Raw genomic sequence first — 54,720 nt, forward strand, 5'->3', positions numbered from 1 at the left:
GCCGTCCGCGTCCTTCAGCCGCTCGCCGCCGTTGCAGATCGGGAACAGCCAGTCCGAGCGCATCTGCACATCGTCATTGGCCGCCTTCATGGCGTCGTAGTTGAAGGTGTAGCCCTTGGCCTTGGGGTCGCGGGTCGCCCAGATCATCGTCTCGTGCGCGTTCTGGAAGCGGCGGCCCTTGAAGTTCGGCATCGGGTTGGCCTTGCGCCAGACGATGTCGTTGAGGATCCAGAAATTGAGATCCTGCAGCGTCGCGCCGACGCGAAAGATATTGTGGTAGGAGCCGATGACCCAGATGGTGCCGGAGGGCTTCAGCACGCGGCGGCAGGCGAGCAGCCAGGCGCGGGTGAAGGCGTCGTAGGCCTCGAAGGAGGCGAACTGGTCCCATTCGTCGTCGCAGGCGTCGACAAGGCTCTGGTCGGGGCGGTGCAGCGCGCCGCCGAGCTGCAGATTGTACGGCGGGTCGGCGAAGATGACGTCGACGGACTGGTCCGGCAGCGCGTCGAGCGCGGCGACGCAGTCACCCTTGATGATGGTGTCGAGCCAGCCGCTCTTGCGGGGCGAGCGGGAGACGTCTGCAAGCGAAAGAACAGATGGCATTTGATACTCGCTGATACGCTTACTCGGAACGGAACGTGATGGTGCTTATGGTTACCGAAGATGGTTACCAAAGGCTGAAGGCTTTGGAGAAAAAGCAAAAACCGTCCCGTTGCCGCACGCCGAGAATAGATGCCGCCCCCCGCCCGTTCCCTTGGAAACGCGCCGTTCACGACCGGTCGAGGCGGCCCTGACGAGGAGGAAGACCGTGCGATTTCCCGCCGCCCTGATGCTTGTGGCCAGCCTTTTCGCCGCCACACAGACCGTCGCCGCCGACAAGACGATGATCGTGCTCGACGCCTCCGGCTCCATGTGGGGCCAGATCGACGGCAAGGCGAAGATCGACATCGCCCGCGAGACGCTGGGCACGGTGCTGCAATCGGTGCCCGCCGGCACCGAGCTCGGCCTGATGGTCTACGGCCACCGCGAGAAGGGTTCGTGCAGCGATATCGAGCTTGCGGTGCCGCCGGGCGCGGGCACGGAAAACGCCATCACCGCCTTCGTCAACGGGCTCAACCCGAAGGGCAAGACGCCGCTGACGCAATCGGTGGAACAGGCGGCCGACATCCTCAAATATACCGAGGACAAGGCGACGGTCGTGCTGGTCACCGACGGGCTGGAGACCTGCGAGGCCGACCCTTGCGCGCTTGCCTCGGCGCTGGAAAAGAAGGGCGTCGACTTCACCACCCATGTCGTCGGCTTCGGCCTGACGGCGGAGGAAGGCAAGCAGGTGGCCTGCCTTGCCGAAAACACCGGCGGCAAATATTTCCAGGCTTCCGACGCGGCCCAACTCGTCGCGGCGCTGACGGAGACGGTGGCGGAAGCGCCGATGTCGAAACCGGCGCAGGAGGTCGCGGAGGCCGAGCCGGAACCCGAACCCGTCGCCGCCTTCAACACGGAATTCGACAGCGTGCTCGCGGAAGGCGGCCCCTCGCTCGGCGACAACGACAATATCTTCTGGCAGGTCTACAAGGCGGACGCCAATGGCGCGCCGGCCGGCGACACCGTCGAAACCCAGTACAAGGGCGCCTTCTCCGGCACCTATCCGCCGGGCAGATATGTCGCCGTCGCGACGCTGCAAAGCGCGATCAAGCGTGAGGTTCCCTTCGAAGTGAAGGACGGCGCGGTGGCGAAACCCTTCGTCAACTTCGATGCCGGCCTTCTGACGATCACGCCAAAGCGCACGCCTCAGGATGCGGAAGGCGACGCCAACGCGGCCGTCGAGATCGCCTTCGGCGACTATTCGACGACCTATTATGGCACGGCGAAATTCTATGCCTCGGCCGGCGACGTAACGCTGAAAGGCAAGATAGGCCCCGCCATCGTCGAGGAGACCGTGACCATCAAGGCCGGCGAGACGGTGGAGCGCGATCTCGTCATCGGCTCGGGCACCGTGCTCAACAAGGCGATCTATGCCGATGGCGGGCCGGCGGTCGATTCGGGCGACGTGTTCTTCGAGGTGGTCGAGGCCAAGAAGAACATCGACGGGACGCGCAAGAGCATCGCCTATACCTACGGCACCGGCACCAAGCTCGACGTGCCGCCGGGCGACCATGTGATGACGGCAAAGCTCGGCTCGACGACGGCGGAAATGCCCTTCTCCGTCAAGGCGGGCGAGACGACGGAGATCACCGTCAACCTCAATGCAGGCGTGCTGGCGATCACCGCGCCGGGCGCGAACTTCATCGAGATCCTCAGCGCGGCGAAGGATATCCAGGGCAACCGGAAATCGCTGTCCTACGCCTACGCCGCCGAATGGCAGGACACGCTGCCGCCGGGCGACTATGTCGTCGCCGTCAAATACGAGAGCGACACCGCGCCCAAGGAAGCGACCGCCACCGTGAAGGCCGGCGAGCGCGCGGAAGTGACGGTGCAGTAGCAACGGCCCGCTCGCGCGGGCCGTCCCATCTCATGCGGCGTGGAAGGTGCGGCTGTCCTGCGGCGCCTCGTCGCGATCGTTGAGACCATAGTCCCTGATAACGCTGGCGATGCGCAGCCGGTAGGCGTCGAAGACGCCGTTGCGGCCGAGGGACTGGGCGGCGCGGTGTTCCTCCGTGGTTCGCCAGGCCTTCACCGCCGCCTCATCGCGCCAGAAGGAGAGCGACAACAGGCGGGTCGGATCCGTCAGGCTGCGGAACCGTTCGATGGACAGGAAGCCGTCGATGCCCGACAGCAGCGGGCCGAGATCGCGCGCCGTGTCGAGATAGAGGTCCATGCGGCCGGGGGCCGGCACTACCTCGAAGATCACCGCAATCATGGCGTCACCGCCGGCGCATGGGGCAGCGAGACGTTCTTCAGGAAGATGCGGTCCTCCCTCAGGATGAAGCGTTCCCGGCGCGAGAAGTCGTAGTTCTCCCGGCCGAGCGGATCGGCGGCGAGCCGGGCGCGGTAGGCCTCGTAGGCGGCAAGGCTCTCGATGTTGTAGACGCCGTAGGCCGTCGTCGCGGAGCCCTCGTGCGGGCCGAAATAGCCGATGAGATCGGCGCCGCAGCGTGGGATGACCTGCCCCCAGTTGCGGGCATAGGCCGCAAAGGCGTCCTTCCTGAAGGGGTCGATCTCGTAGCGGATGAAGCAGGTGATCATCGTTTTCTCCTTGTCTGTCGTCCTGTCTCTGCACCGCTTTTCCCACATTGCCGGACGCGAATGCTTCGACTATCATCGAAGTATGAAAGAAGGACCGGACATTTCCCAGATCGGCGCGCTGATCGGCGATCCCGCCCGCGCCAACATGCTGACCGCGCTGATGGGCGGGCAGGCGCTGACGGCGACCGAGCTTGCCGGCGCGGCGGGCGTGACGCTGCAGACGGCGAGCGCCCATCTCGCGAAGCTCGAGGCCGGCGGGCTGATCGCCCAGCGCAAGCAGGGCCGGCACCGCTATTTCGGGCTCGCCGACGACGAGGTGGGGCTACTGCTGGAGGGGATCATGGGCTTTGCGGCAAACCGCGGCCTGCTGCGCACCCGCCCCGGCCCGAAGGATCCGGCGCTGCGCAAGGCGCGCGTCTGCTACAACCACCTGGCCGGCGACTATGGCGTGCGTCTCCTCGACCGGCTGGTCGCCGACGGCGACGTGACGCTGGACGGCGAGGAGGCCGCGCTGACGCCCTCAGGCGAAACGCGCATTGCCGCCCTCGGCATCGACGTGCCGGCGCTCAAGGCCCAGCGCCGGCCGCTCTGCCGCACCTGCCTCGACTGGAGCGAGCGCCGCTCGCATCTTGCCGGCTCGATCGGCGAGGCCCTGCTCGCCCGCTTCATCGCCAACGGCTGGGCGAAACGCGAGAAGGACAGCCGCGCCATCCGCTTCACCGGAGAAGGCGAGCGGACGTTCATGGCGCTGTTTCCGTAAGAGGACGCCGGCCGTTTCCCGCCCGAAAACCGCCGCCGCATAGCTCTTCTCCCGAATCCGCAATTGTCCCGCAGGCCCCTTTCGTGTAGGGAACCGGCGGCTTTACGGGCGCGTATGCGTCCTCCCTCTCCCGCAGTTCCGGACCCACGGCCTTGCCGGTCGCGTCCGTGAACCGGCCCCTAGGAAAGACAGGCGTTCATGAACGGTTTCGATCTCATCATCTTCGACTGCGACGGCGTTCTGGTCGATTCGGAAATCATCGCGGCGGAAGTGGAATCGGCGCTGCTGACGGATGCCGGCTACCCGATCAGCGTGGAAGAAATGGGCGAGCGTTTTGCCGGCATGACCTGGCACAACATCCTCCTCGCGGTCGAGCGCGAGGCCGCCATTCCGCTCTCCGCCACCCTGCTCGACAAGTCGGAAAAGCTGCTCGACGCGCGCCTTGCCCAGGAGGTGAAGGTGATCGACGGCGTGAAGGCCATGCTCTCGCGCATCCGCAAGCCCTATTGCATCTGCTCGAATTCCGCCGCGCACCGTCTCGACATGATGCTGACCAAGGTCGGCCTGCGCGAGGTCTTCGGCCCCTATGTCTATTCCGCCAAGGACCTCGGCGCGGACCGCGTCAAGCCGAAGCCGGACATCTTCCTGCACGGCGCCAAGCAGTTCGGCGCCGACCCGGCCCGCACGCTGGTCATCGAGGATTCCGTGCATGGCATCGCCGGCGCCCGCGCCGCCGGCATGCGTGTCGTCGGCTTTACCGGCGCTTCGCACACCTACCCCTCGCACGCCGACCGCCTGACGGAAGCGGGCGCGGAGACCGTCATCTCGCGCATGAGCGAACTGCCCGGCACCATCGCCGCCCTGGCGGAGTGGCAGGAAGCCATCTGACCTTTTTCCCTTCCCGGAAAACACAAAGGCCGCGGAGATCTCTTCCGCGGCCTTTATGTTCTGGGCTGATCGGCCCGTTATTTTTTCTTCTTCTTCACCGGCCCGTCCTCGAAGCCGACATAGACCTTGATGAAGCCGCCCGAGCCGCCGGGAACCGTGATGTTGCTTCTCGTGTAGACGAACTGGGTGCCGGTGCCGTCGGCCGGGATCGTCACCGGGAACTGCTCCAGCTCCGAATAGAGCGGCGTGCTGCCGTCGAGCACCGAAACGCGGATCGGCACGTTGACCGTTCCGCCGGCGCCGGCCGGGCCGACCACGAGGCGGCCCTGAACCATGACGGTCATGACGAGCTGGCTTTCGTTCAGCACGCACTGGCGCGTCGTGTCGGCCAGCGTCACCTGATAGGCGAGGCTCTGCGGATCGTCCTTGGCGCCCTTGCCGTAGCGCTTCAGCACGGCCGTGCTTTCGCGCAGGAAGACCTGCGGGCACGAGCCCTGCACCACGGCGATCTGGGTCTGCTGCTGATGCGCCGTCTGGACGCCGGACGGATCGCTCGTCACGCCGAGATCGGCGGGCTTGTCGGTCTGGCTGCAGCCGGCGACGACGGCGAGAAGGGAGATGCCGAGAAAGCGGCGGATGGTCATTCCAAACACGTTACGTTCTACCCCTGCGATCAGGCCCCGCCTCCGGCGTGCAAGCCTTTCGGAACTCGTTTTACGGGCCTTTTCACGACCCTAGGCGATGGTCTATAGCAGCGGCGCGGCGAAAAATCGATTGTCGAATGAAACCGCCCGCAGAATTTCGGAGAGGCCCACCCGGCACCGGGCGGGCAGGACGCAACGGCATTGCCACGATCCGCCGCAAAAAGACCTGCGGCATGCGTGGCCTTTCGGGTAGGGTCGGAAGCACGATGGCAGGAAAGCGACCGAGCGACCGGCGAACGGTCCCCCACCCCGGATCCAGGCCCAATAAATCCGGGCCCAACAAATACAGGCCCAACAAATCCAAGGACGTGTGAACGTGGACTATGTTTCGACGCGGGGCGAAGCCCCTTCCCTCGGTTTCTCCGACGCGCTTCTGGCGGGCCTTGCCCGGGACGGCGGCCTCTATGTGCCGCGCGAATGGCCGACCTTCTCCAAGAAGGACATCCGCGCCCTGCGCGGTAAATCCTACCAGGAGATCGCCTTCACGGTGCTCCTGCCCTTCGTCGAGGGCGACATTCCCGCCGACAGGTTCCGGGCGATGATCGACGAGGCCTATGCCACCTTCCGCCATCCGGCCATCGCGCCGCTCGTGCAGACCGGGCCGAACGCCTTCGTCATGGAGCTCTTCCACGGCACGACGCTCGCCTTCAAGGACGTGGCGATGCAGCTTCTCGCCCGCCTGATGGACCATGCGCTGGCCGCGCGCGGCGAGCGCGCCACCATCGTCGGCGCCACATCGGGCGATACCGGGGGCGCGGCCATCGACGCCTTTGCCGGACGTGAACGCACCGACATCTTCATCCTCTTCCCGGAAGGCAAGGTCTCGCCGGTGCAGCAGCGCCAGATGACCACCTCGACGGAAAAGAACGTGCATGCCCTCGCCATCAAGGGCAATTTCGACGACTGCCAGAACCTCGTCAAAGCGATGTTCAACGACACGAAGTTCCGTGACGGGGTGAAGCTTTCGGGCGTCAACTCGATCAACTGGGCGCGCATCATGGCCCAGATCGTCTATTACTTCACGACCGCCGTCGCGCTGGGCGGGCCGGACCGGAAGATCTCCTTCACCGTGCCGACCGGCAATTTCGGCGACATCTTCGCCGGTTACGCCGCAAAGCGCATGGGCCTGCCGATCGACAAGCTGGTCATCGCCACCAACGAGAACGACATTCTCTCCCGCACGCTGAAGACCGGCCGCTACGAGATGAAGGACGTCAAGGCCACGACCTCGCCGTCGATGGACATCCAGATCTCCTCCAACTTCGAACGCCTGCTGTTCGAGGCCCATGGCCGCGATGCCGGCGCTGTGCGCCGCGCCATGGCGAGCCTCAAGCAGTCGAACGCCTTCGATATCGCCGACAGTGCGCTGAAGGCGATCCGCAAGGAGTTCCGCGCCGGCCGCGCCTCGGAAAAGGACGTTGCCAAGACCATCAGGCAGACCCTTGCCGACACCGGCTATCTGCTCGATCCGCATTCGGCCATCGGCGTCTTCGTCGCCGCCAAGCACGAGAAGCCGGGCGCGCCCATGGTGACGCTCGCGACCGCCCATCCGGCGAAATTCCCCGCCGCAGTAAAATCGGCATGCGGTATTGACCCGGCGCTTCCGACGTGGCTTGCTGACCTCATGCAAAGGGAGGAGCGGTTCGACATCCTCGAAGCCGAGCTCGATGCGGTGGAAGCCTTCATCGGGAAACATACGCGGGTTCGAGGCTAGAATCGCAGAAAGTGCGTCTGATGAAAGTTGAGTGCACCCGGCTCGCGTCCGGGTTGACCGTGGTGACCGAAAACATGCCGCATCTCGAGAGCGTCGCTCTCGGCGTGTGGATCAAGTCAGGGTCACGCAACGAAACCACGGACGAGCATGGCATCGCCCACCTTCTGGAACACATGGCCTTCAAGGGCACCGATCGTCGCTCGGCCCGCCAGATCGCCGAGGAAATCGAAAATGTCGGCGGCGAAGTCAACGCCGCCACCTCGACGGAAACCACCTCCTACTACGCCCGCGTCCTCAAGGATCACGTCCCGCTCGCGGTCGACATCCTCGCCGACATCCTGACGGAATCCGTCTTCGACGAGGAAGAGCTTCGCCGCGAAAAGCACGTCATCCTGCAGGAAATCGGCGCGGCGAACGACACGCCCGACGACGTGGTCTTCGACAAGTTCTCCGAGGTCGCCTATCGCGACCAGATCATCGGCCGCGCCATTCTCGGCACGCCGGAAACGGTGCTGTCCTTCTCGCCCGGCGAAATCCGCAGCTATCTCGACCGCAACTACACGACGGACCGCATGTTCGTCGTGGCGGCTGGCGCGGTGAACCATGACGAGTTCGTGCGCCAGGTCGAGGAGCGCTTCTCCAGCCTGCCGACCGCGCCCAAGGTGTCGCCCGTCTTCGAGCCCGCCCGCTATACCGGCGGCGACATCAGAGAGACGCGCGACCTGATGGATGCGCAGGTCCTGCTCGGCTTCGAGGGCAAGGCCTATCACGCCCGCGACTTCTACTGTTCGCAGATCCTCGCCAACATCCTCGGCGGCGGCATGTCGTCCCGCCTCTTCCAGGAAGTGCGCGAGCATCGCGGCCTCTGCTATTCGATCTATGCCTTCCACTGGGGCTTTTCGGACACCGGCATCTTCGGCATCCACGCCGCGACCGGCGGCGAGAACCTGCCGGAACTGATGCCCGTCATCTTCGACGAGCTGAAGAAGTCCTCCGAAACGATCCACCAGCAGGAAATCGAGCGCGCCCGCGCGCAGATCCGCGCCCAGCTCCTGATGGGCCAGGAAAGCCCGGCCGCCCGCGCCGGCCAGATCGCCCGCCAGATGATGCTCTACGGCCGTCCCATCCCCAACGAGGAACTGATGGACCGTCTCGCCGGCATCACCATCGAGCGCCTGACGGACCTCGCCGGGCGCCTGTTCTTCGACACGGTCCCGACCATCTCGGCCATCGGCCCGCTGGAACACCTCGTCTCGGCGGGAGATATCACGCGCTCGCTGTCACGCGGCGCCGTGCCGGAGCGCGCGGCGAGCTAAACAACAGCCCTCGGCAGGCGGCGGCACCAATGCCGCCCCATCGCGGATGCCCGTCTTTCCTGTTTGCCGTCACGCCTGCCGAAACCCGCAGCACTCCTGTCGCACAAGACGTACACGCGCGATCACCGGCGCCGAATGCCGGCTGTTCCCGTGATGCAACCGAACAGCCTGGTTCCTTGTGGGAGCGCGAGGCGTGCGAGAACCCATAAGAACAGTTCATCCACTATTAATAACGATATCAACCGGTTGCCGGTTTGAGCGATGGCTTTCGAATTTTTACCCGGCGTTATGAACTGCAATCCATCGTTGCGTCATCTGAACGGTGAAACAAGGATGACGACATGCAATACGAAATCAGCGGACCTTTCAAAGCTGCCGACCTTTTCACGTTGAAGGCGCATGTCCGCAAAGGCGTCGTCGTGCCTGACTATGCCAATGTTCGGGCGGTGCCCCGGGTTGGGAAAGACGAGCCTCGCTTTTCCGGCACCGGCATCTACGGCGTCCTGTGTGGAGGCAAGCTCATCTATGTCGGGATCTTTACCGGACTGGGCTCGACGCTCTTTGCCGGCTCGGTCGTCCACGAGCGCTGGAGAAAGCACCTGACATTTTTCACCATGCGTTCGCCGGAATGTGCGGCTTCGCCTCGGAACCTTCGCCGTATTCTTGCGGAACTGAAAGGCGCGCCTGTCGCGGCCATCGCGGAACTGGTGGGGAATGATCCCTTCACCATCGAAGACCTGCGGAACCGGAAAATCGGCTTTGCGACGGGCACGTCGACGCAGTTCAACAAGGTGCGTTTCGCGGCGGAAAACTGGAACATCTTCCAGCCGGGCAACGAGAAAGAAATGCTTGAGCAGATCAGTTTCGTCTATGCGCGTTTTCTTCCCGAGACCGCGGGCTTGATCGGCTCCGCCTCAAGGAAGGAGGCCTACGATTTCGTGAAGAGCGAATGGCTCGAGACACGGGAAAGGCGCCTTTTCGAAAAGTTCCAGCCGGCGTGTAACAGCCAGACGATCGTGCCCAACAAGGACGTCGATGTCGAAACCTTCCTTTCGGCGCTCGCGGTCGAAATGGGACTTCCGCTTCTTCCGAGAAGCAGCGCCATCGCCGCCTAGAGTCTCGGTGCACGCCCACAGCCGCGCCCCTGGCGGTGCCGTCCCGAAAGGAACGGCCCGACGGGATGCGAAGGACAGCCCCAAAAACAAAACCCGCCTTGCGGCGGGTTGCTTGGTCTGGACCGGGGAGGAACGGTCCGACAGGCAGAAGGGATGACCGGACTGGCGCGACCGTTTCGGGCGCGTCGATATCATCCCTGTCGCAAGGGGCCTGAGCCCCAAGCCCTATTCGATTAGCCGAAAACGACCATGCCCTTGACGGCAGCCTGGATGTTCGAGCGGGAGATGCCGAGGTCCTGCAAGGCGCGGTCGTCGAGAGCGCCGAGTTCACGGACAGCGCGACGGTCGGCAGCGTTCTTCTTAAGCTTGGCGAAGATGTTCATGGGTCAATTCCTTCGTGTTTCTCTTGCGTTGAGAGATAGATAGTCGATCCCTTCGCCGGGGAAAATGCATAAGCTCACAGCGCTGGCATGCGTGCCGTGCATAGGACCAATAGAGGACCAATTTGCGCCATTTGACGCCGACGAGCCTCTCGGCATAGTCTCGCTGCAAGGAGCCCGTCACGGGGGCGCATGCGGAGTGGACTGAATGGCACGGTCGGTTTTTCGGTTTCTGTCCCGACAGTCCGACACCGTGGAACTGGCCGACGCCGGGTATCTGCTTCGCCTTCCCCGCTTCCAGGATTATCGCCAGTGGTTCGCACTCCGCTCGGAAAGCCGGCGGTTCCTGGAGCCGTGGGAACCGACATGGCGGGGGGACGAGCTGACGGAAAGCGCCTTTCGGGCGCGGGTTCTGCGCAATGAACAGGAATTTGCGTCCGGGCAGGCGGTGCCGCTTTTCGTCTTCTCGCGCGAGGAGAAAACGCTGCTCGGGGGGCTGACCGTCGGCTATATCAGGCGCGGGGCGGCGCAATGCTGCATGATCGGCTACTGGATGGGCGAGCGGCATGCCGGCCGGGGGCACATGTTCGGTGCGCTGAAGTTGACTATACCCTATATCTTTTCGGGCCTTCAGTTGCACCGTATCGAGGCAGCCTGTATTCCAGACAATACAAGAAGCATCCGTCTCCTTGAAAAGGCCGGCTTTCGGCAGGAAGGCTACCTTCGGGAGTATCTGAAGATAAACGGGGAGTGGCGCGACCACGTGATGTTCTCGCTTCTGGCAGCCGACAGGCCGTCGTGAGCGACACGAGGAACGCGGCAGGACTGGGCAGACCTAAGGACAATGCACTTTCAATGACGTCTTCCTTTGTGCCGCAAACGCTGCGTGCCAGCCGGCTGCTCGCTTTCATGCTCCTGGCGGCGATGCTGTTCGTCGCCCTTCTTTCCGGGCGCGCCTTCGCGGTCGAGCCGGTCAAGATCTCCCGTGACGACACCGCGCTGGACCTGACCGCCACCACGGAAATCTATACGGGCCGGGGCGAGGCCTTCCAGGTGTCCACCGCCCCCGGCACGGACGGCATCGTGCGCCGCATCGAGGTACGCGCCACCTCCGACGAGCACCAGGGCGACTGGGCCGTCTTCGCGCTCGCCAATGTCTCGGAAGAGCAGATCGACCGCCTGATCGTCGCCCCGCATTTCCGTCTCGTGGAATCGAAACTCTTCTGGCCGGACCTCGGAGCCAAGCGCATCATCTCGATCACCCCGAGCGAAGGCTTTGCGCTCGACCGGCAGCAGAGCGAGGAGGCGGACGTCTTCCGCATCACGCTCAACCCCGGCACGGTCGTCACCTTCGTCGCGGAACTGGCGACGCCCGACCTGCCGCAGATCTATCTCTGGGCGCCGGACGCCTACAAGGACACGGTCAACGCCTTCACGCTCTATCGCGGCATCGTGCTCGGCATCGCCGGCCTGCTCGCGGTGTTCCTCACCATCCTCTTCGTGGTGAAGGGCACCTCCATGCTGCCGGCGACAGCGGCGCTCGCCTGGGCGGTGCTCGGCTATATCTGCGTCGATTTCGGCTTCCTGTCCAAGCTCATCTCGATCACGGCCGGCGACGAGCGCATATGGCGCGCGGGAACGGAGGTGTTCCTTGCCGCCGGCCTCGTCGTCTTCCTCTTCACCTATCTGAACCTCAATCGCTGGCACGCGCATCTTTCCTATGCGACGCTCGCCTGGATCCTCGGCCTCGGCCTGCTCTTCGGCGTCGCGATCTACGATCCGCCGATCGCCTCGGGCATCGCCCGCCTTTCCTTCGCGCTGACCGGCACGGTCGGCATCGTGCTCATCGCCTATCTCGGCTTCAACCGCTACGACCGCGCCATCCTGCTGGTGCCAGCCTGGGCGCTGATCCTCGTCTGGCTGTTCGGCGCCTGGCTGACGGTGACGGGCCAGCTCAACAACGACATCATCCAGCCGGCGCTCGGCGGCGGCCTCGTCCTCATCGTGCTGCTGATCGGCTTCACGGTGATGCAGCATGCCTTCGCGGGCGGCGCCTATAGCCAGGGCCTGTTCTCCGACCTCGAGCGCCAGTCGCTGGCGCTGACGGGTTCGGGCGACACGGTGTGGGACTGGGACGTGGCGCGCGACCGCGTCGTCACCATCCCTGATATCTCCATCCAGCTCGGCCTTGCCCCCGGCGTCATGCACGGCCCGGCCCGCAACTGGCTGCCGCGCCTCCACCCCGATGACCGCGACCGCTTCCGCGCGACGCTCGACGTGCTCCTGGAGCACCGCAAGGGCCGGCTCAACCATCAGTTCCGCGTGCGCGCCGAGGACGGCCACTATCACTGGCTCTCCATCCGCGCCCGCCCCGTGCTCGGCGCGAACGGCGAGATCATCCGCTGTGTCGGCACGATCATCGACATCACCGAACAGCGCAATTCCGTCGACCGGCTGCTGCAGGACGCCCTGCACGACAACCTGACGGGCCTGCCGAACCGCCAGGTCTTCCTCGACCGGCTGCAGGCGATCCTGTCGCTGACCGCCAGCTCCGACAATGTGCGCCCGACGGTGCTGACCATCGACATCGACCGCTACAAGCAGGTCAACGATGCGCTCGGCATCGCCGCCGGCGACAATATCCTCATCGCGCTGACCCGGCGCCTGCGCCGCCTGCTGAAACCGCAGGACACGCTGGCGCGCCTTTCGGGCGACCAGTTCGGCCTCATCCTGATGTCGGAGCGCGACCCGGCCAAGGTCGCCGATTTCGCCGACGCGGTCAGCAAGGCGATCATGGTGCCCATCAATTTCGGCGGCCGCGAGATCATCCTGACGGCCTCCATCGGCCTCGTATCGTGGGTCGACCAGCAGGAGGACGCGCCGGGCCTGCTCAACGACGCCGAGCTTGCCATGTACCGGGCCAAGAAGGCCGGCGGCAACCGCGTCGAGCCCTTCCGCCCCGCCTTCCGCACCTTCGGCGCGGATCGCCTGCAGATCGAGACGGACCTGCGCCGCGCCATCGAGCGCAAGGAACTGTCCCTCGTCTACCAGCCGATCGTCCGCCTGCAGGATGCCGAGATCGCCGGCTTCGAGGCGCTGATGCGCTGGGATCATCCCAAGCGCGGCAACATCTCGCCGGCCGAGTTCATTCCCATCGCCGAGGCTTCCGATCTCATCAACCAGCTCGGCCTCTTCGCCTTCGACAAGGCGTCGAGCGACCTGATGGACTGGCAGCTCCAGACGGGCGATCTTCCCGTCTTCGTCTCGGTGAACCTGTCCAGCGCCCAGCTTCTCAACAACGAGCTTTACAACGACGTGCGCGCGGCGCTCGCGCGCACCCGCTGCGAGCCGCAGAAGATCAAGCTGGAACTCACCGAATCCGTGGTGATGGAAAACCCCGAACAGGCACGCCTGATCCTCAACAAGCTGAAGGACGTGGGTCTCGGCCTTGCGCTCGATGACTTCGGCACGGGCCATTCCTCGCTCTCCTATCTCACCCGCTTCCCCTTCGACACGATCAAGATCGACAAGTCGCTGGTGCGCGACGGTTCGGACAAGCGCAGCGTGCTGCTGCGCTCGGTCGTCTCCATGGCGCGGGAGCTGGAAATGAAGGTGGTGGCTGAAGGCATCGAGTCGGAAGAGGACGCCATCGAACTCGGCAATATGGGCTGCGAATTCGGCCAGAGCTATCTCTTCGGCCCGCCCATCGGCTACGATTCCGTGCTGCGGCTGCTGAAGGAACGTTTCCCGCTGATGAAGCGGGCGTAAACGCATCGCGAGTAAGGCCGGCGGAGGGAGATGCCTATTGGCTCCCCCCTGCCGCTCGCACCAGCCGATTGATGAAATCCAGCTTCTCCACCACCGGCGGCGGCAGGACGAAGGGGTAGCTGTCGGGCTGGCCCATCGAACGCTGGATGGCGTTCATGGCGACGGAGAGCGGGATCCAGGCTTCGACGAGACGGCCGGCATTCGGCGCGCGATAGGGGTCGAAGGTGACCTCGGCTTCCAGTTCCTCGTGCCCCTTCGGATCGGTGTTGAGGCCGAAGGCGCGGGCGGTTTCCAGCGTATCGACGATGTGGAAGAAATGCGCCCAGCATTCGGCGAAGTCCTCCGCCGGATGGCAGCTCGCATAGGTGCTGATGAACCGCTCCTGCCAGTCGGGCGGCGGGCCCTGTTCGTAATTGCGCTGGAGCGCGGCGGCATAATCCTCGCGCTCGTCGCCGAAGAGGCGGCGGGCCTCCTCCAGCGTCGGCGTGTCGCGGATCAACCGGGTCCAGTAGAAATGGCCGATCTCATGGCGGAAATGGCCGAGCAGCGTGCGATAGGGTTCATCCATCGAGACACGCACGCTCTCGCGCACCACGTCGTCGGCCTCGGCGGCGCGCAGGCTGACGAGGCCGTCCTCATGGCCCGTCATGGCGGCGGCGACGATATTGCCGCCGGCGTCCACTTCATCGGCCAGAAAATCGAAGACGAGGCCACCGGAAGGGTCTTCCTCGCGGGTCGGATGCGGCAATTTCCAGCGCAGGATCGAATAGAAGAGGTGGCGCTGCGCCGCGCCGATGCGGCGCCAGCGCTCCAGCCCCTGCGGATCGGTGGTCGGCACGATGCGGTTGTGGCGGCAGGCTGCGCAGAAGGCGTGGGGGCTGTCGGCCGGCAGAAGCCAGTTGCAGACATCCTGCGCGGCGTTTTCGCAGAAGCGATAGACGCCCTCGCCCGGCGCGATCTTCCAGAAGCCCTCGCCTTCCGGCACCAGTGCATGCAGCGTGACGTCCTCGGCGAGAAAACCGAGCGTGGAGCCGCAGCGCACGCAGAGCCGGTTGTCGAAATGGATGGTCTGGCCGCAGGTCCTGCAGGTGAAGAGCTTCATGGCACCCCCGGATGGCAACGTGGCTTCCTGCAAATACCCGCATCGGCCACCGCCGATACGGGTATCGTTCCTTCAAGAAGGACAAATGACGCGGCGAGGCGTCGGTCCCGCCGTCAGAGGCGGTCGACCGCACCCTTGACGGCATCCTTGGCCTTGCCGACCGTCTTCTGGGTCTTGCCCTTGGCTTCCTGCATGGCGCCCTCGGCGCGCAGCTTGGGGCTGCCTGCTGCCTTGCCGGCCGCCTGCTTGGCCTTGCCCGCCAGTTCGTTGGCCGTGCCCTTAATCTTGTCGCTCGTGCTACCCACCATCGTACTCCTGTCGTTCGTGGCGTGCTCATTCACGCGGCGAGACAACGGACAAAGCGCCGACTGGTTCCATGACGTAGAGATGAAATCGCACGCCCGCGATCAGGCGTGGCCGGCCTCGGTGGAGAGCATGGCCGGCGTGATGCCCATGAGGCCGAGGGCGCGCTCGTACTTGCTGTCGAGGTTGGTGTCGAAGATCAACTCTTCCTGCGCCGGGCAGGTCAGCCAGCCATTGGCGCCGATCTCGCTTTCGATCTGCCCCGCGCCCCAGCCGGCATAGCCGAGCATCATCAGCCCGCGCTGCGGGCCGCGCCCGCGGGAAATGGCTCGCACGATATCCAGCGTCGCCGTCAGGCAGATATCGTCGCTGACGGGGATGGAGGATTCGGACAGGTAGTCGTCCGAATGGAGGACGAAACCACGGCCGCTTTCCACCGGCCCGCCGCAACGAATGGGGAAATCCAGCGTCGAGCCCGGCAGGCGGATCACCTCGTCCTCGCCGAGAAGGTCGAGATGCAGCAGAACGTCGGAAAAGCTCAGTTGCTGCGCCCGGTTGATGACGAAGCCCATCGCGCCGTCTTCCGAATGGGCGCAGATATAGACGACGGTGCGGGCGAAATTGGCGTCGGCCATCCCCGGCATGGCGATCAGGAACTGACCGTCAAGGAAACCGCGTTCTCGCTCGTTTTTCAGAACCGACAGAGCCATAATGCCCTCAGCCTATCAATTCGCCGCCAAATGAAAAGTGTTCTTTTCACCCCGATGCAGCGCAAGGTGTGTGCAAAGACCTATGGCGAGCGGGCCGCCGATCAAGCTTTTATGATTGCGCCGTGCGGTTTTGTTGCTGGAAACGGCGGGGCGGCGGCGCTAGATGTGGGGGCATGAAACGCCTGCAAACCGCTGCCATCGCGCTGCTTTTCCTCTCTTCCGCCGCCAGCGCCGCGACATCCTCATGGGTCGAGACCGAGGGCGGCGACGTGCGCCTCGTCGCCCTGCCCGCGGCGGCCGACGGTTCGGTGCGCGCCATGCTCGATATCCGCCTGCATGACGGCTGGAAGACCTATTGGCGCGATCCCGGCGGCAGCGGCATTCCGCCGTCCATCACCCTGACCGGCGCGAATCTCGTCTCGATCGGCTTTCCCGCGCCCCGGCGGCTCGGCGATGTGGAGAACCACTATATCGGCTATGACAGGCCGGTGCGCCTGCCGCTGACCCTCGGCAATGCGGCGGGTGGGGCGATCACCGCCAAGGTCTTCCTCGGCGTGTGCAAGAACCTGTGCATTCCCGTGCAGGCGGAGCTTTCCGTCGATACGAGCGGCGAGAGCTTTGCCAATCCGCTCGAGGAAGCGGCGATCGCCGCGGCCGAGGCGAGCCTGCCGCACGGCGCGGACGACGGCTTCAAGCCGCTGTCCGGCCATTTCGCGGCGGACGGCATGAGCGTCACGGTGCGCTTCGAGGCGCCGGGCGATACGCCCCTGCCCGATGTGTTCCTCTCCAGCGCCTCGTCCTTCGAATTCGGCGCGGCCGGCCCCGTGCGGCGCGAGGGCGCCGCCTTCGTTGCCGAGGTGCCGGTGCTGCACCGGCCCAAGGTCTTCGACCTTGCCAAGAACCCGATCAGCCTGACGGTGCGCGCCGGCGAGAAGACGATGGAAAGCCCGCTTGCCATCGACTAGCGCTCCCCTATAGTTCCGCCGCAAGCCATTCCGCTGCCATACAGGAGAGACGCCGTGACCATTGCCGTTGGAGACAAGCTGCCCGACCTCAAGCTGAAGGAACGCACGCCGGACGGTCCCGCCGATATCTCGACCGAGGACCTTTTCAAGGGCAAGCGTGTCGTGCTCTTCGCCGTTCCGGGCGCCTTCACGCCCACCTGCTCGCTGAACCACCTGCCGGGTTATCTGGAAAACCGCGACGCGATCCTCGCCAAGGGCGTCGATGACATCGCCGTCGTCGCCGTCAACGACCACCATGTCATGGGCGCCTGGGCGACCTCGACGGGCGGCGCGGGCAAGCTGCGCTTCCTCGCCGACTGGGACGCCGGCTTCACCAAGGCGCTCGGCATGGACATCGACCTGTCCGCCGGCACGCTGGGCGTGCGCTCCAAGCGCTATTCCATGCTCGTCGAGGACGGTGTGGTGAAGACGCTGAACATCGAGGAAAGCCCGGGCCAGGCGACCGTTTCGGGCGCGGCCGCGATGATCGAGCAGCTTTGAGACTGCGCTAAGCCAGCCCTTCGAGGCGGGGCGGATCTCGCCCCCCTCTGCCCTGCCGGGCATCTCCCCCTCAAGGGGGGAGATTGGATGGAGCGCCGCCTCGCATCCCTTTGGCATTCGAGATCAAGCACCGTCAGCGCCACGTGCCGATCCCCTCTCCTTGAGCGGAGATTGGACGACGCAGCGCCTCGCAGTCCTTTGACGTTCCAGATCAGGCGCTGTTATCGCCACTTGCCGATCTCCCCCCTTGAGGGGGAGATGCCCGGCAGGGCAGAGGGGGGTCACGAGCGCGCCGAATGGAGCTACCCACCCTACCCCTTCTTGAACGGCGCCATGCCCCTGCGGGCCAGTTCGTCCGCCCGTTCGTTTTCCGGATGTCCGGCATGGCCCTTGACCCAGTGCCATTCGACCTTGTGGCGCAGGCGCGCCTCGTCGAGCGCCTGCCAGAGGTCGCCGTTCTTCACCGGCTTCTTGTCGGCGGTCTTCCAGCCGTTCTTCTTCCAGCCGAAGATCCACTTGGAAATGCCGTCCATGACGTACTTCGAGTCGGTGTAGAGATCGACCTCGCAGGCCGTCTTCAGCGCACCGAGGGCCGAGACGGCGGCGGTCAGTTCCATGCGGTTGTTCGTCGTCACCGCCTCGCCGCCGCACAGGTCCTTCTCGACCTCGCCATAGCGCAGCACCGCGCCCCAGCCGCCGGGTCCCGGATTGCCCGAGCAGGCGCCATCCGTAAAGATATCGACATGCTTCATCGCGACAGCCCGTAATCCGCGGCGCTCTCGACCTGGCGGTGGAAGCGCAGCTTGCGCAGATATTCGAGCGGATCCTTCTTGACCACCAGCGCACCGGGCGGCGTCATCAGCCAGTCGTAGAGCCGCGTCAGGAAGAAGCGCAAGGCCGAGCCGCGCGAGAGCAACGGCAGGGCAGCGACCTCCTCGGCCGTCAGCGGGCGCACGCTCTCGTAGCCGGCCAGCAACGCCATGCCCTTGGTGAGGTTGAACGAGCCATCCTTCTCGAAGCACCAGGCATTGAGGCAGGTGGCGACGTCATAGGCGAGGAAATCGTTGCAGGCGAAATAGAAGTCGATCAGGCCCGAAAGCGCGTCGCCGATGAAGAAGACATTGTCGGGGAAGAGATCGGCATGGATGACGCCCGACGGCAGGGTCTTCGGCCAGTTGGCTTCGAGGAAGGCAAGCTCGCCGCCGATCTCGCCCTGCAGGCCAGCTTCCACCTCGTCGGCGCGGTCGGCCGACTTGTCCCAGAGCGGCCGCCAGCCATCGACGGTGAGCGCGTTCCTGCGGGTGATGGCGAAGCCCTCGCCGGCCAGGTGCATTTCGGCAAGCGCCTTGCCGACCTCGCGGCAGTGCTTCGCCGCGGGCTTCCTCAGCCACATGCCTTCGAGGAAGGAGATCATCGCGGCCGGGCGGCCGGAGAGTTCGCCAAGCAGCGCGCCGTCGTTGCGCGGCAACGGCAACGGGCAGGACAGGCCGCGCTCGGCAAGATGGTGCATCAGACCAAGGAAGAACGGCAGGTCGTTGCGGTCGACGCGCTTTTCGTAGAGCGTCAGGATGAAGGCGCCCTTCGTGGTGTGCAGCAGGAAGTTGGAGTTCTCCACGCCCTCGGCGATGCCCTTGTAGGAGAGCAGCGTGCCCGCGTCATAGGCGGCGAGGAAACGGGAAAGATCGTCTTCGGTGATATCGGTATAGACGGCCACGGCGGGGTCTCAGGCTTGCATGGATCGGATCGGCGGTCGGATAGTCTCATCCCCTCCGGCCGGCAGGCCGGAAAGGGGTGCGGCGCGGCAGACGCCTATTCCCCATTCACAAAGGCCATGTCGGCGGAGGTGAGTTCGATATTGCGCAGTTCGCGGTTGACGAGGAAGTGCTCGTTTTCCTCGACCGTATCGGCAAGCTCCACCACGGCGTTGTAGCGCGCGCGGAAGGCTTCGATGATCTCGTTGACGATGACCTCGGGCGCGGAGGCGCCGGCCGAAAGGCCGACGGTCCTGATGTCGCCGATGGTTTCCCAGTCGATCTCGGCGGCGCGCTGGACGAGCACGGACTTCGTCGCGCCGGCGCGCAGCGCCACTTCGACGAGACGCTTGGAATTGGACGAGTTCGGCGCGCCGACGATGAGGAAGAGATCGCAGCCGGGCGCGGCCTGCTTGACGGCCTCCTGCCGGTTGGTCGTGGCGTAGCAGATCGAATCGGCCGCGGGGGCCGTGAGATTGGGGAAGCGCTCGTGCAGGCGCTTGATCACGCCGGCCGTATCGTCGACAGACAATGTCGTCTGGGTGACGAAGCCGAGATTGTCCGGATCGGGCGGCATGTATCTGTCGGCATCCTCGACGGTCTCGACCAGGTCGACCGAGCCCTCCGGCAACTGGCCCATGGTGCCGATCACCTCCGGATGGCCGGCATGGCCGATCAGCACGACATGGCGGCCGAGGCGCTGGTGGCGCATCGCCTGCTTGTGCACCTTGGAGACCAGCGGGCAGGTCGCGTCGAGATAGAAGAGATTGCGCGCCTCGGCATCGGCCGGCACGGATTTGGGCACGCCATGGGCGGAGAAGACGACGGGCTGCTGGCGGTGCTCGTCCGGGATCTCGTCGAGTTCCTCGACGAAGATCGCGCCCTTGGCCTCGAGGCCTTCCACGACGTAGCGGTTGTGCACGATCTCGTGGCGCACATAGACCGGCGCGCCATAGGCCTTCAGCGCCAGCACGACGATCTGGATGGCGCGGTCGACGCCGGCGCAGAAACCGCGCGGGCCGCAGAGCCTGATGGTCAAATCCGGTCGGTTCTCAGTCATGCGCATCGGTTATCCGGCAATGAGGACGGCAGCAAGGGCGATGGCCGCGGGAAGCGCCTGGATGACGAAAATCTTCCGCGAGGCCGTTGCGCCCCCATATAGGCCGGCGACCACGACCGCGCCAAGGAAAAACAATTTGATCTGCCAGGCGAAGGCCGGGTCGGGATGGAGGAGCGACCAGAAGAGACCGGCGGCGAGGAAGCCGTTGTAGAGCCCCTGGTTGGCGGCGAGCACCTTCGTCGCCTCCGCCTGGGCCGGCGTCATGCCGAAGGCCCGAAGACCCTTCGGCGTCGTCCAGAGAACCATTTCCAGGACGAGGATATAGACATGTTCGAGCGCGATGAGCGCGACGAGAATGGTTGCGAGCGCCTGCATGCCTTGCCCTCCGTTGCGTCCTCTTTCCTACGGCATTTCAGGGCGTCGGGCGACCGCCTTTTCGCCGGAAGAGCGCATAGAGGGCGACGCCCACCAGCGCGGCGGCAAGGCCGTACCAAGTGACGGCATATTGCAGGTGATTGTTCGGCAGGTCGAACTGGGTGACCGCGCCGATCGGCAGGCCCTTGGGGTTCGGTGCTTCGCCCGCATCGACGAAGAAGGGCACGAGCCTGTCCGCCGCAATGCCGGTGCTGGAGGCCATCGTGTCGAGGTCCTTCCAGTAGAAGATGTTCTTGGCGAGATCGTTCTCCGGCACGATGGAGGACGGCTTTTCGGCAAGGCGGGCGCGGGCAAGGCCCGTCACGGTCTGCTCGCCGGTCAACTGGCCCTGCTTGCGCATTTCCGGTTCCTTCGCCTCGAAGGGCGTGAAGCCCCGGTTGACGAAGAGGAAGCGGCCGTCGGCAAGCTGGAGCGGCGTATAGACGTGGTAGCCGGTCTGGCCGCGCCAGGTGGCGAAGAAATGCCGCTCCCTGTTGTTGGCGAAGACGCCGGAAACGGTGACGGGGCGGTATTCGATATCCTCGCCCTTCGCCGCCATCGCCTCGATGTCGGCAAGGGAAACGGGCGGCGCGGCGCGGCGCTCGGCCATGTCGGCGAGCAGCTGTTCCTTCCAGTGAAGGCGCTGCACCTGCCAGGTGCCGAGGGACAGCAGGATGGCGAGCGCGATGAAGAAGGCGACGACGGCCACGACCGTCTTGCCCCTTCCCCCGCGCGGCCGGTGGCTTGCCGGCACCTCAGCCACGGTCGATCTCTCCCGGCCGGGCATTGTTGCGGTATTGCAGGGCGATCAGCAGGCTCTTGAGGACGCGCGTCAGCGCCAGGCCCAGCACGATGACCAGCGGGATCCAGAGCATGAAGTGCACCCAGAGCGGCGGGTTGATGTTCACTTCCGTCCACAGCGCCGCACCGACGACGATGAAGCCGACGATCAGGAGCACGAAGACGACGGGGCCGTCACCCGAATCGGCGAAGGAATAGTCGAGGCCGCAATTGGCGCAGGCCGGCTTCACCTTCAGCAGCCCGTCATACAGCTTGCCCTGGCCGCAGCGCGGGCAGCAGCCGCGCAGGCCGGCGCTGAAGGGGTCGACGGGGGGATAGAGGGCCTTGTCGTCGTCCATGGTCGTATTCCATTGCCTGTCGCCGCAGGCTTGGCTGCGGCCTGTTGTGTTCCGGGCGCTGCGCGCGGCCGCGGGCTGGTCCGATCCTATATCCCCCGCCCCGCCGGCGTCCAACCGAAAGGTCGCGACAAAGCGCCCCAAAGAAAAACGGCCGCATCGCTGCGGCCGTTCGGAAGTTTCGTTCGGCGGATCAGCCGTGAACCGGCGCGCCCCAGCCACCCCAGATGTAGATGGAGAAGAACAGGAACAGCCAGACGACGTCGACGAAGTGCCAGTACCAGGCGGCAGCCTCGAAGCCGAAGTGCTGCTTCGGGGTGAAGTCGCCGCGCATGGCGCGGATGAGGCAGACGATCAGGAAGATCGTGCCGACCAGAACGTGGAAGCCGTGGAAACCGGTCGCCATGAAGAAGGTCGCGCCGTAGATCGATTCCTTGAAGGCGAAGGGAGCGTGGGCGTATTCGTAACCCTGCACGAAGGAGAACAGGATGCCGAGAACAACCGTCAGCGCGAGGCCGTTGACGAGGCCCTTGCGATCGTTGTGCAGGAGCGCGTGGTGCGCCCAGGTCACGCAGGTGCCCGAGAGCAGCAGGATGACCGTGTTGTAGAGCGGCAGGTGCCACGGATCGAGCACTTCGATGCCCTTCGGCGGCCAGACGCCACCGGTGAACTCGGTGCGGGCAGCCTGGATGGCTTCGCCCGGGAAGAGGCTGGCGTCGAAGAAGGCCCAGAACCAGGCGACGAAGAACATCACTTCCGAAGCGATGAACATGATCATGCCGTAGCGCAGGTGCAGCGAGACGACGCGGGTGTGGTGGCCCTCATGGGCTTCCTTCACCGTGTCCGCCCACCAGGCGTACATCGTGTAGAGCGTGATCACGAGGCCGATGAAGAAGATCCACGGCGTGGCGAGATTGACGCCGAACAGATGGAACGCGCCGCCCGACAGGTAGCGCATGTAGCCGATGCCGCCCAACGCCAGCACGAAGGCGCCGATGGACGCGAGCAGCGGCCACGGGCTCGGGTCGATGATGTGGTAGTCGTGTTTCTTCTGATGCGCATCGGCCATGTGACTTATCCCCGAATGTATCGCGTTCCGTTCCCGGCATAGCCGGAAACGCATGTATTTCAAAGCTTGTTCGCGTCGTCCGTCTTGCTATCCGCAGCCGAAGCCACCGGCTTCGACGCCTCATGCGGATAGAAGGTGTAGGACAGCGTGATCGTGTGGATGCCCTTCGTCTCGACCGGATTGACGATCTCCGGATCGACGAAGAACACGACGGGCATTTCCAGTTCCTCGCCCGGCTTCAGCGTAGTTTCGGTGAAGCAGAAGCACTGGACCTTGTTGAAATAGGCGCCGGCGGCCTGCGGCGTGACGTTGAACGTCGCCTGGCCGGTCGTCGGCGTGGAGGCGTTGTTGCGCGCCTTGTAGAGAATCTGCACGGTCTCGCCGATCTTCAGCTCGACCTCGCGCTGCACCGGCTCGAAGGACCAGGGCAGGCCCGGGCCGACATTGGCGTCGAAGCGCACCTTGATCTTGCGGTCGAGGATGACGTCGGACGCCTGCTCGACGCGCTGCGTCGTGCCGCCGTAGCCGGTGACCTTGCAGAACATTTCGTAGAGCGGTACGGCGGCATAGGCCATGCCGACCATGCCGATGACGAAGGAGCAGCAGATGGCGACGATGACGCCGTTGCCGAGGCCGCTCTTTTCGATCTTCTTCTCCGCGCTCATGCGCCACCCGCCATTCCGCCGGAGAACTTCGCCAGCGTGACGATGTAGAACAGGACGACGAGGCCCAGAAGCACCACGCCGAGCGCGATGTTGCGGCTGCGGCGAGCCTTCTTCTGGCTTTCAGTGAGATTTACGGTTTCCATTACAGCACCCATCCGAACGACGCGATCAAATGGTCGAGCATCAGCCCGGAGAAGACAGCGAACAGGTACAGGATGGAAAAGGCGAAAAGCTTCTTGGCCGGCACCATCGCGCGGTCGCCCTCCGGCATGCGCAACACGCCGACAGAGTACCACACGAAGCCAAGGCCGAGCGCTGCGGCAAAGAGACCATAACCGAGGCTGGCGAAGCCGAGGAAAGTCGGCACGACGGCGATGACGGCGGTCAGCACCGCATAGATCAGGATCTGCACCTTCGTGGTGGCTTCGCCCGAGACGTTCGGCAGCATCGGTACGCCGACGGCGTCGTAGTCGCGCATCTTGAAGAGCGCGAGCGCCCAGAAATGCGCCGGGGTCCACAGGAAGGTGATGAGGAAGAGCACCACGCTCTCGATGGAAACGCCACCGGTAACGCAGGCCCAGCCGATCATCGGCGGGAAGGCGCCGGCCGCGCCGCCGATGACGATGTTCTGCGGCGTCGAGCGCTTGAGCCACATCGTGTAGATGACGGCGTAGAAGAAGATCGTGAAGGCAAGCAGGCCGGCGGATAGCCAGTTGACCGCAAGGCCGAGGATGGCGACCGAGAAGGCCGAGAGCGTCAGGCCGAAGGCGAGCGCTTCCTGCGGGCGGATGCGGCCGGAGGGAATGGGACGCTTGGCGGTGCGGGTCATGACCGCATCGATGTCGGCGTCGTACCACATGTTGAGGGCACCGGACGCGCCGGCGCCGACGGCGATACAGAGGATCGCGATGGCGCCGATGAGCGGGTTGATCGTGCCGGGCGCGACGACGAGGCCGGCAAAGGCCGTGAAGACGACGAGCGACATGACGCGCGGCTTCAGGAGTTCGAAGAAATCACGCGGCGACGCTTCGGAGAGATAGACCTCGCCGCCGCCCGGAACCGTTTCGTGATGCTCGATGACCGCCATGTTCTTTCCGCTCGTTGCTTCGCGAAGACGAGCCTCCGCGTTCCGTCTCCTCCGTCATCCTCGTCCCCGCAGTGGCCGGGGACGAGGATGACGGAGGCTGGTGTGCCGGCTTTCCGGCCACCGGCCTCCGCCGGTCTTCTGTCAGTGCTGAGGCCGCCGTTTCCGGCGGCCCCGATCCTTGCAAGATCTTACTTGATCTTCGGGAGCTGTTCCCACTGGTGGAACGGCGGCGGCGAAGACAGCTGCCATTCCAGGGTGTTCGCACCCTCGCCCCACGGATTGTCGCCGGCGACGCGCTTCTTGGCGAAGGCTTCGAAGACGCCGAAGAGGAAGATCAGAACCGCAACGGCCGAGATGTACGAGCCGTAGGAGGAAACCGCGTTCCAGCCGGCGAAGGCATCCGGGTAGTCGATGTAGCGGCGCGGCATGCCGGCGAGGCCCAGGAAGTGCTGCGGGAAGAAGATCAGGTTCACGCCGATGAACATGACCCAGAAGTGCAGCTTGCCGAGGAACTCGGAGTACATGTAGCCGGTCATCTTCGGGAACCAGTAGTACCAGGCAGCGAAGATGGCGAAGACGGCGCCGAGCGACAGAACGTAGTGGAAGTGAGCAACCACGTAGTAGGTGTCGTGCAGGGCGCGGTCGAGGCCGGCATTGGCGAGCTGGACGCCCGTGACGCCGCCGACGGTGAAGAGGAAGATGAAGCCGATCGCCCAGACCATCGGGGTCGTGAAGCGGATCGAACCGCCCCACATCGTCGCGATCCACGAGAAGATCTTCACGCCCGTCGGAACCGCGATGACCATCGTGGCGAAGACGAAGTAGCGCTGCGTGTCGAGCGACATGCCGACCGTGTACATGTGGTGCGCCCACACGATGAAGCCGACGGCGCCGATGGCGACCATGGCATAGGCCATGCCGAGGTAGCCGAAGATCGGCTTGCGCGAGAAGGTGGAAACGATGTGGCTGACGATGCCGAAGCCGGGCAGGATCAGGATGTACACTTCCGGGTGACCGAAGAACCAGAACAGGTGCTGGAAGAGGATCGGGTCACCGCCGTTTTCCGGCGCGAAGAAGGCCGTGCCGAAGTTGCGGTCGGTCAGAAGCATGGTGATGCCGCCTGCCAGAACCGGCAGCGAGAGCAGCAGCAGGAAGGCGGTGATCAGAACCGACCAGGCGAAGAGCGGCATCTTGTGCAGCGTCATGCCCGGAGCGCGCATGTTCAGGATCGTGGTGATGAAGTTGATCGCGCCGAGGATCGAGGATGCGCCGGCGATATGCAGGCCGAGGATCACGAAGTCCATGGCGGGGCCGGGCTGACCGGAGGTCGAGAACGGCGGATAGATCGTCCAGCCGCCACCCGCGCCGTAGGCGCCTGCCGGACCTTCGACGAACATCGAGAGGAGAACGAGCAGGAAGGCCGGGATGATCAGCCAGAAGGAGATGTTGTTCATGCGCGGGAACGCCATGTCCGGGGCGCCGATCATGATCGGAACCATCCAGTTGGCGAAGCCGCCGATCAGCGCCGGCATGACCATGAAGAAGATCATGATCAGGGCGTGCGCCGTCGTGAAGACGTTGAACATGTGCTTGCCGCCGTCGATGGCGGCATCGCCCTCGAAGCCGTAGACCATCTGGGCAAGGCCGTGGAAGATCTGGATGCCCGGCTCCTGCAGCTCCATGCGCATCACCACCGACAGCGTACCGCCGATGATGCCCGCACAGATCGCGAAGATCAGGTAGAGGGTGCCGATGTCCTTGTGGTTGGTCGACAGGAACCAACGCTGGAAGAAGGTGAGCGGCTTGTGTTCGTGGTGATCGTGGTGATCGCCGTGGGCAGCGGATGTTCCGGCCATGGATCTGACTCCCTAGGTATTACTGCGCGGCGTTCTGGGCGACGTCTACGGACTTGGCCGCACCGTCGACAGACGCCATCAGGGCCTTGTTTGCCTCGCCGACATTCGTCGCGGCGGCAGCAAGCCAGGTATCGAACTTCTCCTGCGAGACGACGCGGACGGCGATCGGCATGAACGCGTGGTCCTTGCCGCAGAGCTCGGAACACTGGCCGTAGAACAGGCCTTCACGGTCGGCCTTGAACCAGGTTTCGTTCAGGCGGCCCGGGACGGCGTCGATCTTGATGCCGAAGGACGGCATTGCGAAGGCGTGGATCACGTCGGCGGCGGTGACGAGGAGACGGACATGCTTGCCGACCGGAACGACGATCTCGTTGTCGACGGTGAGCAGGCGCGGATAGACCGCCTTGTCTTCCTTGCCGGCAGCGGCGCGATCGGCGTCGGCCAGAAGCAGGCTGTCGAAGGAAACCGGCTTGTCGGCCGTCTGGTATTCATAACCCCAGTACCACTGGTAACCGGTGGCCTTGATCGTCATTTCCGGCTCTTCCGTCGGCGCGAGCTGCTTGGTGAGAAGCTGGAAGGAGGGAACGGCGAGGAAGAGGAGAACGATGACCGGACCGAGCGTCCAGGCGACTTCGATCGCGGTGTTGTGGCTGGTCTTCGACGGAACCGGGTTCGCGCTTTCGCGGAACTTCACGACGACGACGATGAGAAGAGCAAGGACGAACAGCGTGATCGGGACGATGAACCACAGTGTGTAGTGCTCGAACCAGCTGATCTCTTCCATGATCGAGGTGGCGGCGGGCTGGAGGCCCTTCTGCCACGGCATCGGCTGGTCAGCGAAGGCGGTCGAAGCAAAGAGCAGACAGCCGATGGCGGCCAGAACTGCAAAAGCTTTGTTTTTCACAACGTATCTCCCCAAGGCGTTTGATTGGGATCAAACAGACGCGCAGAATCCCTGCTATACTGAGGCCTTAAAACCACAGATTTATGCTCGCCGCAACAGCCATGGACAAATGCTGATGCGGCATTTTTGCATAAACGCAAGGCTGGCCACACGTTCGCGCGCATACCGGGTTACCGATGGGGGATGGAGGCGTGGATCGGCCGGGCTTCCAACGCCCGCGACACAGCCGTTTGAAGCCTGTCGGGCGGCCGTGCGCACGCCTCCCCGACCAGCCGCATTGATAGGTGCCGAAACGGTCGCGGCCTGTGAAATCCTGTGCATAGGATCGCCCCTCGGCATGCCGTCGGAATGGAGATGCATTTCAGGCACCCGCCCTGCTGCACTCCTTAATAATGGCGGCCGGCTTGATATGGCCGGTTCCCCGTCGATCTTGCGCCCACTTTCCGGTAACTATCGCCAGGCGCCGTCCAATTTCGGCCCCATAGGGCTGGAATGTAGCCGTCCGGGCTTTTCATTCTTTCCGTCAGGCTTAAAGAATAGCCCGATGATTCGTCTTTTCGAGGTGGTTATGGGCCTTTGGTCTTCCTTTAAGCCGCTCCTGGCAGCGTCGGTCGCTGCCGCGGCAATGGTCGGGATGGGAACGGCGACGGCATCGGCACAGCAGCCGGGCACGGTGAAATCGAACCACGGCGCCTGGTCCATCGTCTGCGACCAGCCGGCCGGCGCGTCCGGGGAACAGTGCGCGCTGATGCAGAACGTGCTTGCCGAAGACCGGCCGGAACTCGGCCTTTCCGTCGTCGTGCTGAAGACCGCCGACCGCAAGGCCAAGATTCTGCGCGTGCTCGCCCCCCTCGGCGTGCTGCTGCCGAACGGTCTCGGCCTCAATGTCGACGGCAAGGATATCGGCCGCGCCTATTTCGTGCGCTGCTTCTCCGACGGCTGCTATGCCGAAGTCGTGCTCGAGGACGAGCTGCTGAAGACCTTCCGCTCCGGCGCGACGGCCACCTTCATCGTCTTCCAGTCCCCCGAAGAGGGCATCGGCATCCCCGTCGACCTCAAGGGCTTCGGCGAGGGCTACGACGCGCTGCCGTAAGCGGGCCCGGCCGTTCCCGCACCGGCCGGGTTTTGCCGCCGGAAAACAAGTCCAAACTTGCCGTTGCCGCCTGCCGTCTCTACATGGGAGGTCACTCGACAAGCAGCAGCGCGGAGCCTCCCATGAACACCGACCTCCTTTCCCTCTTCGATGCCGACGAGGCGTCCGTGCAGGCGGTGCTTCGGGAAACGCTCAAGGGCGCGGACGACGGCGAGCTCTTTCTGGAACACGCGCAGGCGGAATCGCTGTCCTTCGACAACGGGCGGCTCAAGGGCGGCAGCTTCAACACCGACCAGGGCTTTGGCCTGCGCGCCGTTGCCGGCGAGGCGGTCGGCTACGCCCATTCGGGCGAGATGACGCTGTCCGCGCTGAAGCGGGCGGCGGACGCGGCCGGCGCGGTGACACGCGGCTATTCCGGCGACTATGCGGACGCGCCCCAGGGCACCAACCGCCGGCTCTATACCGAGGAAAACCCGATCGGCGCGCCCACCTTCGAACAGAAGGTGGCGCTGCTGACCGAGATCGACGCCTATCTGCGCGGCAAGGATGCGAAGGTGCGGCAGGTCACGGCCTCGATCGCCGCGAGCTGGCAGGTCGTCAACATCCTGCGCGCCGACGGGCACCGCGTCACCGACGTGCGGCCGATGACGCGCATCAATGTCTCCGTGGTCGTCGGCCAGGGCGACCGCCAGGAAACCGGCAGCTACGGCATCGGCGGGCGCACGACCTTCGACGCCTTCCTCACCGAGGAAAGCTGGCGCTCCGGCGCGGACGAGGCCTTGCGCCAGGCGCTCGTCAATCTCGACGCCGTCGAGGCCCCGGCGGGCACGATGGATGTGGTGCTTTCCAACGGCTGGCCGGGCGTGATGCTGCACGAGGCGGTCGGACACGGCCTCGAAGGTGACTTCAACCGCAAGAAGACCTCGGCCTTCGCCGGCCTGATGGGCGAGCAGGTGGCGGCCAGGGGCGTGACCGTGGTCGACGACGGCACCATAGACAACCGCCGCGGCTCGATCACCGTCGACGACGAGGGCACGCCGTCGGCCTATAATGTGCTGATCGAGGACGGCAAGCTGGTCGGCTACATGCAGGACCGGCAGAACGCCCGCCTGATGGGCATGAAGGCGACCGGCAACGGCCGCCGTCAGGGTTATGCCTACCGCCCCATGCCGCGCATGACCAATACCTACATGCTCTCGGGCGACCGGGCGCCGGAGGAAATCATCGCCTCGGTGAAGAACGGCATCTATGCCGTCTCCTTCGGCGGCGGGCAGGTGGACATCACCTCCGGCAAATTCGTCTTCGGCTGCACGGAAGCCTATCTCATCGAGAACGGCAAGGTGACGGCGCCGGTCAAGGGCGCCATGCTGATCGGCAACGGGCCCGACGCCATGCGCCGCGTCTCGATGATCGGCAACGACACCAAGCTCGACACCGGCATCGGCAATTGCGGCAAGGCCGGCCAGTGGGTGCCGGTCGGCGTCGGCCAGCCGCATCTGCGCATGGACCAGATCACGGTCGGCGGCACCAAGACGTAAGCCGCAAAGCCCCTCGCTCGCCTGCCGCAGCGGACCGGGTTTTCAGCCCGAATCGTCCCCGGCACGCAGCCGCTCCAGCAGCCATTCCCGAAAGGCGCGCGCCTGCGGCGACAGGCGCTTGAAGCTTCGGGCGACCAGCCAGTAGGCGCCATCGTGGATGGAAAGGTCGAAGGGCTGGATCAGGCGGCCGGCGGCAAGGTCTGCGGCGGCATAGAGCCTGTCGACCAGCGCGACGCCGTGGCCGTGCAGCGCAGCCTGCAGCACCAGATTGCCCTCGGTATAGATCTGCGCGCGCCCCGGCGCCGTCTCGGGCAGGCCCGCGGCGGCGAACCAGCGCTGCCAGGCGCTGCGGTTGTCCTCGTGCAGCAGCGTATGGGCGAGAAGCCCGGCCGGCTCGGTGAGCGGCGGCCCCTCGGCCAGAAGGCAGGGCGCGATGACGGGTATCATCTCCACCTCCGCCAGCCGGTCCGCCTCGATGCGCGGCCAGGCCTTGGCATCCAGCCCGTAGCGGATGGCGATTTCCGCCTGATGGGTGCGGAACTCGATGACGCGCGGATCGGCGTCGACCACGACGTCGATATCCGGGTGGCTGGAATGGAAGTCGTCGAGATTGGGCACCAGCCAGCAGGCGGCAAAGCCGGGCACGGCGCTGATCTCCAGCAGCCCTCCCCCCTGCCGGCCGCGAATGTCCGCAAGACTGGCATCCATCGCGTCGAAGGATCGGGAGAGCACGGCGAGCAAGGCCTGCCCGGCCGTCGTCAGGCGGACGGCGCGGTGATGGCGCTCGAAGAGCGGCTTGCCGAGATCGGCCTCCAGCTCCTTCACCTGCCGGCTGACCGCGGCCTGCGACACGGCAAGCTCGTCGGCGGCCAGCGTGAAGCTGCCGAGCCGGCCCGCCGCCTCGAAGGTCCTCAGCGCCGTCAAGGGCAACCGTCCGCGCTTCATCGCATAACCTCAAGTCATCTGAAATCGACGATAAACTCGTTTGAGGAACAGTGGCAAGCGGGCGGACACTCCATGCAGGTTCAACACCCCATGGAGGACTGCACCATGTTCGACAGCATCAACACCATCGTCATGGAGGTCGTGCGCCTCGTGACCTTCCAGACGGGGCGGGCCGCCCCGCCGCGCCACAGGAAAGCCGTTGTTAACTCCTCGGATACCGACCGGGTGCGATAACGGCCGCACGACATCATGAGGAAAGACGAAGACGACATGCCGATCCGCAGCGTCATGCGACAGGGGCTGAAGCGCGCCGTGATCACGGGCGGGCTGGAGTTCGCGCATTTTGCCGGCCGGGCCGGGCTCATGGCGTCGGCCCGCGGCATGGGCGCGATCTTCACGCTGCACCACGTGCGCCCCAAGACGCCGCAGGCCTTCGATCCCAATGCGCATCTGGAGATCACGCCGGAATTCCTGGATGCGGCCATCGCGCATCTGAAGGAAGAGGGCTACCAGTTCGTGGCTCTTGCCGACATGGCCGCGCGCCTTGCCATTGCGCGCGCCGGCGAGCGCTTCGCCGCCTTCACCCTAGACGACGGCTACCGCAACAATGCGGTGCACGCCCAGCCCGTCTTCACCCGGCACAAGGTGCCGTTCACGGTTTTCGTCTCGCCCGGTCTTGCCTGCAAGACGCACGGCATCTGGTGGGAAACGCTGACGGAGCTTCTGCGCGTCGCGCCGCATCTGGAATTCGATTTCGGCTCCGGCCCGGTCACCCTGCCGCTCGCCACGCCCTTCCAGAAGCAGGCCGCCTACAGCCGCTTCACGCGGTTCATCCAGGCGGACATGGAAGAGACCGCCGCCATCGAGAAACTAGACGCGGCGGCGAAGGCTCACGGCATCGATCCGCTCATGATCACCGAGCGGCTGGTGATGCGCGAACCGGAACTGAAGAGCCTCGTGCTCAATCCGCTCGCCGCCATCGGCGGCCATACGGTGAGCCACCGCGCGCTCGCGCGCCTCAGCGATGCGGAGGCGCGCCGCGAGATGGACGAATCCGCCGAGCGCATCGCCGCCATTACCGGCCGCCGGCCGGATACCTTCGCCTATCCCTATGGCGACCGCGCTGCCGTCTCGCCGCGCGAGCACCGGCTGGCCCGGGACCTCGGCTTCCGCGTCGCCGTGACCACGGAACCGGGCACCCTCTCGGCGCGCTCCTTCGACGCGCCGACGGCCCTGCCCCGCATCTCGCTGAACGGGCTCTACCAGAAGCCGAAATATGTCGGCGCGCTTGCCTCGGGCATCCCGTTCAAGCTGATGGGGCGATAGGCTTTGGTGGCCGGTATCGGCATGCTATAGTGCTGTCTTGTGGAGACCACACGATGCTTGCGCTGCAACTACCCGCCGATATCGAAAAACGCCTCGACGATCTTGCCCGCCAGACAGGACGCAGCAAGAGCGACTACATCCAGGACATTCTTATCGAACACCTCGAGGATCTTCAGGATCTGCAGATCGCCGAAGAGCGTCTTCGCGAACTGAAAAGCGGAACGGCACGCACGCTGTCACTCAGCGACCTCATGAAATCCCATGGCCTGGAAAATTGAGTTCCATTCCGGCGCGGAAAAGGAACTCGCCAAGGTTGGCTCCGTCGCAACGAAGCGCATTCTCCAATTCCTTCATGACCGTGTGGCGCCACTCGACAATCCACGCGCCATCGGTCAAGCCTTGAAAGGCTCGGAACTCGGCGAGTTCTGGAAGTACCGGGTCGGTGACTATCGCGTCATCGCACGGATCGAGGATTCGGTCGTCACCATCTTCGTGGTTCGCATCGGCGACCGAAAATCCGTCTACCGCTGACCCTTACGGATACATCCGCACCTTCTCCCATCCCCTGCCGTCTTCCGCCCGGCGGAATTCCACGCGGTCGTGCAGGCGGAAGGGGCGGTCGTGCCAGAACTCGATGGAGACGGGCTTCAGGCGGAAGCCGGACCAGTGCGGCGGGCGGGGGATTTCGCCGATGGCGTAGCGCGCGGTGTATTCGGCGACGGCCTTTTCCAGCGCGAAGCGGCTTTCGAGCGGGCGCGACTGCTTGGAGGCCCAAGCGCCGATGCGGCTGCCGCGCGGACGCGAGGCGTAATATTCATCGGCCTCGGCATCCGTGACGATCTCGATCTCGCCGCGCACCCGCACCTGCCGGCGCAGGGATTTCCAGTGGAAGCACATGGCCGCCTTGCGCGCGCCGAGCAGTTCCACGCCCTTTCGGCTCTCGAAATTGGTATAGAAGACGAAGCCCCGCTCGTCGAAACCCTTCAGCAGAACCATGCGCACATTGGGCAGGCCCGTCTCGTCGACGGTGGCCAGCGCCAGCGCATTGGCGTCGTTGGGTTCGCTCTTGCCGGCGTCCGCCAGCCAGGTCGCGAACAGGGCATAGGGTTCGTTTTCCTCGGTGAAGTCACCGCTTGTTAACGCATTTTCGCTCATATTCGATTCAATGCCGATCTATCTAGCTGTATGAGGCAGTCTGGAGTGAAAGTCATAGCAAAGACGCGACCGGAGACAAAGACATACTGGACGCGCTGCCTTGGGGTCGCCGCGGTCATGATGTCCGGTGCGTTTCTCTCAGGCTGCATGAGCGGTCTCGACCTGTTTTCCGACAGCAATATCGACAAGACGGTGCGCACCAGCACCGTGCCGAACGGCAACACGGAACGTCTGACCGACGAGATCACCGTGCGCAATGCCGTGTCCTCGGCGGACATCCTGCGGACCGGCGGAAGCCCCATTCCCTGGGCGAATTCCGCCTCGGGCAGCGCGGGCGTCATCAGCAGCATCGCAGAGAACCAGGACGCGGCCGGCCGCACCTGCCGCGACTTCATCACGACGAAGCATTCCTATCAGGGCATTGCCAATTTCGCGGGCCGCACCTGCCTCGGCAATTCCGGCGAATGGCTGCTCCTGGCCTTCGACAAGCAAGGATAACACTTTCTAAACCCTGATCCGTAACAGGCGATTAGGACGTTTCTCACTATCCTGTGCGGCAAAACGGCAACGGGTGGAAGTTATGCGTGACCCCTATTCGGTTCTCGGCGTGAAGAAGAACGCCGGGCAGGAGGAAATCAAGGCCGCCTGGCGCTCGCTGGCGAAGGCCGTCCATCCTGACCAGAACCACGACGACCCGCTCGCCACCGTCCGCTTCACCGAAGCCGGCCGCGCCTACGATCTTCTGCGCGACCCGGAAAAACGCAGCCGCTACGACCGCCAGCAGCGCGAGGCCGAGCTTCGCCGCATGGAGCAGATGCGCCGCCAGCAGGCCGAACGCAAGGCGACGGCCAGCCCGCCGCCGCGCATGTCCAACGAAGACGCGGAAGACATGATCGCCCGCATCTTCGGCGTCGATTCCCGCGGCCAGCAGGCCGACGCCAAGGCGCAGGCCCGCCCGCAGCCCCAGGCGCAAGCGCAGGCTCAAAGCCAGACTCAGGCAGGCGCCGCCCCGGCGCAGGACGCCCGCAAGTCCATGGACGATGCGAGCACCGAGGAAACCATGCCGGCCCGCGGCACCGCGCCGGGCGCCGCCATCATCTCCGCCATCATCCGCCGCATCCGCGGCAGCCGCGCCAGGGTCGAGAAGGCGCCGGATCTCGTCGCCGACGTCACCGTCACGGTCGAGGACATTCTCAATCGGGCGCGCCCGACCATCGAGACGCCCGAGGGTCAGACGATCCGCGTGCCGGTCGGCGCGGGCACGACTGAAGGACAGGTGATCCGCCTCAAGGAGGCCGGCCACCGCATCGAGAACCTGAGGCGGGGCGATGCGGTCATCACCGTGCGCGTTGCCCCCGGTCGCTTCCGCGTCGACGGTTTCGATCTCAAGGTCGATCTGCCCGTCACCATCGAGAATGCCGTGCTCGGCTGCGAGACGACCATCGAGGGACCGCTCGGTCCCCTCCCCGTCACCGTTCCGGCCTGGTCGGGTTCCGATCAGACGATCCGCATCGAAGGCGAGGGCCTTCTCAAGGAGAATGGCGAACGGGGCGACCTCATCGCGGAAATCCGCCTGCTCCTGTGGGAGAAGCCGGACGACAAGATGATCGACCTGATGCGGTCGCTGCGCGAAGGGCTGTACCTTTAATCGATTTATGACGCTCCCGTGAAACATGCACCCAATGTTACGGATGCTAACAGTTCCTGAACCCCCGCGCGCTTGAACCGCATTGCCGCCTATGTCATAGGCAATTTCGACTTATTTCACGCAATTCCGATTGCGAGGCCGCTGCCGTGCCTTGCGGGGAATTGCCCTAGATATCAGGGGGCAAACCATGGTTCAGGCATCTGGTCTGATGCAGGGAAAGCGCGGCGTCATCATGGGCGTCGCCAACAACCGGTCCATCGCCTGGGGCATTGCCAAGGCTATTCATGCACAGGGCGGCGAAATCGCCTTCACCTACCAGGGCGATGCGCTGAAGAAGCGCGTCGAACCGCTCGCCGCCGAAATCGGCGCGGTCCTGGCCGGTGACTGCGACGTCTCGGACGAAGCGTCCATCGACGCCGTCTTCGACAATATCGAAAAGCTCTGGGGCAAGATCGACTTCGTCGTGCACGCCATCGGCTTCTCCGACAAGGACGAGCTGACGGGCCGCTATGTCGACACGACGCCCGGCAACTTCGCCAAGACGATGCAGATCTCGGTCTATTCCTTCACGTCGGTCGCCCGCCGTGCGGAAAAGCTGATGACCGATGGCGGCTCCATGCTGACGCTGACCTATTACGGCGCCGAGAAGGTCATGCCGAACTACAACGTCATGGGCGTCGCCAAGGCCGCGCTCGAGGCGAGCGTGAAGTATCTCGCCGTCGACCTCGGCCCGAAGAACATCCGCGTCAACGCCGTCTCCGCCGGCCCGATCAAGACGCTCGCGGCCTCCGGCATCGGCGACTTCCGCTATATCCTCAAGTGGAACGAGTACAACGCGCCGCTGCGCCGCACCGTCACCATCGAGGAAGTGGGCGATGTCGGCCTCTACCTCCTGTCCGACCTGTCGCGTTCCGTCACCGGCGAGACGCACCATGCCGACAGCGGCTACCATGTCATCGGCATGAAGGCCGTCGACGCACCGGACATTTCCGTCATCAAGGACTGATATCCCAAGGACCCTGCCTTGCTCATCTACATGATCCGCCACGGCCAGACCGCGTGGAATGCAGAGGGCAGACTGCAAGGCCAGAAGGACATTCCGCTCAACGATACCGGTCGCCGCCAGGCGGCCGGCAATGGCGACGCCCTCAAGGGCATTCTCGGCGCGTCCGTTTCCGATTTCGACTTCGTGGCAAGCCCGCTCGGGCGCACGCGCGAGACGATGGAAATCCTGCGCTGCGCCATGGGTCTCGACCCCCTCGCCTATCGCACCGATCCGCGCCTCGTCGAACTCTCCTTCGGTGACTGGGAAGGCCATACGCTGGCCGAGCTGAAGACCCTTGCGCCGGAGCGGGTGGACGAGCGCTCCCATGCGAAATGGAACTTTATTCCACCCGGCGATGCGGCGGAAAGCTACGAAATCCTCTCCTGGCGCATCGGGTCCTTCCTCGGCGACGTGACGCGGCCGACGGTCTGCGTCAGCCACGGCGGCGTCTTCCGCGCGGCCTTCCGGCTTCATGGCATGGATGAGGAAGAAGCGGCCAACACGCCCGTCCATCAGGACCGCATCCTGCGGATCGACGGGACGGGGATGCACTGGCTGTGAGGCCGTAGCGGGCGCCTGCCCGCCCTGCCGGGCAGAGCGGCTCTCCCGGCGTAGCAGCGTATTACTGAAGAACTTCGAGATCGTTGATGACGCGCTTGCCGTCGACTTCGGTATAGAACACCAGAACCTTCACGCCCGGCTCCAGGCCCTCGAAATTGAACTCTTCCGGCGCCTGATACTTCTTGCCGTCGTCGAGCGACAGGCTGAGGTTGGTCGTGTCCACATTGGTGATCACGGCCTCGACATCGGCGCTTTCGGCGGAGGCTGCGAGCGGTGAAAGGAAAACGGCCGTGGCCATCAGCGCGGCGATCAGCAGTCGCATCATACGAACCCCTGGAAATGAATCAGTCTTTTTGCTGGTCACGTCAGATGCCCCCCAAATATGGCGAAATTCGCCCGCGTTGCCGTCGTGGATGCAATGGATGGCGGGAAAGCACCGGTGAATCAAGGCGCGCCGCCGCGTCATCCCCCGGATTGTCGGACAAATGAGAGCCGATCCTGTCCGCAAGCAACTCTATCCGCCCCGACCCAGCGGGCGGAAATGCAAGTATTTCAGTTGCTTATAAATGCAATTTTAAGGAAGCCTCCCTTACGGTTTCGTCACAACCGGGGACACTCTTCTTGTCAGTGACAGCCGCCATCAGCCGCCATCTGGCGTCCATTGCAGAGTGGGCGCGGCCGTCGCTCGTCCCGGCAGCCATTGCCGGTTGCGTCATCCTGACCGGCAGCATCCTCTACGAGCGGCAGAACGAGCGCGTCTACCGCAACGAATTGCAGACCCACGTTTCGGGCGATCTCGCGCTGGTCGGCGCGCGCCTGCAGAGCGAGGTGAACAGCAATGTCGCGGCGCTGCGCAGCGTCGCCAACATGTTCGCCGTCGCGCCCCAACAGGCGACGCTGCAGTTCAACGTCTTCGCCCGCAAGCTGATGCTGCAGAACACCCATTTCCGCCGTGTCGGCGTCGCGCCCGCCGGAAAGGTGACGCAGGCCTTCCCGCTCGACGGCAACCAGCATTATATCGGCACCGATTTCAACCGCTTCCCCTCCTTCCGGAGCGCCGCACAGGCGGACCGTTCGCGCGGACGCCCGCTGATGTTCGGCCCGGTCGAATTCGCCAGGGGGGGACGCGGCTTCAACCTCTTCATGCCGGTCTTCACCAATGTCGACGCACGGTATTATTTCTGGGGTTACATCGACGGGTTGATCGACGCGCGCAAGCTCTTCACCGATGCCGGCCTGATCGACCCGGACCACCATGTGCGGCCCGGCATGACGCAGCACGAAGCCGATATCGAGCTTGCCATCCGCGATGTCAGCGTTCCCGACAACATCGTCGACCCGTTCTTCGGCAGGGCCGAGATCTTCGAGAACGAACCGGTCGTACAGGTGCTCGACTTTCCCGGCGGACGCTGGGAACTGGCGGCCGTCCCGTCCAGGGGCTGGCATCACCCGCCGGAGAACCGCGCGCAGATCCGCCTGATGATCGCCATCGCCGCGCTCGTCATCATCGTTCCGATCTTCCTGACCGGCAGCCTCGTCAGCGAGCGCCAGCGCAACATCGCCCGGCTGAAGGCGCGCGAGCGGCAGGTCAAGTCGCTCTCCCAGCGCCTCGACATCGCGCTCGACGCCTCCAAGATCGGCATCTGGGAAATCGAGCTTGCGACGGGCGCGCGCAACTGGGACCCGCAGATGCACCGCCTGCACGGCTTTGCGGAGAACCAGACACCGAACGACATGGAATGGCGTTCCGTGCTCCATCCCGACGACGTCGCCATCGCCAAGGCCGAAATGGACATGATCCGCGCCGGCGGCAACGACTACAAGTCGCAGTACCGCATCCTCATGCCCGACGGCAGCTGGCACTATATCCGCAATGTCGGCTCGCGCCTCATCGGCCCGAACGGCGAGGAAAAGCTGACCGGCATCAGCTGGGACGTCACCGAGGACGTGCTGCTCAACCAGGCGCTCCAGAGCGCCAAGGAACACGCGGAAGTCCAGAACACCGCGCTCGCCAAGCTCACCCGCCGCCTCGACCTCGCGCTCGATTCCTACCAGTGCGGTCTCTGGGAGGCCGACCTTGCGGACGGCGTGACGCTGTGGGACGAGCGCATGCACCAGCTTTACGGCCTTGCCTATACGGACGGCATCGTCTCGCACGAGGCCTGGCTCGGCGTCATCCATCCCGATGACCGCGAGGCGACGCTGGAAAACGTCAATCACTGCATCGCGCATGATCTGCCCTATGTGCAGGAGGCGCGCATCGTACTGCCGGGCGGCGCCGTCCGGCATGTGCGCTCGGTCGGCAAGATCCACCACGGCCAGGACGGCAGCCGCAAGCTGATCGGCATCGCCTTCGACGTCACCGAGGACGTGATCCTCAAGGAAAACCTGAAGGCCGCCAAGGAACAGGCCGACGCCAAGAATGTCGAACTGGAACAGGCCAAGACGCGCATCGAGCACAATGCGCTGCACGATCCGCTGACGGGGCTCGGCAACCGCCGCAAACTCGACGACGAGCTGACGGGCATCGCCGAACTCAGCGAGATGATGGATGTGCACGTCGGCATCCTGCATATCGACCTCGACCGCTTCAAGCAGATCAACGACACGCTCGGCCACGCGGCCGGCGATGCGCTGCTCGTGCATGCATCGCAGGTGCTGCGCGCCTCCACCCGCAAGGGCGACCTCATCGCCCGCATCGGCGGCGACGAATTCGTCGTGGTGGTGACCAACACGACCGACCAGGATTATCTGAGCGTGCTCGCCCGCCGCATCATCACGCTGATGCAGCAGCCGGTCGACTACGAGGGGCATCTGTGCCGCTTCGGCGTCAGCATCGGCATCGCGCTGGCCGAAGGCCGCATGATCGACACGGGCAAGCTCTTGGTGAATGCCGATATCGCCCTCTACCGCGCCAAGGCGATGGGGCGCAACCGCCACGAATTCTTCACCGAGGTGCTGCAGGCCGAGATCGTCTCGAACAAGCGCATCGCCGACGACATTCTCGCCGGCATCGAGAACAACGAATTCGTGCCCTATTACCAGCCGCAGATCGACGCCGGCACGCTGAAGCTCGCCGGCGCCGAGGCGCTGATCCGCTGGAACCATCCGCGCGACGGCCTGCTGACGCCCGACCGGTTCCTCAAGATCGCCGAAGACCTCAACGTCATGGCGACGCTCGACCGGATCGTCCTGGAAAAGGCGCTGCTCGACTGCGCGCGCTGGGCGGCGCAGGGACTGGTCATGCCGAAGATCTCGGTCAACGTCTCCGCCCGCCGGCTGCGCGACGAGAGCCTGATCGAAAGCCTCACCGGCCTTTCCATCCAGCCCGGCCAGATTTCCTTCGAACTGGTGGAATCGATCTTCCTCGACGAGAGCGACGACGTGGTTCTCAGCAATCTGGAACGCATCAAGGCGCTCGGCATCGACATCGAGATCGACGATTTCGGCACCGGCCACACCTCCATCGTCAGCCTGCTGAAATTGAAGCCCAAGCGCCTGAAGATCGACCGCCAGCTCGTCGCGCCCATCCTGTCCTCGCACAACGAGCAGGCGCTGGTGCGCTCGATCATCGAGATCGGCCGCTCGCTCGGCATCGAGATCGTCGCCGAGGGCGTCGAGACGATGGAGCATGCCGACATGCTGAACCGCCTCGGCTGCGACCTGCTGCAGGGCTATGCCTTCGCCAAGCCGCTGTCGCGCGATGCGTTCCTCGCCTTCGGCAGCGAGATGCGCTGGAAGCTGGCGTCGTAAGGCCTTCCGCGCCGCCTGCGGGAGAAATGGCGGCGGCCGGATGAGGGGCAATCACCAATAGCGCAACGCCAAGGTCGCGAAACCCTTGTCCCTCCCCCGCCTTTTCCACTAAGAGGGAACGCACTTTCTTTCGGGTCCGGTTCCGCTCATGTCGCACAATACCTTCGGTCATCTTTTCCGCGTCACCACCTGGGGCGAAAGCCACGGGCCGGCGCTCGGCTGCGTGGTGGACGGTTGCCCGCCCGGCATCCGCTTCACGCTCGCCGAACTCCAGGCCTGGCTCGACAAGCGCAAGCCCGGCCAGTCGCGCTTCGTGACGCAGCGCCGCGAGGACGACCTCGTCAAGGTTCTCTCCGGCGTGATGCTGGACGAGGACGGCGAGACGATGATCACCACCGGCACGCCCGTCTCCATGCTGATCGAGAACACCGACCAGCGCTCCAAGGATTACGGCGAGATCGCCCGCCGCTACCGCCCCGGCCATGCCGACTATGCCTATGACGTGAAATACGGCATCCGCGACTATCGCGGCGGCGGCCGCTCCTCCGCCCGCGAGACCGCCGCGCGCGTCGCCGCCGGCGGCCTTGCGCGCAAGGTCGTGCCTGGCCTTACCGTGCGCGCCGCGCTGGTGCAGATCGGCAAGCACAAGATCGACCGCCGCAACTGGGACTGGAACGAGGTGAACAACAACCCGTTCTTCGCACCGGACCCGGCCATCGTTCCCGTCTGGGAAGAGTATCTCGACAGCATCCGCAAAGCGGGCTCCTCCATCGGCGCCGTCGTGGAAGTCGTCGCCGAGGGCGTGCCGGCCGGTATCGGCGCGCCGATCTACGGCAAGCTCGACCAGGACATCGCCTCGCTGCTGATGTCGATCAATGCCGTCAAGGGCGTCGAGATCGGCGAAGGCTTCGCCTCGGCGGAACTTACCGGCGAGGAGAATGCCGACGAGATGCGCATGGGCAATGACGGCAACCCGATCTTCCTGTCCAACCATGCCGGCGGCATCCTCGGCGGCATTTCGACGGGCCAGCCGGTCGTCGCGCGCTTCGCCATCAAGCCCACCTCCTCCATCCTCACAGAGCGCCGCTCCATCGATGCCGACGGCAACAATGTCGACGTGCGCACCAAGGGCCGGCACGACCCCTGCGTCGGCATCCGCGCCGTGCCCATCGGCGAGGCGATGGTTGCCTGCGCCATTGCCGATCACTACCTGCGCGACCGCGGCCAGACCGGCCGCCTGAAATAGGAGCCTGCCATGAGCTACGACCAGAAGCGTGTCGTCGACGCCATCCGCGCCTTCGAGGCCGGCGAGATCGTCGTCGTCATGGATGACGACGGCCGCGAGAACGAGGGCGACCTGATCGTCGCCGCCGTGCATTGCACGCCCGAAAAGATGGCCTTCATCGTGCGCCACACCTCCGGCATCGTCTGCACGCCCATGCCGCGCGAGGAGGCCCGGCGCCTCAATCTCAACGCCATGGTGGCCGAAAACGATTCGGCCCACACCACCGCCTTCACCGTCTCCGTCGACTTCAAGCACGGCACGACGACGGGCATTTCCGCCGACGACCGCACGCTGACCGTGCGCAATCTCGCCAATCCGAATGTCGGCCCGACGGATTTCGTGCGGCCCGGCCATATCTTCCCGCTGGTCGCCCGCGAGGGCGGCGTGCTGATGCGCTCCGGCCATACGGAAGCCGCCGTCGACCTCTGCAGGCTGGCGAGCCTCCCACCGATCGGCGTCATCAGCGAACTCGTCAATGACGACGGCACCGTCATGCGCGGCCCGCAGGTCGCCGCCTTTGCCGAGAAGAACGGCCTCAAGCAGGTGTCCGTCGCCGATCTCATCGCCTATCGCCAGCGCAAGGAAACGCTGATCGAACAGGTCGGCAGCTTCGACATCGAGACGCCCTACGGCAAGGCCAAGGCCCTGACCTACACCCTGCCCTGGGACCCGATGCAGCACCTTGCCGTGGTCTTCGGCGACATCCGGGACGGCGTCGACATTCCGGTGCGCCTGCATCTCGAAAATGTCGGCGGCGACGTCTTCGGCGCCGGACGGCAGATCGACGGCATCATGAAGCGCATCGCCGAACAGGGCCGCGGCGTCATCGTGTATCTGCGCGAGGGTTCGGTCGGCGTCGGCCAGTCCACCACCGCCCGCAAGGCCATGCACGAGCGCGAAGGCCATGACGAGGCGCAGGCCCGTGAAAGCGAATGGCTGGAAATCGGCCTCGGCGCGCAGATCCTCAAGGATCTCGGCGTCACCTCGATCCGCCTGATGGCCTCGCGCGAGCGCCATTATGTCGGCCTCGAGGGCTTCGGCATAGAGATCAGCGCCACCGACCTCTGCTGACAGCGAATATCCCGCGCCGCAGAAACGTCTGGAGGACGCGGGGTTTCATCGGGGGCATGACGGCATGTGGGATTTCAGCATCGGCAAGACCATCGGCATCCTCGCCCGGACCATGCCCTTCATCCTCCTGCGCATGGTGATCTACTTCGTCATCACGCTCGCCTTCATCCTCGCCACGGGCGCCGGGGCCGGCATCGGCTACGGCGTCGGCTCGCTCTCCGACAGCCCGGAATCCTTCGCCGTCTGGGGCGGCATCTTCGGCATGGGCTTCGTGGGCGTCGCCGTCTACTGGGCGCGCGAATGGCTGCTCTACATGGTCAAGGCCGCCCATATCGCCGTCATCGTCAAGCTGATCGACGGCGAGGCGCTGCCGGACGGCAAGGGACAGGTCGCCTATGGCCGCGAGGTCGTTGCCGCGCGCTTCGGCGAGGCGAATGTGCTGTTCGCGCTCGACCAGCTCATCAAGGGCGTCATCGCCGCGATCACCGGGCTGATCGGCGGCATCGCCGCCTTCCTGCCCATTCCCGGCCTCGACGGCATCGCGCGCTTCGCCAACACCGTCATCCGCCTGTCGCTGACCTATGTCGACGAGATCGTACTCGGCTACAACATCCGCACCGGCAGCGACAATGCCTTCGAAAGCGCGCGCCACGGCCTCGTGCTCTATGCGCAGAACGGGCTGAAGATGGTGAAGAACGCCGTCTGGCTCGCCGTCTTCCTGTGGATCCTGTCCATCGCGGTCTTCCTGCTGGCGCTCGCGCCGGCCGCCGCCATCCTCTATGCCTTCCCCGGCGAGACCGCGGCCTTCAGCTTCGTCGTCGCCATCGTCTTCGCCTGGGCCTTTCGCGCCGCCGTGCTGGAGCCCTTCGCCATCGCCGCCCTGATGGCGGTCTATTTCGAGACGATCCGCGGCCAGGCGCCCGATCCCGAATGGGACGCGAAACTGATGGGCGCCTCCGAGAAGTTCCGCGCCCTGACACAAGAGGCCAAGTCCGCCTTCGGCGGGAGGCCCGTCACGGCCTGAAAAGGGGGAGCTGGAGCATTGTCCGACGCCGAAGCGATCCCGCTTCGGCTGGAAATGCTCTAACCTTCGTCCCCGCGCCAGCCGTCGAGATAGCGGACCGTGTCCACGCCGGTGAATTTCGCCAGCCGCGCCAGTTCGGCCTCCAGCCGTTCCAGCCGGCCCGAGGAGACGCGGGTCTTCGGCTCCCACCAGAGCCGCTTGACATCGAGCGTGCCGGCCTTGCGGTCGGCCTTCATGTCGATGCGGCCGACGAGCCGGTCGCCTTCGAGCAGCGGGAAGACGTAGTAGCCGTATTGCCGCTTCGGCTCCGGCACGAAGATCTCGATGCGATAGAAATAGCCGAACAGCCGTTCCGTGCGGTTGCGGTCGCGAATCAGCGGATCGAAGGGCGAGAGCACACGCAGGCGCGCGGGTGGCTCCGGGACATCGCCGAGATTGTCCGGAAAATCGGCATAGGCATGGGAAGCGCGCGGCTTGCCGTCCATCGTCTCGATGGTGACAGGGCGCAGTTCGTCGCGATGGGCGTCCACCCAGGCCTTCGCCTCGTCCGGCGAGATCAGGTCCCAGAAGGCGGCGATCTCGCCATGGGTGGCAAAGCCCAGCCGGTCCAGCGCGCTGCGGCAGGCCCAGTCGACAAAGGTGTCGTGCTCCACATCCGGCGCATGGTGATGGGGCGGCAGCACGCGGTCGACGAGATCATAGACCTTCTGGAAATTCTCCCGCCGGGCGATGGCGACCTTGCCGGTGCGCCAGAGATATTCCAGCGCCGTCTTGTTCGGATGCCAGTTCCACCAGCCGCCCGACTTGTGGTCGTCCGCCTTCAGATCGCGCGAGAGCACGGCCCCACCGGAGACGATGCGCTGGTAGGTCTCCTCGAAAGCGTTCTCGAAACCCGGCTCGCGCCATTTGCGCCAGCGCTCGATGATGCTGGCGTCCTCGCGGCGGAAGCGGTGCTTCCAGTAGCGGAAGAAGGCGCTCGGGATGATCGAGGCGTCGTGCGTCCAGTTCTCGAAGAGCTCGCCATCCTTCTCCAGAAGCTCCGACAGATGCTCGCGGCGGTAGGTCTGGTTGCGCGAGAAGAGGATCTGGTGATGCGCGCGCTCCACCGTGGCGATGCTGTCCACCTGCACGAAGCCGATGTCGTGGATGAGCTGCAGCAGCCCCTCCTTGCCGAGAAGGCGGCCGGGCGGCGCGCTGAGGCCCTGGCGGGCGAGGAAGATGCGCCGGGCTTCGGCGTTGGAGAGAAGAATCGTCATGCCGGATGATAGGCACATATTCTTGGTTTGTTCCATCCGTCTTGTGCCGGGAATCCGCTTTGCAATGCAACTCTCCTGCGGTTTCCTTTGAGACGCACCGTGTTATAGGTCGCAGCGACTTTCTGAAACGGGACCCCGCCTTGGATATCGTCTTCTCCGCCGCCACGGTGCACTATGCCGGCCGCGTCGCGCTGCATCCGCTGGCGCTGACGCTTTCGGAACGGCGCATCGGCGTCGTCGGCCTCAACGGTTCCGGCAAGTCGACCATGGCGCGGCTGATCAACGGGCTGGTGAAGCCGACCGCTGGCACGGTGACGGTCGGCGGCCTCGACACGGTGGCGGACGCCGAGGCGGCGCGCGGCAGGACCGGCTTCATCTTCCAGAACCCGCAGCACCAGATGATCCTGCCGATTCTTGCCGAAGACATCGCCTTCGGCCTGAAGAACCGCGGGCTCGGCAAGGCCGAGATCGCCGAGAAGACCGAGGCGATCCTTGCGCGCTTCGGCATTTCCCATCTAGCGCGCCGCCGCGTGCACGAGCTTTCGGGCGGCGAGACGCAGCTTGGCGCCATTGCCAGCGTGCTCGTCACCGGCCCCGATCTTCTGATTCTCGACGAGCCGACGAACCAGCTGGACCTCAAGAACCGGGCGCTCATCGAACGCACCGTCGCGGCCCTGCCGGAACAGGTCCTTGTCATCACGCACGATCTTGCGCTGCTCGAGAGCTTCGAGCGCGTGCTGGTGTTCAACGAGGGCCGGCTGGCGGCGGATGGCCGCCCGACCGAGGCCATCGCGGCCTACCGGGAGATCGCCGCGTGCTGAACGGGCTTGATATCGACGGCGCCACGCCGCTGCATCGCATGCCAGTGCGCGGCAAGCTGGCGCTGCTCTTCATCGCCGCCATCGCGCTCTTCGCTATCGGCGACCTGCGGGTTCTGGCGCCCGCGCTCGCTCTTGCCGCCGCGCTTTACCTCTCGACCGGGATCGGTCCCGCCGAGGCGTTCCGGCGCGTCCGTTTCGTGCTCTTCACGGTTCTCCTCGTGGCGGCGGCAAACTGGTTCCTTCATTCGCCGCATGAGGCCTTCGTCACCTTCTGCCGCCTTTCCGCCCTCGTCATCCTTGCCGCCGCCATCACCGCAACGACGGGCATTTCCGCCTTCATGGACGAGATCACCCGGCTTCTCCTGCCGCTCGAGCGCTTCGGCCTGGTGCGCGCGGCGGATGTCAGCCTGGCGGTCGGTCTCGTCATCCGCTTCGTGCCGGAAATCCTGGCGCGCTATCACGACATCGCCGAGGCGCATCGCGCGCGCGGCCTGCCGGTCCGCCCGCTCACCACGCTGGTGCCGCTGATCATCCTGACGCTGAAGAACGCGGACACGATCGCCATGGCGATTGACGCCCGCGGTTTTCGGCGGCACTAAATGCCCACCCTCTTTTGTCCATCGGGAAATCTGACATGACCACCAGAGACATCGTCCTTGCCGCCCTCTTCGCCGCGATCATCGTGGTGCTCGGGCTGCTGCCGCCGATCACGCTCGGCTTCATTCCGGTGCCGATCACCGCGCAGACGCTCGGCGTCATGCTGGCCGGCTGCATTCTCGGCGCCAAGCGCGGCGCGGCCGCCGTGCTGCTGGTGCTGCTGCTGGCGGCCATCGGCCTGCCGGTCCTCGCCGGCGGACGCGGCGGTCTCGCCGTCTTCGCAACGCCCAGCACCGGTTATCTGATCGGCTGGGTCTTCGGCGCCTTCGTCTGCGGCCTCATTGCCGAGCGCCTGGTGAAGGAAGGCCAGCCCGAGCTTTCGCAATATGCCGGCTTCCTCGCCGCGTCCGTCGTCGGCGGCATCGCCGTCGTCTATCTCTTCGGCATTCCGTGGCTCGCCTATGCCGCCGGCATGACGCTCGGCAATGCCGCGACCGCCTCGCTCGCCTTCGTGCCGGGCGACCTCATCAAGGCCGTCGTCGCCATGCTCGCCGGCCGCGCGGTGCTCGCCGGCTATCCGCTGCTGCCGCAGCGCGCCTGATGTCGCTGTCCGGCGCCATCGAACGGCACGCCGCCACCGATCCCGCGAGCCCGGCCTTCCATCTGGAGGGCCGGGTTCTTTCCTATCGTGCGCTCGCCGCCACCGCGCGGCAGGTCTTCGCCGCGCTCGCCGCTCTTGCGCCGGAGGGGCGCAGCATCATCGGGCCGCAGAACCGGCTCACCGTGATCCTCACCGGCAACCACGCGCTCTTTCCCGCCGCCTTCGCCGCCGCCACCGCCGGCAACAGCTGCGCCGCCCTGATCGATCCGCACCTGCCCGAGGCCGTGCGCCAGCGCATGATCGACGCGCTCGATCCCGACCTCCTCGTCACCGCCGAAGGCGATGCGCTGCGGATCCGCAACCCGCGCACGGACGCGACGCATCTGGTCGGCGAAAGCAAGGCGCTCGACCATCCCCCGTTGCCCGACGGCGACGACGACGCGCCGTTCCTGATCGTCTTCACCTCCGGCACCACTGCCGATCCGAAACCCATCATCCGCGACCGGCGCTCCTGGCGCACCAGCCTTGCAACCGGCGCGCCGTTCTTCGGCATCGACAGCGGCACCACGACCTATGCCCCCGGCCCCCTCGCCCATGGCCTTGCGCTCTATGCCATGACGGAAACGCTGCTGGCCGGCGGGGCCTTCCATTCCGCCTGCGCCTTCGACGCCGCCGAGGCGCTCACCGAAATCCGGCAGGGCGGCATAAGCCGGCTCGTGCTGGTGCCGACGATGCTGCGACGGCTTTGCGCCGGCGCGCCGCTCGAGACGGTAGAGGCGATCACCGTCGCCGGGGCCAAGCTGACGACGGCCGATCATGCGCTCTGCGCGCAGCATTTCCCCAGGGCGGCGCTGCGGGAATATTACGGCGCCTCGGAACTCGGCTTCATCACCGTCACCGCGCCCGGCGATGCCGCCTCCTCCACAGCCGTTGGCACAGCCTTTCCCGGCGTTTCCCTGTCCGTTCTCGATGCGGAGGGCAAGGTGCTACCGGCGGGGGAAACCGGCACGATCTTCGTCGAAAGCCCGCTCGTCGCCACCGGCTATCTCGGCGCCGGCGACGGCGCGGGGCTCGCGCGGTTCGGCGCCCGCGCCACCGTCGGCGATCTCGGCTTCCTGGAGGCGGACGGCACGCTGCACCTGCTCGGCCGCGCCGGCGGCATGGTGCTTTCGGGCGGCAACAACATCTATCCCTCGGAGGTCGAGGCCGCGCTGACCGGGCTTGCCGGCATCCGCGCCGCCCATGTCTTCGGCGTCGAGGATGCCGACCTCGGCAGCGCGCTCGTCGCCGTGATCGAGCCCGATGGCGACCTGACGCCTGATAGCCTGAAGGCCGCCATGGCGGCGGTGCTGCCGCGCTACAAGCAGCCGCGCCGCATCTGGCGCTGCCGCGCCCTGCCGGTAACGCCCTCCGGCAAGGTGGAGGCGAAGACGGTGCGGCAATGGGTCATGGAGGCAAATGATGCGCTCGAACCCTTCGTCTGACCCCGATCGCATCCCCGTCATCGCCGCGGCCTTCCGCACCCCCATCGGCCGGATCAACGGTTCGCTCGCGGCCATCGAGCCGGCGAGCCTTGCCGTGCCGCTCATCCGCCGCATCCTCGCGGAAACCGGCATCGCCCCCGAGGCGGTGGACGACGTCATCCTCGGCAATGCCGCCAACAGCGCCGGCAATCTCGCGCGTCTCGCCGCGCTGGAGGCCGGCCTGCCCGTCTGCGTGCCCGGCCTGACGGTGGACCGGCAATGCGGCTCGGGACTGGAGGCGATCGCACTGGCAGCGCGCCTCGTTCAGGCCGGCGCGGGCGACATCTACCTTGCCGGCGGCACGGAAAGCACCAGCCGCGCGCATCTGCGCTTCCGCCCGCCGCTGGCGCCAGACGGTGTGCCGGAGCCGGTGCGGCGCGCCCGCATGGCGCCCGATGCCATCGGCGATCCGGACATGGGCATTGCCGCCGAAAATGTCGCCGCCCATGCCGGCATCAGCCGCGAACGGCAGGATGCCTTCGCGCTGGAAAGCCATCGCCGCGCGGTGGCGGCGCGGCGGGCGGGGCGGTTCGTCCAGGAGATCGTGCCCGTCGAAATACCCGCCGGCATCGTGCTCGAGGACGAATGCCCGCGCGAAAACACCTCGCTGGAAAAGCTGGGCGCGCTGAAACCCGTCTTCAGCCCCGACGGCACGGTGACGGCGGGCAATGCCTGCCCGGTCAATGACGGGGCGGCGCTCGTGCTGGTCACCTCCCGCGCCGAGGCGGAACGGCGCGGCCTGCCTCTCCTGCTGGAGGTGGTGGACAGCGCCGTCGCCGGGGTGGAGCCTGCCTTGCTCGGGCTTGGCCCCGTGCCGGCCATGGGCAAGCTTGTCGCGCGCAATCCCGGCCTCGACGCGCCGGCCGTTCCCTTCATCGAGTTCAACGAGGCCTTCGCGTCGCAGGTGCTGGCGAGCCTCGATGCGCTCGGCATCAATCCCACCGCCGTCAACCGCGAGGGCGGCGCGCTGGCGCTCGGCCACCCCTATGGCGCGTCCGGCGCCATCCTCGTCACCCGTCTTTTCGCGCAGATGCGGGACGCCGAACCCGGCACGCAGGGGCTTGCCATGATGGGCATCGGCGGCGGCATGGGTATTGCAACGCTTTTCAAAAAAACAGGATTTTGAGGAAAGTCATGAGCAACACGATCTATTCCGGCGGCTGCCTGTGCGGCGCCATCCGTTTCGAAGCCACCGGCCCGGCCGAAAAGCCGCATACCTGCTCCTGCCGCTTCTGCCAGCAGCATACCGGCGCGCCGACCGCCGCCTGGGTGGAATTTCCCGCCGCGCGCCTGAACTGGACGGGCACGGGCGGCAAGCCGTCCACCTGGCGCTCCTCCGATTATTCCAGCCGCGCCTTCTGCCCGGCCTGCGGCAGTTCCATCGGCGCCATCGACGACGAACCCGTGGTGGCGCTGCTCATCGGCGGTTTCGACGATCCGGCCGATCCGGCGCTGGCGCCGCACTATCATTCCTTCGAGGATTGCCGGCCGGGCTGGCTGCGGGTGGAGACGGCCTCAGGAGAGGTATGACTTCAGCCAGTCGCGCACCGTCTGCGGCACGTTGACGGGCTGGCGGGTCACTGGGTCGACGGCGACCCAGACGATCTCCAGATCGGCGACCGGCGCATTCCCGGAGGTGATGGCGACCGCGAAGCTGAGCGAGGTCGCGCCGATGCGCGTGACCGAGACCTTGAAGCGGGCGACATCGTCGAGGCGCAGGCCCAGGTGGAAGGTGCAGCCGGACTTGCGCACGAAATAGACCGGATCGGCCGGGCCTTCCGGCCGATGCCGCCAGAGATTTGCGACGGCCGCCTCCGCATGGGCATAGTAGGCGGCATTGTGCATATGGCCGTGCATGTCTATATCGCGGAACGGTATCCGGATCTCGCTGACCGTGATGTCTGCCGCCTGTTCCACGTCTTGTCCCGGGGTAAACCATGCTTCGTGCCGTTGTTAGAGCGTTCGGCGATCCCCGGCAAGTGATCGGCCTCGAAGAGGTTGAGCGCCCGGCGCCCGGCCCCGGCGAGGTGGAGATCCGCATCCGCCGCGCCGCGATCAACCCGTCCGACCTCATCCCCGTCACCGGCGCCTATCGCAGCCGCACCACCCTGCCCTTCGTTCCCGGCTTCGAGGGCGTGGGGGAGATCGTGCGGATGGGCGAAGGTATCGGCGAGGCTTGCCCCCCTCTGTCCTGCCGGACATCTCCCCCTCAAGGGGGGAGATCGGCAAGTGGCGAGACCTTTGCCCAACCGGCATCGTCGAAGAAGGACGAGACCTTGCCTCATCCAATCTCCCCCCCTGAGGGGGAGATGTCCGGCAGGACAGAGGGGGGTGCCTCATCCTCCCAAGGCGCGAAGAGAGGCCTCTCCATCGGCCAGCGGGTGCTGCCGATCGGCGCGAGCGGGCTTTGGCAGGAATATCTCATTCGCCCCGCGGACTGGTGCTTCGCCGTCCCTGACGAGCTCTCCGACGCGGCGGCTGCCATGGCCTATGTGAACCCGCTGACCGCCTTCCAGCTGATCGATGCGGCCACGGCGCATTTCGGCGCGGCCGGCGGCCGGCGCGTCGGCGTGACGGCGGCGGCCTCGGCTATCGGGAAGATGCTGCTCGTCCTTCTCGCCGAGGCGGGTTTCCGTCCGGTGGCACTGGTGCGCAGCACGGCGACCGCGGCGCGGCTTCGGGAGAGCTTTTCCGGCGAGATCGCCATAGAGCCCGTGCCGCTCGACGCCGTGCTCGACGCGGTGGGCGGGGATGCGGGCAATGCCCTCTTCCGGCAGGTCCGGCCCGGCGGCACCTTCATCCAGTATGGCGCGCTTTCCGGCGCGCAGCTCGATCCCGCGCTCGTCGCCGCGCGCCGCCTCGACGTCGCCTTCTCCTTCCTGTGGCTGCGCAACTGGGTGCATGCGGCCCCGCGCGCAGCCATCGAAAGCGCTTTTTCCCGCAGCTTTGCCGGCATTCGCGCCGGCATCCTCGGCTCGGCCGTCGACGCCGTCTTTCCGCTTGCCGATCTGCCGGCGGCGCTTGCGCGGCAGGAGGATCCGGCCCGGGCCGGAAAACTGCTGCTGGCGCCATGACGGTTGAAAAGCCGTGGACACGGCCCATTTCCCGTGGACCGCATCAATCGCAATGGGTAGCTTCCGGCCATGACGACGTTTCTCTTCGAGAACCCGATCTTCCTCGAGCATCACACGCCTGAGGGCCACCCGGAGCGGTCGGACCGTATCCGGGCGCTGAACCTTGCGCTGGAGCATGAGCGCTTCGCGCCGCTCGTGCGCGAGAAGGCCCCGCAGGCGAACGAGGATTTCGTGCTGCTCGCCCATCCGGAAAGCCACCTGCGCGCCGTGATGTCCGAAATCCCCGAGGAGGGCATCAACCAGGTCGAGGCCGATACCTATGCCAGTCCCGCCAGCCTGCAGGCGGCGCTGACCGGCATCGGCGGCGCGATCGCCGCGGTCGACGCCGTCTTTTCCGGCAAGGCGGACAATGCCTTCGTTGCCGCCCGCCCGCCCGGCCACCATGCCGAGCGCGACAAGGCGATGGGCTTCTGCTTCTTCAACAATGCCGCCATCGCCGCCCGCCACGCGCAGAAGGCCTATGGCGCCGAGCGCGTCGCCATCGTCGACTGGGACGTGCACCACGGCAACGGCACACAGGACATCTTCTTCGACGATCCCTCCGTGCTGTTCTGCTCGACGCACCAGATGCCGCTCTATCCCGGCACCGGCGCGAAGGACGAGACGGGCGCGGGCAATATCGTCAATGCGCCGCTGTCGATGAATGACGGCAGCGACCATTTCCGCGAGGCCTTCAGATCGCGCGTGCTGCCGCGCGTTGCCGATTTCCGGCCGGACCTGATCGTCATCTCCGCCGGCTTCGATGCGCATCACCGCGACCCGCTGGCCCAGATCAACCTCGTCGCCGACGATTTCGACTGGGCGACGGCCAAGCTGATGGAACTTTCCGAAAAATCGGCGAACAACCGGGTGGTCAGCCTGCTGGAAGGCGGCTACGACCTGACGGGCCTCGCCGAATCCGCCGCCACCCATATCTATCGCCTGATGAGAGGCTGACCATGAGCACGACCCCTTCCGCCCCCGGTCCCGATGTTTCCGCCCTCTCCTTCGAGCAGGCCGTCGAGGAACTGGAAAAGATCGTCGCCGCCCTCGAGCGCGGCGACGTGCCGCTCGACCGCTCCATCGAGATCTACGAGCGCGGCGAAGCGCTGAAGAAGCATTGCGAAACCCTGCTTTCGGCGGCCGAGAACCGCATCGAGAAGATCCGTCTCGACCGCGCCGGCAAGCCGCAGGGCACCGAGCCGCTCGACGGCTGACGTCGCGGCATCTCTGTCGCCCCGGTCTTCGGGCCGATTAGGAAGCACGCGGCGGCACGACGACACACCGTCAACGCCAGCCGCCCTATTCACGCCTCTCCCCGCCCGCTAGCATGCCCTCACGAACCAACAGGAGGGCGTGATGAGCTTCTTTCCGGGACAGGACCCCGAGGCCGGGGATGCGGCGGCGTGCGATGCGCTGGAACACCTGATCATTCCGCGCACCAGCGATATCGGCGGGCTGGAAGTGCGGCGGGCGCTGCCGACGGCCAAGCGCCGGCTGGTCGGCCCCTTCATCTTCTTCGACCGCATGGGTCCGGCGCTGTTGCGCGCCGGCGACGCCATCGACGTCAAGCCGCACCCGCATATCGGGCTTTCCACCGTCACCTATCTCTTCGACGGCGAGATCAAGCACCGCGACAGCCTGGGCACCGAAATGGTGATCGCCCCCGGCGACGTGAACCTGATGACGGCCGGGCGCGGCATCGTGCATTCCGAGCGCTCGCCGGAGAACCTGCGCGGCAAGCCGCAATCCATCTCCGGCCTGCAGACATGGCTGGCGCTGCCCGATCATCTCGAAGAATCGGCGCCGGTTTTCGCCCATACGACGAAGGCGGAGCTCCCGGCCTTCTCCGCCGACGGCATCACCGGGCGCACGATCATCGGCACCTATGAGGGCCATGCCTCGCCGGTCAGCGTGCCGACGGACACGCTCTATACCGACCTGATGCTGGCTCCCGGCGCTTCCGCGCCGCTTGCCGCCAACTGGGAGGAACGCGCGGTCTATATCCTTTCCGGCACGCTCGACGTGGCGGGCGACGTCTTCGAGGCCGACCGGCTGCTCGTCTTCCGCGCCGGCGATCCCATCACGCTGAAGGCGGGACCGCAGGGCTGTCACATCATGCTCTTCGGCGGCGCGGCGCTCGGCTCCAAGCGCTATATCTGGTGGAATTTCGTCTCCTCCTCCAAGGAACGCATCGAGCAGGCCAAGGAGGAATGGCGCACCGGCCGCTTCGACATCGTACCCGGCGACGAGGAAGAGTTCGTGCCGCTGCCAGTGGGCTAACGTATAGCCGTTCAAGCATATATAGGCCGACGCCATGGATACAGACGCCGGCCTCCTCCGGGAAATCCCCCGAGAGACACGCGTGCCCCGCGCAGAATTGCCATTGACTCATTCATAGCTATTCAGCTATATGAAAATCCATAGCCATTGAGGTATGGATTTTGACCGAGCCCCAGGACACCCTCTTCCGCACGCTGGCGGATCCGACGCGGCGGGCGCTTTTCGAACGGCTCTGCCGTGAAGGCGAGAAGACCGTCGGGGCGCTGACGGCGCAGGCCGGCGTTTCGCAGCCCGTCGTCTCCAAACATCTCAGCCTGCTCAAGCAGGCCGGCCTCGTGCGCGATCGCCACGAGGGACGGCAGACCCATTACAGCGCGCAGCTCGGCGCCCTCGCGCCCCTGATCGACTGGACCAGCGAGATGGCGCGGTTCTGGGAGGCGCGGTTCGATGACCTCGAAAATTTGCTCAGGAGAATGGACCAATGAACACCGCAACGTCCGAGATACGCACGGTCGTCGTCGAACGCGAGATCGCTCACCCGCCGGAAAAACTCTGGCGCGCGCTGACGCAGCCGCATCTCATATCGGAATGGCTGATGCGCAACGATTTCGCGCCGGTCGTCGGCCGCAAGTTCACCCTGACGGGCGACTGGGGCAGCGTGGAATGCGATGTCCTGACGGTCGAGCCGGGAAAGA

General features: G+C 65.4%; 61 protein-coding genes (2 of these 61 only partly in view). 36 read left to right on the forward strand and 25 right to left on the reverse strand.

The window, feature by feature from the left end:
* A protein-coding gene (locus V8U06_RS11305; RefSeq protein ID WP_427140705.1) for a site-specific DNA-methyltransferase crosses the window boundary here: on the reverse strand, positions 1–600 show its 5' portion. Its footprint begins 531 nt before the window's first position; 600 of the gene's 1,131 nt are visible here — the first part of the coding sequence; the start codon lies at positions 598–600; the stop codon falls past the left edge of the window.
* Positions 601–805: 205 nt separating this feature from the next.
* On the opposite strand from V8U06_RS11305, the gene V8U06_RS11310 reads away from it, so the two are divergent.
* The gene (locus V8U06_RS11310) at positions 806–2,476 is read left to right on the forward strand and encodes a vWA domain-containing protein (RefSeq protein ID WP_427140706.1); all 1,671 of its coding nucleotides are present in this window, start codon (positions 806–808) and stop codon (positions 2,474–2,476) included.
* Between the two features lie 30 nt (positions 2,477–2,506).
* On the opposite strand, the gene V8U06_RS11315 is transcribed toward V8U06_RS11310, so the two are convergent.
* Entirely contained in the window at positions 2,507–2,854 is a 348-nt protein-coding gene (locus V8U06_RS11315) for an antibiotic biosynthesis monooxygenase family protein (protein ID WP_226920067.1), read from the reverse strand.
* Positions 2,851–3,180 carry an NIPSNAP family protein gene (locus V8U06_RS11320; protein WP_427140707.1) on the reverse strand — a complete coding sequence of 110 codons (330 nt, stop codon included), beginning with the start codon at positions 3,178–3,180 and terminating at the stop codon, positions 2,851–2,853. The genes V8U06_RS11315 and V8U06_RS11320 overlap by 4 nt, the downstream gene beginning before the upstream one ends.
* A gap of 82 nt (positions 3,181–3,262) precedes the next feature.
* Between V8U06_RS11320 and V8U06_RS11325 the strand changes: the two genes are divergently transcribed.
* Both V8U06_RS11325 and V8U06_RS11330 read left to right on the forward strand, forming a co-directional pair.
* Entirely contained in the window at positions 3,263–3,940 is a 678-nt protein-coding gene (locus V8U06_RS11325) for an ArsR/SmtB family transcription factor (protein WP_427140708.1), read from the forward strand.
* 198 nt (positions 3,941–4,138) lie between these two features.
* Positions 4,139–4,828, forward strand: coding sequence for an HAD family hydrolase (locus V8U06_RS11330; protein WP_226920070.1), 690 nt, complete (start codon positions 4,139–4,141; stop codon positions 4,826–4,828).
* A gap of 77 nt (positions 4,829–4,905) precedes the next feature.
* On the opposite strand, the gene V8U06_RS11335 is transcribed toward V8U06_RS11330, so the two are convergent.
* Complete coding sequence (locus tag V8U06_RS11335; RefSeq protein WP_427140709.1) at positions 4,906–5,472, reverse strand: hypothetical protein; 567 nt, start codon at positions 5,470–5,472, stop codon at positions 4,906–4,908.
* 376 nt (positions 5,473–5,848) lie between these two features.
* On the opposite strand from V8U06_RS11335, the gene thrC reads away from it, so the two are divergent.
* The 3 genes from thrC (at position 5,849) to V8U06_RS11350 (ending at position 9,677) form a co-directional block, all read left to right on the forward strand.
* Entirely contained in the window at positions 5,849–7,246 is a 1,398-nt protein-coding gene (gene thrC, locus V8U06_RS11340) for a threonine synthase (RefSeq protein WP_427140710.1), read from the forward strand.
* 17 nt (positions 7,247–7,263) lie between these two features.
* Complete coding sequence (locus tag V8U06_RS11345; RefSeq protein WP_427140850.1) at positions 7,264–8,562, forward strand: M16 family metallopeptidase; 1,299 nt, start codon at positions 7,264–7,266, stop codon at positions 8,560–8,562.
* A gap of 341 nt (positions 8,563–8,903) precedes the next feature.
* Entirely contained in the window at positions 8,904–9,677 is a 774-nt protein-coding gene (locus tag V8U06_RS11350) for a hypothetical protein (protein WP_427140711.1), read from the forward strand.
* 233 nt (positions 9,678–9,910) lie between these two features.
* Here the strand turns inward: V8U06_RS11350 and V8U06_RS11355 are convergent, their stop codons facing one another.
* Entirely contained in the window at positions 9,911–10,060 is a 150-nt protein-coding gene (locus V8U06_RS11355; RefSeq protein WP_119254531.1) for a DUF1127 domain-containing protein, read from the reverse strand.
* A 205-nt stretch (positions 10,061–10,265) separates the two neighbouring features.
* On the opposite strand from V8U06_RS11355, the gene V8U06_RS11360 reads away from it, so the two are divergent.
* Both V8U06_RS11360 and V8U06_RS11365 read left to right on the forward strand, forming a co-directional pair.
* Positions 10,266–10,859 carry a GNAT family N-acetyltransferase gene (locus V8U06_RS11360; protein WP_226920075.1) on the forward strand — a complete coding sequence of 198 codons (594 nt, stop codon included), beginning with the start codon at positions 10,266–10,268 and terminating at the stop codon, positions 10,857–10,859.
* Between the two features lie 107 nt (positions 10,860–10,966).
* Positions 10,967–13,825, forward strand: coding sequence for an EAL domain-containing protein (locus V8U06_RS11365; protein WP_249228424.1), 2,859 nt, complete (start codon positions 10,967–10,969; stop codon positions 13,823–13,825).
* Positions 13,826–13,859: 34 nt separating this feature from the next.
* On the opposite strand, the gene V8U06_RS11370 is transcribed toward V8U06_RS11365, so the two are convergent.
* The 3 genes from V8U06_RS11370 to V8U06_RS11380 form a co-directional block, all read right to left on the reverse strand.
* Positions 13,860–14,927 carry a zinc-binding metallopeptidase family protein gene (locus V8U06_RS11370; protein WP_427140712.1) on the reverse strand — a complete coding sequence of 356 codons (1,068 nt, stop codon included), beginning with the start codon at positions 14,925–14,927 and terminating at the stop codon, positions 13,860–13,862.
* A 113-nt stretch (positions 14,928–15,040) separates the two neighbouring features.
* On the reverse strand, positions 15,041–15,232 hold the full coding sequence (locus V8U06_RS11375) for a CsbD family protein (RefSeq protein ID WP_427140713.1): 192 nt from the start codon (positions 15,230–15,232) through the stop codon (positions 15,041–15,043).
* A 102-nt stretch (positions 15,233–15,334) separates the two neighbouring features.
* Positions 15,335–15,940 carry a YqgE/AlgH family protein gene (locus V8U06_RS11380; protein WP_226920079.1) on the reverse strand — a complete coding sequence of 202 codons (606 nt, stop codon included), beginning with the start codon at positions 15,938–15,940 and terminating at the stop codon, positions 15,335–15,337.
* A 173-nt stretch (positions 15,941–16,113) separates the two neighbouring features.
* Here V8U06_RS11380 and V8U06_RS11385 point away from each other — a divergent pair, with 173 nt between their 5' ends.
* Positions 16,114–16,905, forward strand: coding sequence for a protein-disulfide reductase DsbD domain-containing protein (locus V8U06_RS11385; RefSeq protein WP_427140714.1), 792 nt, complete (start codon positions 16,114–16,116; stop codon positions 16,903–16,905).
* Between the two features lie 54 nt (positions 16,906–16,959).
* Positions 16,960–17,445, forward strand: a complete 486-nt coding sequence (locus V8U06_RS11390; RefSeq protein ID WP_226920081.1) for a peroxiredoxin — start codon at positions 16,960–16,962, stop codon at positions 17,443–17,445.
* 311 nt (positions 17,446–17,756) lie between these two features.
* Here the strand turns inward: V8U06_RS11390 and rnhA are convergent, their stop codons facing one another.
* The 12 genes from rnhA to coxB all read right to left on the reverse strand — a co-directional run bounded on the left by rnhA (position 17,757) and on the right by coxB (position 27,387).
* Positions 17,757–18,197, reverse strand: coding sequence for a ribonuclease HI (gene rnhA, locus V8U06_RS11395; protein ID WP_427140715.1), 441 nt, complete (start codon positions 18,195–18,197; stop codon positions 17,757–17,759).
* The gene (locus V8U06_RS11400; protein ID WP_427140716.1) at positions 18,194–19,159 is read right to left on the reverse strand and encodes a homoserine kinase; all 966 of its coding nucleotides are present in this window, start codon (positions 19,157–19,159) and stop codon (positions 18,194–18,196) included. Before V8U06_RS11400 ends, rnhA begins: the two co-directional genes overlap by 4 nt.
* A gap of 95 nt (positions 19,160–19,254) precedes the next feature.
* Positions 19,255–20,256, reverse strand: a complete 1,002-nt coding sequence (gene ispH / locus V8U06_RS11405) for a 4-hydroxy-3-methylbut-2-enyl diphosphate reductase (RefSeq protein WP_427140717.1) — start codon at positions 20,254–20,256, stop codon at positions 19,255–19,257.
* 9 nt (positions 20,257–20,265) lie between these two features.
* Entirely contained in the window at positions 20,266–20,631 is a 366-nt protein-coding gene (locus tag V8U06_RS11410) for a DUF1304 domain-containing protein (protein WP_226920085.1), read from the reverse strand.
* Between the two features lie 37 nt (positions 20,632–20,668).
* Positions 20,669–21,457 carry an SURF1 family protein gene (locus tag V8U06_RS11415; RefSeq protein ID WP_427140718.1) on the reverse strand — a complete coding sequence of 263 codons (789 nt, stop codon included), beginning with the start codon at positions 21,455–21,457 and terminating at the stop codon, positions 20,669–20,671.
* Positions 21,426–21,809 carry a DUF983 domain-containing protein gene (locus V8U06_RS11420; protein ID WP_226920087.1) on the reverse strand — a complete coding sequence of 128 codons (384 nt, stop codon included), beginning with the start codon at positions 21,807–21,809 and terminating at the stop codon, positions 21,426–21,428. Before V8U06_RS11420 ends, V8U06_RS11415 begins: the two co-directional genes overlap by 32 nt.
* Positions 21,810–21,999: 190 nt before the next feature.
* Positions 22,000–22,875, reverse strand: coding sequence for a cytochrome c oxidase subunit 3 (locus V8U06_RS11425; RefSeq protein ID WP_427140719.1), 876 nt, complete (start codon positions 22,873–22,875; stop codon positions 22,000–22,002).
* A gap of 59 nt (positions 22,876–22,934) precedes the next feature.
* On the reverse strand, positions 22,935–23,540 hold the full coding sequence (locus tag V8U06_RS11430) for a cytochrome c oxidase assembly protein (protein ID WP_226920089.1): 606 nt from the start codon (positions 23,538–23,540) through the stop codon (positions 22,935–22,937).
* The gene (locus tag V8U06_RS11435; protein ID WP_427140720.1) at positions 23,537–23,683 is read right to left on the reverse strand and encodes a hypothetical protein; all 147 of its coding nucleotides are present in this window, start codon (positions 23,681–23,683) and stop codon (positions 23,537–23,539) included. The genes V8U06_RS11430 and V8U06_RS11435 overlap by 4 nt, the downstream gene beginning before the upstream one ends.
* The gene (locus tag V8U06_RS11440; RefSeq protein WP_427140721.1) at positions 23,683–24,627 is read right to left on the reverse strand and encodes a heme o synthase; all 945 of its coding nucleotides are present in this window, start codon (positions 24,625–24,627) and stop codon (positions 23,683–23,685) included. Before V8U06_RS11440 ends, V8U06_RS11435 begins: the two co-directional genes overlap by 1 nt.
* Before the next feature lie 188 nt (positions 24,628–24,815).
* Positions 24,816–26,483 carry a cytochrome c oxidase subunit I gene (gene ctaD / locus V8U06_RS11445; protein WP_427140722.1) on the reverse strand — a complete coding sequence of 556 codons (1,668 nt, stop codon included), beginning with the start codon at positions 26,481–26,483 and terminating at the stop codon, positions 24,816–24,818.
* A gap of 19 nt (positions 26,484–26,502) precedes the next feature.
* Positions 26,503–27,387 (reverse strand): cytochrome c oxidase subunit II, encoded by an 885-nt coding sequence (gene coxB / locus V8U06_RS11450; RefSeq protein WP_226920093.1) that lies wholly within the window; start codon positions 27,385–27,387, stop codon positions 26,503–26,505.
* A 625-nt stretch (positions 27,388–28,012) separates the two neighbouring features.
* Between coxB and V8U06_RS11455 the strand changes: the two genes are divergently transcribed.
* Complete coding sequence (locus V8U06_RS11455; RefSeq protein WP_427140851.1) at positions 28,013–28,480, forward strand: invasion associated locus B family protein; 468 nt, start codon at positions 28,013–28,015, stop codon at positions 28,478–28,480.
* Between the two features lie 122 nt (positions 28,481–28,602).
* On the forward strand, positions 28,603–30,018 hold the full coding sequence (tldD, locus tag V8U06_RS11460) for a metalloprotease TldD (RefSeq protein WP_427140723.1): 1,416 nt from the start codon (positions 28,603–28,605) through the stop codon (positions 30,016–30,018).
* A gap of 42 nt (positions 30,019–30,060) precedes the next feature.
* Here tldD and V8U06_RS11465 read toward each other — a convergent pair whose 3' ends face one another.
* Positions 30,061–30,963, reverse strand: a complete 903-nt coding sequence (locus tag V8U06_RS11465; protein WP_427140724.1) for a LysR substrate-binding domain-containing protein — start codon at positions 30,961–30,963, stop codon at positions 30,061–30,063.
* Between the two features lie 72 nt (positions 30,964–31,035).
* Between V8U06_RS11465 and V8U06_RS11470 the strand changes: the two genes are divergently transcribed.
* The 4 genes from V8U06_RS11470 to V8U06_RS11485 are packed head-to-tail and all read left to right on the forward strand — an operon-like array spanning position 31,036 to position 32,820.
* A complete protein-coding gene (locus V8U06_RS11470) occupies positions 31,036–31,197 on the forward strand; it encodes a hypothetical protein (RefSeq protein WP_226920096.1) in 162 nt (53 codons plus the stop codon).
* A 15-nt stretch (positions 31,198–31,212) separates the two neighbouring features.
* Complete coding sequence (locus V8U06_RS11475; protein WP_427140725.1) at positions 31,213–32,289, forward strand: polysaccharide deacetylase family protein; 1,077 nt, start codon at positions 31,213–31,215, stop codon at positions 32,287–32,289.
* 53 nt (positions 32,290–32,342) lie between these two features.
* Positions 32,343–32,567, forward strand: a complete 225-nt coding sequence (gene relB / locus V8U06_RS11480; RefSeq protein ID WP_427140726.1) for a type II toxin-antitoxin system RelB family antitoxin — start codon at positions 32,343–32,345, stop codon at positions 32,565–32,567.
* Complete coding sequence (locus V8U06_RS11485; protein WP_427140727.1) at positions 32,551–32,820, forward strand: type II toxin-antitoxin system RelE family toxin; 270 nt, start codon at positions 32,551–32,553, stop codon at positions 32,818–32,820. The genes relB and V8U06_RS11485 overlap by 17 nt, the downstream gene beginning before the upstream one ends.
* Before the next feature lie 3 nt (positions 32,821–32,823).
* On the opposite strand, the gene pdxH is transcribed toward V8U06_RS11485, so the two are convergent.
* Positions 32,824–33,444 (reverse strand): pyridoxamine 5'-phosphate oxidase, encoded by a 621-nt coding sequence (pdxH, locus tag V8U06_RS11490; protein WP_427140728.1) that lies wholly within the window; start codon positions 33,442–33,444, stop codon positions 32,824–32,826.
* Between the two features lie 147 nt (positions 33,445–33,591).
* On the opposite strand from pdxH, the gene V8U06_RS11495 reads away from it, so the two are divergent.
* From V8U06_RS11495 to V8U06_RS11510, 4 genes are all read left to right on the forward strand, one after another.
* Positions 33,592–33,942 carry an RT0821/Lpp0805 family surface protein gene (locus V8U06_RS11495; RefSeq protein WP_226920099.1) on the forward strand — a complete coding sequence of 117 codons (351 nt, stop codon included), beginning with the start codon at positions 33,592–33,594 and terminating at the stop codon, positions 33,940–33,942.
* An 82-nt stretch (positions 33,943–34,024) separates the two neighbouring features.
* Positions 34,025–35,092, forward strand: a complete 1,068-nt coding sequence (locus tag V8U06_RS11500; RefSeq protein ID WP_427140729.1) for a DnaJ C-terminal domain-containing protein — start codon at positions 34,025–34,027, stop codon at positions 35,090–35,092.
* A 187-nt stretch (positions 35,093–35,279) separates the two neighbouring features.
* Positions 35,280–36,098 carry an enoyl-ACP reductase FabI gene (fabI, locus tag V8U06_RS11505; protein WP_226920101.1) on the forward strand — a complete coding sequence of 273 codons (819 nt, stop codon included), beginning with the start codon at positions 35,280–35,282 and terminating at the stop codon, positions 36,096–36,098.
* 18 nt (positions 36,099–36,116) lie between these two features.
* On the forward strand, positions 36,117–36,698 hold the full coding sequence (locus V8U06_RS11510) for a histidine phosphatase family protein (protein ID WP_427140730.1): 582 nt from the start codon (positions 36,117–36,119) through the stop codon (positions 36,696–36,698).
* Positions 36,699–36,759: 61 nt separating this feature from the next.
* Here the strand turns inward: V8U06_RS11510 and V8U06_RS11515 are convergent, their stop codons facing one another.
* Positions 36,760–37,020 (reverse strand): DUF1344 domain-containing protein, encoded by a 261-nt coding sequence (locus V8U06_RS11515; protein WP_160785465.1) that lies wholly within the window; start codon positions 37,018–37,020, stop codon positions 36,760–36,762.
* Positions 37,021–37,325: 305 nt separating this feature from the next.
* Between V8U06_RS11515 and V8U06_RS11520 the strand changes: the two genes are divergently transcribed.
* The 4 genes from V8U06_RS11520 to V8U06_RS11535 all read left to right on the forward strand — a co-directional run bounded on the left by V8U06_RS11520 (position 37,326) and on the right by V8U06_RS11535 (position 43,831).
* The gene (locus tag V8U06_RS11520; protein ID WP_427140852.1) at positions 37,326–40,451 is read left to right on the forward strand and encodes an EAL domain-containing protein; all 3,126 of its coding nucleotides are present in this window, start codon (positions 37,326–37,328) and stop codon (positions 40,449–40,451) included.
* Positions 40,452–40,599: 148 nt separating this feature from the next.
* Positions 40,600–41,697, forward strand: coding sequence for a chorismate synthase (gene aroC, locus V8U06_RS11525; protein WP_226920104.1), 1,098 nt, complete (start codon positions 40,600–40,602; stop codon positions 41,695–41,697).
* A 9-nt stretch (positions 41,698–41,706) separates the two neighbouring features.
* Complete coding sequence (gene ribB, locus V8U06_RS11530; RefSeq protein WP_226920105.1) at positions 41,707–42,807, forward strand: 3,4-dihydroxy-2-butanone-4-phosphate synthase; 1,101 nt, start codon at positions 41,707–41,709, stop codon at positions 42,805–42,807.
* Positions 42,808–42,871: 64 nt separating this feature from the next.
* Positions 42,872–43,831, forward strand: coding sequence for a hypothetical protein (locus tag V8U06_RS11535; protein WP_427140731.1), 960 nt, complete (start codon positions 42,872–42,874; stop codon positions 43,829–43,831).
* A gap of 59 nt (positions 43,832–43,890) precedes the next feature.
* On the opposite strand, the gene V8U06_RS11540 is transcribed toward V8U06_RS11535, so the two are convergent.
* Positions 43,891–45,087: a winged helix-turn-helix domain-containing protein gene (locus V8U06_RS11540; RefSeq protein WP_427140732.1), complete on the reverse strand. Its 1,197-nt coding sequence runs from the start codon at positions 45,085–45,087 to the stop codon at positions 43,891–43,893.
* A gap of 140 nt (positions 45,088–45,227) precedes the next feature.
* On the opposite strand from V8U06_RS11540, the gene V8U06_RS11545 reads away from it, so the two are divergent.
* Genes V8U06_RS11545 through V8U06_RS11570 form a run of 6 tightly spaced genes read left to right on the forward strand, consistent with a single transcriptional unit; the run spans position 45,228 to position 50,159 of the window.
* A complete protein-coding gene (locus V8U06_RS11545; protein ID WP_226920108.1) occupies positions 45,228–45,908 on the forward strand; it encodes an energy-coupling factor ABC transporter ATP-binding protein in 681 nt (226 codons plus the stop codon).
* Positions 45,902–46,507, forward strand: a complete 606-nt coding sequence (locus V8U06_RS11550; protein WP_427140733.1) for an energy-coupling factor transporter transmembrane component T family protein — start codon at positions 45,902–45,904, stop codon at positions 46,505–46,507. Before V8U06_RS11545 ends, V8U06_RS11550 begins: the two co-directional genes overlap by 7 nt.
* A 35-nt stretch (positions 46,508–46,542) precedes the next feature.
* Complete coding sequence (locus tag V8U06_RS11555) at positions 46,543–47,106, forward strand: biotin transporter BioY (protein ID WP_226920110.1); 564 nt, start codon at positions 46,543–46,545, stop codon at positions 47,104–47,106.
* Complete coding sequence (locus tag V8U06_RS11560; RefSeq protein ID WP_427140734.1) at positions 47,106–48,590, forward strand: class I adenylate-forming enzyme family protein; 1,485 nt, start codon at positions 47,106–47,108, stop codon at positions 48,588–48,590. Before V8U06_RS11555 ends, V8U06_RS11560 begins: the two co-directional genes overlap by 1 nt.
* A complete protein-coding gene (locus V8U06_RS11565) occupies positions 48,568–49,755 on the forward strand; it encodes a thiolase family protein (protein WP_427140853.1) in 1,188 nt (395 codons plus the stop codon). Before V8U06_RS11560 ends, V8U06_RS11565 begins: the two co-directional genes overlap by 23 nt.
* 8 nt (positions 49,756–49,763) lie before the next feature.
* Entirely contained in the window at positions 49,764–50,159 is a 396-nt protein-coding gene (locus V8U06_RS11570; RefSeq protein WP_427140735.1) for a GFA family protein, read from the forward strand.
* Here V8U06_RS11570 and V8U06_RS11575 read toward each other — a convergent pair.
* Positions 50,145–50,546: an acyl-CoA thioesterase gene (locus tag V8U06_RS11575; protein ID WP_226920114.1), complete on the reverse strand. Its 402-nt coding sequence runs from the start codon at positions 50,544–50,546 to the stop codon at positions 50,145–50,147. The genes V8U06_RS11570 and V8U06_RS11575 overlap by 15 nt on opposite strands.
* 20 nt (positions 50,547–50,566) lie before the next feature.
* Here V8U06_RS11575 and V8U06_RS11580 point away from each other — a divergent pair, with 20 nt between their 5' ends.
* The 6 genes from V8U06_RS11580 to V8U06_RS11605 form a co-directional block, all read left to right on the forward strand.
* Positions 50,567–51,703: a zinc-dependent alcohol dehydrogenase family protein gene (locus V8U06_RS11580; RefSeq protein WP_427140736.1), complete on the forward strand. Its 1,137-nt coding sequence runs from the start codon at positions 50,567–50,569 to the stop codon at positions 51,701–51,703.
* A 69-nt stretch (positions 51,704–51,772) separates the two neighbouring features.
* Positions 51,773–52,699 (forward strand): histone deacetylase family protein, encoded by a 927-nt coding sequence (locus V8U06_RS11585; protein ID WP_427140737.1) that lies wholly within the window; start codon positions 51,773–51,775, stop codon positions 52,697–52,699.
* A gap of 2 nt (positions 52,700–52,701) precedes the next feature.
* Positions 52,702–52,959, forward strand: a complete 258-nt coding sequence (locus tag V8U06_RS11590) for an exodeoxyribonuclease VII small subunit (protein ID WP_226920118.1) — start codon at positions 52,702–52,704, stop codon at positions 52,957–52,959.
* Between the two features lie 142 nt (positions 52,960–53,101).
* Entirely contained in the window at positions 53,102–54,025 is a 924-nt protein-coding gene (locus tag V8U06_RS11595; RefSeq protein WP_427140738.1) for a pirin family protein, read from the forward strand.
* A gap of 161 nt (positions 54,026–54,186) precedes the next feature.
* On the forward strand, positions 54,187–54,510 hold the full coding sequence (locus V8U06_RS11600; RefSeq protein ID WP_226920120.1) for an ArsR/SmtB family transcription factor: 324 nt from the start codon (positions 54,187–54,189) through the stop codon (positions 54,508–54,510).
* Positions 54,507–54,720: the 5' portion of an SRPBCC family protein gene (locus tag V8U06_RS11605; protein WP_226920121.1), read on the forward strand. The gene runs 230 nt beyond the window's last position; only the first 214 of its 444 coding nucleotides appear in the window; the start codon lies at positions 54,507–54,509; its stop codon lies off the right edge, out of view. The genes V8U06_RS11600 and V8U06_RS11605 overlap by 4 nt, the downstream gene beginning before the upstream one ends.

This window comes from Shinella sp. G-2, from assembly GCF_050172695.1.
Taxonomy (GTDB): Bacteria; Pseudomonadota; Alphaproteobacteria; order Rhizobiales; family Rhizobiaceae; genus Shinella.

Bases quoted from the DNA above. Each gene is read 5' to 3' on its own strand.
- V8U06_RS11315 (WP_226920067.1), bottom strand. From the start codon at position 2,854: ATGATTGCGGTGATCTTCGAGGTAGTGCCGGCCCCCGGCCGCATGGAC.
- V8U06_RS11320 (WP_427140707.1), bottom strand. From the start codon at position 3,180: ATGATCACCTGCTTCATCCGCTACGAGATCGACCCCTTCAGGAAGGAC.
- V8U06_RS11325 (WP_427140708.1), top strand. From the start codon at position 3,263: ATGAAAGAAGGACCGGACATTTCCCAGATCGGCGCGCTGATCGGCGAT.
- V8U06_RS11330 (WP_226920070.1), top strand. From the start codon at position 4,139: ATGAACGGTTTCGATCTCATCATCTTCGACTGCGACGGCGTTCTGGTC.
- V8U06_RS11335 (WP_427140709.1), bottom strand. From the start codon at position 5,472: ATGACCATCCGCCGCTTTCTCGGCATCTCCCTTCTCGCCGTCGTCGCC.
- V8U06_RS11350 (WP_427140711.1), top strand. From the start codon at position 8,904: ATGCAATACGAAATCAGCGGACCTTTCAAAGCTGCCGACCTTTTCACG.
- V8U06_RS11355 (WP_119254531.1), bottom strand. From the start codon at position 10,060: ATGAACATCTTCGCCAAGCTTAAGAAGAACGCTGCCGACCGTCGCGCT.
- V8U06_RS11360 (WP_226920075.1), top strand. From the start codon at position 10,266: ATGGCACGGTCGGTTTTTCGGTTTCTGTCCCGACAGTCCGACACCGTG.
- V8U06_RS11365 (WP_249228424.1), top strand. From the start codon at position 10,967: ATGCTCCTGGCGGCGATGCTGTTCGTCGCCCTTCTTTCCGGGCGCGCC.
- V8U06_RS11370 (WP_427140712.1), bottom strand. From the start codon at position 14,927: ATGAAGCTCTTCACCTGCAGGACCTGCGGCCAGACCATCCATTTCGAC.
- V8U06_RS11380 (WP_226920079.1), bottom strand. From the start codon at position 15,940: ATGGCTCTGTCGGTTCTGAAAAACGAGCGAGAACGCGGTTTCCTTGAC.
- V8U06_RS11385 (WP_427140714.1), top strand. From the start codon at position 16,114: ATGAAACGCCTGCAAACCGCTGCCATCGCGCTGCTTTTCCTCTCTTCC.
- rnhA (WP_427140715.1), bottom strand. From the start codon at position 18,197: ATGAAGCATGTCGATATCTTTACGGATGGCGCCTGCTCGGGCAATCCG.
- ispH (WP_427140717.1), bottom strand. From the start codon at position 20,256: ATGACTGAGAACCGACCGGATTTGACCATCAGGCTCTGCGGCCCGCGC.
- V8U06_RS11410 (WP_226920085.1), bottom strand. From the start codon at position 20,631: ATGCAGGCGCTCGCAACCATTCTCGTCGCGCTCATCGCGCTCGAACAT.
- V8U06_RS11415 (WP_427140718.1), bottom strand. From the start codon at position 21,457: ATGCCCGGCCGGGAGAGATCGACCGTGGCTGAGGTGCCGGCAAGCCAC.
- V8U06_RS11420 (WP_226920087.1), bottom strand. From the start codon at position 21,809: ATGGACGACGACAAGGCCCTCTATCCCCCCGTCGACCCCTTCAGCGCC.
- V8U06_RS11425 (WP_427140719.1), bottom strand. From the start codon at position 22,875: ATGGCCGATGCGCATCAGAAGAAACACGACTACCACATCATCGACCCG.
- V8U06_RS11430 (WP_226920089.1), bottom strand. From the start codon at position 23,540: ATGAGCGCGGAGAAGAAGATCGAAAAGAGCGGCCTCGGCAACGGCGTC.
- V8U06_RS11435 (WP_427140720.1), bottom strand. From the start codon at position 23,683: ATGGAAACCGTAAATCTCACTGAAAGCCAGAAGAAGGCTCGCCGCAGC.
- V8U06_RS11440 (WP_427140721.1), bottom strand. From the start codon at position 24,627: ATGGCGGTCATCGAGCATCACGAAACGGTTCCGGGCGGCGGCGAGGTC.
- ctaD (WP_427140722.1), bottom strand. From the start codon at position 26,483: ATGGCCGGAACATCCGCTGCCCACGGCGATCACCACGATCACCACGAA.
- V8U06_RS11455 (WP_427140851.1), top strand. From the start codon at position 28,013: ATGGTCGGGATGGGAACGGCGACGGCATCGGCACAGCAGCCGGGCACG.
- tldD (WP_427140723.1), top strand. From the start codon at position 28,603: ATGAACACCGACCTCCTTTCCCTCTTCGATGCCGACGAGGCGTCCGTG.
- V8U06_RS11465 (WP_427140724.1), bottom strand. From the start codon at position 30,963: ATGAAGCGCGGACGGTTGCCCTTGACGGCGCTGAGGACCTTCGAGGCG.
- V8U06_RS11470 (WP_226920096.1), top strand. From the start codon at position 31,036: ATGCAGGTTCAACACCCCATGGAGGACTGCACCATGTTCGACAGCATC.
- V8U06_RS11475 (WP_427140725.1), top strand. From the start codon at position 31,213: ATGAGGAAAGACGAAGACGACATGCCGATCCGCAGCGTCATGCGACAG.
- relB (WP_427140726.1), top strand. From the start codon at position 32,343: ATGCTTGCGCTGCAACTACCCGCCGATATCGAAAAACGCCTCGACGAT.
- V8U06_RS11485 (WP_427140727.1), top strand. From the start codon at position 32,551: ATGGCCTGGAAAATTGAGTTCCATTCCGGCGCGGAAAAGGAACTCGCC.
- pdxH (WP_427140728.1), bottom strand. From the start codon at position 33,444: ATGAGCGAAAATGCGTTAACAAGCGGTGACTTCACCGAGGAAAACGAA.
- V8U06_RS11495 (WP_226920099.1), top strand. From the start codon at position 33,592: ATGAGCGGTCTCGACCTGTTTTCCGACAGCAATATCGACAAGACGGTG.
- V8U06_RS11500 (WP_427140729.1), top strand. From the start codon at position 34,025: ATGCGTGACCCCTATTCGGTTCTCGGCGTGAAGAAGAACGCCGGGCAG.
- fabI (WP_226920101.1), top strand. From the start codon at position 35,280: ATGGTTCAGGCATCTGGTCTGATGCAGGGAAAGCGCGGCGTCATCATG.
- V8U06_RS11515 (WP_160785465.1), bottom strand. From the start codon at position 37,020: ATGCGACTGCTGATCGCCGCGCTGATGGCCACGGCCGTTTTCCTTTCA.
- aroC (WP_226920104.1), top strand. From the start codon at position 40,600: ATGTCGCACAATACCTTCGGTCATCTTTTCCGCGTCACCACCTGGGGC.
- ribB (WP_226920105.1), top strand. From the start codon at position 41,707: ATGAGCTACGACCAGAAGCGTGTCGTCGACGCCATCCGCGCCTTCGAG.
- V8U06_RS11535 (WP_427140731.1), top strand. From the start codon at position 42,872: ATGTGGGATTTCAGCATCGGCAAGACCATCGGCATCCTCGCCCGGACC.
- V8U06_RS11540 (WP_427140732.1), bottom strand. From the start codon at position 45,087: ATGACGATTCTTCTCTCCAACGCCGAAGCCCGGCGCATCTTCCTCGCC.
- V8U06_RS11555 (WP_226920110.1), top strand. From the start codon at position 46,543: ATGACCACCAGAGACATCGTCCTTGCCGCCCTCTTCGCCGCGATCATC.
- V8U06_RS11560 (WP_427140734.1), top strand. From the start codon at position 47,106: ATGTCGCTGTCCGGCGCCATCGAACGGCACGCCGCCACCGATCCCGCG.
- V8U06_RS11565 (WP_427140853.1), top strand. From the start codon at position 48,568: ATGCGCTCGAACCCTTCGTCTGACCCCGATCGCATCCCCGTCATCGCC.
- V8U06_RS11570 (WP_427140735.1), top strand. From the start codon at position 49,764: ATGAGCAACACGATCTATTCCGGCGGCTGCCTGTGCGGCGCCATCCGT.
- V8U06_RS11580 (WP_427140736.1), top strand. From the start codon at position 50,567: ATGCTTCGTGCCGTTGTTAGAGCGTTCGGCGATCCCCGGCAAGTGATC.
- V8U06_RS11585 (WP_427140737.1), top strand. From the start codon at position 51,773: ATGACGACGTTTCTCTTCGAGAACCCGATCTTCCTCGAGCATCACACG.
- V8U06_RS11590 (WP_226920118.1), top strand. From the start codon at position 52,702: ATGAGCACGACCCCTTCCGCCCCCGGTCCCGATGTTTCCGCCCTCTCC.
- V8U06_RS11595 (WP_427140738.1), top strand. From the start codon at position 53,102: ATGAGCTTCTTTCCGGGACAGGACCCCGAGGCCGGGGATGCGGCGGCG.